Raw genomic sequence first — 57,671 nt, 5'->3', positions numbered from 1 at the left:
GGGAGTCATTCTGGGCCAGCACATCACCCCGATTGAGCGGGTCGGTCTTTACGTCCCCGGCGGCAAAGCCACCTATCCCTCGACCGTGCTGATGGATGCCATTCCGGCGCTGGTGGCCGGGGTAAAGTCCCTGGTGATGGTGACCCCACCGGGACGGGATGGAAAAATCAACCCCACGATCCTGGCTGCGGCCAAAATTGCCGGTGTCCACGAAATTTATAAACTTGGCGGGGCTCAGGCGATTGCCGCCCTGGCCTACGGCACTGAAACCATTAAACCGGTTAATAAAATTGTTGGGCCCGGTAATATTTATGTGGCCACCGCTAAAAAAGAGGTTTTTGGCAAGGTCGATATTGATATGATTGCCGGACCCAGCGAGGTGCTAATCATTGCCGATGAAAATGCCAACCCGGTTTATGCCGCTGCCGATCTGCTGTCTCAGGCCGAACACGACGAACTGGCGATGCCGATTCTGGTGACCACCTCAGCCGAACTGGGAGAACAAGTCATTGAAGAAGTCTACCGCCAGATCAGTAAAGACTTAAGTCGCAAAGAAATTGCCAAAAAATCAGTCGATGACTATGGCTTTGTCTTTATTGTCAAAGATCTCGATGAAGCCTTTGAGTTGTCTAACCAGATTGCTCCCGAGCATCTGGAACTGCTGATCAAAGACCCTATGGCTTCGCTGGAAAAGGTAAAGAACGCTGGCGCCATCTTTATGGGCGCTTACACCCCAGAACCTCTGGGTGATTATTTTGCCGGACCCAACCACACCCTGCCGACTTCCGGCACAGCCAAATTCTCCTCACCTCTGGGAGTCTATGACTATCTAAAAAAATCCAGCATTCTCTCCTATGATCAGGCCGCATTGCAGTCAGTCTATCCAAAGATTGCCTCCTTTGCCCGTTGTGAAGGATTGGATGCCCATGCCAAAGCAGTTGAAAGGCGGTTTGAAGACTAATGGAATCACTGATACGAAAAAACATCCAACAATTAATTGCCTACAAGGTCGATGCCCCGCAGTTTGAAATTATCGTCAATGCCAATGAAAGTCCCTATGATTTTCCCATGCAGCTCAAACGAAAGTTTAGCGACGAGATCTGTAATACTGATTTAAACCGCTACCCGGAGGCTTGTTTTCCGGAACTGATCGAAGCCATCACCGACTATACCGGTGTCCCGGGCGAAGGCATTGTCTGTGGCTCCGGTTCTGACGAGCTGATTGCCATGATCAACCAGGCCTTTGTGGATCCCGGTGATGTGGTGGTCTCCCACACACCCTCCTTTGCCATGTATGACATCTGGGCCACCATTGCCAATGCCAGCCATATCATGGTGCCCGATCTGCCGGGACACATTCCCGATGTGGAAGGCATGATTACGGCCGCAAAAGAAAATCAAGCCAAACTGCTTTATATCTGTAACCCCAACAACCCCACTGGCTATATTTTTTGTCGCGCGGATATTATCAAACTATTGGATTCGGTCCCTTCGCTGGTGATCCTGGACGAAGCCTATATCGAGTTCTTCGGTGAATCGGGTGTTGATCTGCTGGAAAAATACCCCCGCTTGCTGGTGCTGCGAACCTTTTCCAAGGCCTTCGGTCTGGCCGGCATCCGCTGCGGCTATGCCCTGGGAAACAAAGGTGTTATTGATATTCTTTACAAGGTTAAGGGGCCTTACAACCTCAATGTTCTGACCCAGAAATTGGCCGTCATCGCCTTGAAAAACCGCGATGCGATCCTTAGAAATCTGGAAATTCTAAAGGCAGAGCGACAAAAAGCGATGCGTGTGCTGGAAACCTTCCCCGGTGTGACCCTTTATCCATCCGGCGCCAATTTTATTTATTTTGAGACCGACCGGGCTGAAGCCATCTATGAAGCGCTCCTTGCGCAAAGCATTCTAATCAAACGTTTTATAAAAACGGACGCCACTCCCGGCAGTATTCGTTTTTCCATCGGAAAACCCCAGGAAAACCAAAAGATTCTGGATATTATCAAGGAGGTCGTGTACAATGAAGCGTAAAAGCACATTAAGCCGGTCCACCACCGAGACCGAAATTTCACTTTCACTCAATATTGACGGATCTGGAGTAGCCAAGATCAACACCGGCGTTGGTTTTTTTGATCATATGCTGACGCTCTTCACCAAACACGGAAGATTTGATCTCTCTATCGCTGCCCACGGTGACGAAGCGGACAACCACCACGCCATTGAAGACATTGGTATTCTGCTGGGAAAAGCTTTTTATGATGCGTTGGGGGACAAGGCCGGCATCAATCGTTATGCCTTTGCCTTCACCCCCATGGATGAGGCCCTGTGCCGCACCTGTGTGGACATCAGCGGCCGCAGCACCCTCGTTTTCGATGTCCCCCTCAACCGGGAGTTTATCGGCGACTTTGAAACTGAAATGTTAGAAGAGTTCTTTCAGGCCTTTACCAGCAACAGTAAAATAACCCTTCACGTGACTTCCCTCTACGGCAAAAATAACCACCATATTGTGGAGGGGATTTTTAAATCGCTGGGGCAAACACTAAAAGATGCCTGCACGATCGAAGCGGGTAATACCGAAATTCCATCCACTAAAGGAATAATAGAATAACAGGAGGACAACCATTGATCGCAATTGTCGACTACGATGTCGGAAATTTAAAAAATGTCTATACCGCACTCGGTGATGTCGGCCTTTCCGGCACCATCACCCGCGATAAAAAGGTCCTGGATGCGTCTGATGCCATCATTTTGCCCGGGGTTGGAGCTTTCTCCGACGCCATGGACAACCTGAGGAAATTTGATCTCATTGATGCCCTTAATGACAATGTCAAAAAAGGCAAGCTCCTGATGGGAATCTGCCTCGGGATGCAACTACTTTTTGATAAAAGCTATGAGGACGGTGAATTTTCCGGACTCTCCTATATCCCCGGAGAAATCGTCAAATTCGACGCTCCCGGGATAAAAATCCCCCATATGGGTTGGAACAATCTGGTGATCAACCAAAGCAGTCCGCTGGTCGCAAACATTGGAACCAAAGACTATGTCTATTTTGTCCATTCCTACTATGCCAATCCGGAGAACTTTGATGATGTCGTCGCCTATGCCGAATACAGCGTCAAGGTCCCCGCGATTGTTCGCAAGGACAACGTCATTGGGATGCAGTTTCATCCGGAAAAAAGCTCCAACGTGGGCTTCCAACTACTAAAAAACTTTAAGGAGATAATATCATGATTGTATTTCCAGCCATCGATTTAAAAAACGGTAAATGCGTCCGCCTGATGCAAGGGCAGAAGGATGCTGAAACCATTTATTTTGACAACCCGGTGGATGTCGCCCTGAATTGGCAGTCCAAGGGAGCCCAGTATCTGCATCTGGTCGATCTGGATGGTGCCTTTGACGGCCAGCCGAAAAATCTAAAACTGGTTAAAGACATTGTTACCGCTCTAGATATTCCGGTGGAACTTGGCGGTGGTATTCGAACACTGGAAATTGCCAGGGACTATATCGACAGCGGTGTTACCCGGATCATCATCGGTACCCAGGCCGTTAAAGATTTCGACTTTATTGTTAAACTCCTGGATCTCTATGATGAAAAAGTCTGCGTTTCCATTGATGCTAAAAATGGTTTAGTCTGCACCGAAGGCTGGGTGCAAAGCAGCAACATTGAAGCGCTTGAACTGGCCAGCAACTTAGAAAAACTGGGTCTGTCAACGCTGGTTTACACCGACATATCAAAAGACGGCATGATGACTGGTCCTAATTTTGAGATGCTCAAAGTTCTCAATGATAATTTAAAAATTGATATCATCGCTTCTGGCGGCATCTCTAAATCAGCAGACTTGATCCGTCTTCAGGAAATGGGGCTTTACGGCGCCATTACCGGAAAAGCTCTGTATGAAGGAGCCATCGATCTGGAAAAACTGTTGCAAGAGGAGCTCAAATCATGCTGACTAAACGGATCATCCCCTGCCTGGACGTGGATCACGGCCGGGTGGTAAAAGGTAAAAAATTTCAGAATATTCAGGATGTCGCCGATCCGGTCGAACTGGGGCGGTACTACTCCGACCAGGGCGCCGACGAACTGGTTTTCTATGATATCACCGCCAGCTATGAAGATCGCGATATTTTTATTCATATTGTTGAAAAAGTGGCTGAAGCCATCCGCATCCCCTTTACCATTGGCGGCGGTATCAGCAAGGTCGAAGATTTTCGCAAAGTGCTGATGGCCGGCGCCGATAAGGTTTCGGTTAATTCATCGGCCGTTAAAAACCCCCAGCTGATCCGCGAAGCCGCCCTTCGTTTTGGGGCTCAATGTGTGGTTTTATCGATCGACGCCAAGCGCAACAATAAGGGTTCCTGGGATGTCTATGTTAAAGGCGGCCGGGAAAACACTGGCATTGATGCCATTGAATGGGCCAAACAGGGTCAGGATCTGGGTGCCGGAGAGATCTGCATCAACTCCATCGATACCGATGGGGTTAAAAAAGGCTATGATCTGGAGCTCAACCAGAAACTCTCCCGTCTTCTGACCATTCCGATTATTGCCTCCGGCGGGGCCGGAAAAATGGAAGACTTTGCCACAGTATTAAAAATCGGCGCCGATGCAGCGCTGGCGGCATCCGTTTTTCACTATAAAGAAATTCCCATTGTTGATTTAAAAAACTTCTTACACGATCAACAAATACCTGTCAGACGGGTATAGAAAGGTAAACCATGGATTTGGAAAATATAAAATATAACGAGGCGGGCTTGGTTGCTGCCATCGTTCAGGATTATGAAACCCGTCAGGTACTGATGATGGCCTGGATGAACGAAGAAGCATTGAAATTGACGCTGGATACTAAAAAAGCCACCTTTTACAGTCGCAGTAGGCAAGGCTTATGGATCAAAGGTGAAACGTCCGGCAATACCCAAACCGTCGTAAAAGTTGATTATGACTGCGACGGCGACACGCTGCTACTTCAAGTTATTCCTGCTGGCCCAGCCTGCCACACCGGCAATACTTCCTGTTTTTATCGTAACCTGGCTGTAAATCCGGAAACAAACCTGGGCAATATGGAAGTACTGACGATGCTTTACAATCTCATTGCCGACCGCAAAGTAAACCCGGTTGAAGGGTCTTATACCAACTACCTGTTTGAAAAAGGAGTCGATAAAATATGTAAAAAAATAGGCGAAGAATCTGCTGAAACCATTATTGCCGCCAAAAACAACGATCCTGCAGAGCTGATCTACGAAGCCTCGGATCTGATCTACCATTTGCTGGTCTTGCTTAATAACCAGAATGTGGATTTAGAATCACTATTCCAGGAGCTGACTAAACGGCATCAATAAACCATATTATTGATGCGCATTTAGTTTGCTAAAAAAATAACGAATCTAAATGGGGCGTGTTTCACGCCCCTTTTTGGCACTTAACAACAATCGCCTCCACAAAAACTACGATTTGACATTTTTGCTTTCATCAACATCAATACTAACTCGTCTTGGGTCATCCCCGACCAGGTGGCTAAATCCAAATTTGATGGATAAGTGCCAATTTTTACAATTTCACCGTCCACCACCGTGATTGGTAGAGCGTCTGGTCCATTTTTCAAGACAATTTCACTGACTTCTTTATTTCTGGCAAAAACCTCCGGATTTTCAATCAAACCATATCTCAGTACATTTTTCCCTTCATTTGTTAACGCCTCGACAATGGTTCGTATCCGTAATACTTCCCGGTCTGCTCCTGAACCACAGCCATTTCCAGTATTTCCTATTTCCGACACATATATCTCAATTGCTTTCATCGGTTCCTCCGTTTCTTTAAACGCCTCTTGCGATCAGCATTGCTCACATGAACACTCTGTCATATGAGCTTGACTCTAAAATAATCCAGTTTCAATCATCTGTCAAGTTATATTGAAGTTTCCTTAAACTATTTTTTAAATTTATCGACTGCCTTTTCTTTTAGTCGCAAAAATTTGTAATAAACGACTTTTTTTATTGCGTTCTCATCTATTATCATGTATAATATAATCACTCCGAAGTTTAAAGTTTCTAAGGCTTGTTGCTATGAACTTAAACCCGTAGGGTATAATCGGAAACGGTTATGTCTCCCATTGTGGAAAAGGGGCTTGACAGAATTATTTTTCTTGTCATTTTGCATTTTTTTAGTGCAGAAAAAAAAGGCCATTCCTAAAGGAGTGGTCTTTTTTTTCCCTGAACGTCCCTGAATTTTATTTATTTGTAACCGAAATAATATGAATCAGGACACTTTCTTTGAAGCCAAAACCGGACTAACCAACCGGTTTTGGTTTTTTTATCGTTTTCTTATTCTTAGATAAGAAACAAGCCCTGAAGATCATTGTTGACTCAAGGCTTATCTTTTCTAAGATTAGGATCAACCACCAGCAACTGGTGGAAAAATCGCCATATAGCCATCTTCCTTAATGGGAACAGCGAGCATGGCATCAACCTTTCCATCAACCCCATCGACAATAAGTGCTGCAATTTCCGGGGCGGTAATACCCAAACTGTCAATAACATCTTGTCCGGTCATCCCTGGGGTATAATCCATTTCTACAATCTTTCCCCGGCCCTCGCGAAAGTTAGCAAATAATTTAATCTTGATTGCCATATTTCCTCCTAAAACGAAAGGGACGATCATCGATCGTCCCTTAAATTTATTTTATAATAAACCTAATTTTTCAAGACGTTCTTCCGTAGGAATACCATCTTCATCCCAACCACGTTCTTTATAGTAAAGTGGAAGTAATTCATCCAGTTTATGAACCCAACCTTTGGTTGGTCCCTCTGGCATTTCTTCTTCCAGAAAACGCGGTGGCAATGTATCTTCTTCTGACGAAATACCCGCTTCTAAATTGAAGAGTTTTTCCAGATTCCAGATCCGTTCTCCAGCTAACAATACATCATCGGCGGTCCAATCGGTACCTAATGTTTCATTTAACATGTCAGCATATTCTTTAGCGCCAAGTGCAAATGAGGTAAATAAACATAAACCGGTTGAGTCAATAACAGCGGTCAGATCCTGGAATATTTTTGCCCAGGTTGGTTTTCCAGCTAACTCAAAACGATCCAATTTTTCTGGTAAACCAAGGATTTCAGGAGAAATCAGGTAGCCACGAACATGACATCCGCCACGGTTAGAGGTTGCATATTGTAGACCCATTCCTTGGATTCCTCGAGGATCATAAGCTGGTAAGTCTTGCTTCTTAACAGACATGGAATATTCAGGAACCCCAAAGAAATCAGCCAATCGATAAGAACCTCGAGCTAATAAATCGCCAAAGCCTTCCCGGTTACCCATTTTTTTGAGCCAGTGAATAACAGACTCAGCGTTGCCAAATTTCAGAATTACTTCGTCATCCAACATTTCGTCAGTGATATAACCACGTTGATACAATTCCATCGCAGCTGCTAAGGTTGCCCCAGCCGAAATGGTATCCAGACCCATTTCATTACACCAATAGTTAGCATCAATAACGATATCCATATCGTCAATTCCAAGATCGCCGGCAAATACCCAAAGGGTTTCATATTCCGGTCCACCAATTCCATCAGGGCTATGTTCGCTTTTAACCCAACGGCCACAACCAATTGGACAATGATGACAAGGATTACGCTTGATCAGATATTTTTCTGTCATGGTTTCGCCGCTGACAGCTTCAGCATCCGGATCCTGACCGCCCTGGAAGTTATTGGTTGGATAAACACCATGTTCATTGATAATATTAACCAATACGGCTGTTCCATAGGTAGGTAGACCACCACCGGTGACACCGTTTTCTTTTAACAAGGTACGACATTCTTTGGTAACTGCTTTTAATCCGTCTGGATTCGCAATTTCCGGTTTTAAGTTCCCTTTAACAGTAATGGCTTTCAAATTCTTTGAACCCATAACCGCACCAACACCAGAACGACCAGCGGCCCGATCTTTTTCATTCATGATCGCTGCCATCTGAGACAATTTTTCACCAGCAGGACCGATGGTTAAGACTTTGGACCCAGGCTGTTTTTCTTTTAAAAGATCACTCGTTTCAGAAACCATCTTACCCCACAGATCAAGAGCTGGCAAGATTTCTACCTTATCTTCATCGATACTAAGGTAAACCGGCAGACTTGCTTTACCTTCAACAATAATCGCATCATAACCAGCATATTTCAGGTAGGCTCCCCACTCTCCACCAGAGTTTGAAGAAGCAATACAGCCTGTTAGCGGCGATTTTGTAACGACCATATACCGACCACCGGTAGGAGTCGCCGTACCCGACAACGGACCATTGATAAAGACAATCTTATTTTCTGCGGCAAAAGGATCAACCTGTGGATCAACCTCATCCATATACAGCTTTGTTCCTAAACCACGACCACCAATATATTTTTTTGCCAACTCAAAATCCAGATCTTCAGTTGTCACTTCATTGGTCGTCAAATTGACACGTAAAATTTTTCCCATGTAACCAAACATTTCGTACGCCTCCTAAATTTTATTTATTTGTAACCACTATCATTATACCCAAATAGTATCCGTTATTCAATGGGTTAAAGGAAAGATAATCACAAGCGCAAAAATTTATAGCAATTTTAACTTACCAAGGCAAAATTTGATCATTTTTTGAGCATAAATTTTCTCATTCTACCAGACCAATGGTTTTTAAGATGTTATACCCCAGTCGTCGCTCCTGACCTTCAAAAGGATAGGCGTGCATAACAATCATTGGATTAAAATTCAACTCAATAATTCCGAAACTTGAATCGGGATTGCAATAGTCTTCCAAAATAATATCAATGCCACAGAATTTCGCTCCAAATGCTCTGACCGCTTTTAACGCAATCTCTGAAAAATAAGGGTGCATTTTCTGTGTAAAATCGATACTGTCTCCACCAGTGCTGATATTAGAATTTCCGCGTAAAAAAATCATTTCATTACTTTTGGGGATTGATTGACTGGTTAAACCCTGCTTATTAAGATACATGAGCGACTGATCGTCCAGCACAATTTTCTTTAGCGGGCTGGTTTGGCCATCGCCCCGGTAAGGGTGTTGATTTTTTTTATCAATCAGTTGCCGGATCGAGGAAAGGCCATCGCCAACCACATTCGCCGGGCGACGATGAAGCACGGCCACCACCTCATCTCCCATCGTCAAAAAGCGGTATTCAAGACCTGGTAAATAGTCTTCTATTAGAATCGTGTTATCCTGTTCAAACGCAATCCGGGCCCCTTTTAATAGTTCATCAAGGGTTCCGCCCTGATCAAAAATACTGATTCCCAATCCGAAGTTGGTGGATTTTGGTTTAATCACAACGTTTCTTCCAACATATTTGATTAGTTTTTTCTTTGCTTCAACGAAAGAAAAAAATTCTTCCCCATTCGGAACTGGTAGTCCATTCTCCTGAAGAATTTTTTTTGTGACCACTTTATTCTCCATGAGCAACGGGGTGATATAATTATCCACACTTGTTTTTGTCGCTTGTTTTACATATTCTCGGCGGCCATTTTTTTCCAGCCGCACAATGTTGTCCGCGGCATCCATGGGAATTACTTTTATCCCCCGAGTCAAGGCTTCTTTTATTAATACCTGCGTTGACATTTCCCAGTTTTCAAAACCTTTCAGGCGGTAGTGATCTGCATCTGACTGTCTTTTATAATCTTTAGCGATTTTTAGATTCGCATCAAGACAACCGCTTTCCTGCATTAACAATTTCAAGCGGTAGGCATAGGTCGTTTCTGGCTGTCTGACCCGGCTTTGCATTTCTTTAATACACTGATCCTGTTCTAAATTCAAATATTTATTGATCTCCGCTACCTTTTCCAAAATATCCTCAGCCCAGGCTGTTTTAAGCGTCCAATGGCGATGATCGAGCAATTCCAAATCCGGTTCCAGCCCACGTTCAGCGACCGTCACCTCATTGACAAGGGCTTCCTGCTGCCAGGTATCAAAAAATTCTTCACCTTCTAATAATAAAAAAAGCATAAAAACATTCAAAAACTCCAAATCGATTTTTGCAATCCCACATTTATCGAAAACATTGAGGTCGATGGTGCGAATTTCCAGGTACTGAACACCATCCTTTGCTAAAGAATCTAAAGTATTGCGATAATCCCTTGGTTTTAAACGAATCTGCGCATATAACTCTTTGGCTTCTGAGATGTCACCCCGTTCCACAAACGCATTAATACTTTTGATATACGACTCGATTGAACGATAATCCGGGTAGAGATCGATCTCGTTTTTATATCCGCTGCAATTGCCATTTCGGGCCGAGGTTCCGCCAGGGCTGAGAAAGGTTTCATTTCCGCAGTCTCCCATACATTGCAGACATTCTTCTATATATGAATTGTGTAATCCGGGGGTACATCCCATCAAATAGATAAGCAACCAGCGATAACGCAGATAATTTCTCAAAACCTTTAAATAAATACGATCTTTGAACGCTTTAAATGACTCCCGAGAACCCAGCTCCTGCCAGATCGTTATTAAAAAATCATCGCTAAACGAAAAGTTGTAGTGGATTCCAGAAATGAGCTGTCGCTTTCCTCCATATTTAGCCATCAGTCTTTCGCGATATTGTCGCGGCTCTTTACCTTCTTCGCCCTGATAAGTGGCAATCGGTATCTGTTTATCATCAGGAATATGACAAGGCATGGAGTAGGGCCAAAAAAGCTCATTATTTGTGCCGATTTCTCCGATCACGATGTCCGTTAACGCTTCCAAAAAATCATAGGTTTCATCAACTGAAAAAAACACCGGCGTAACTAGTTCAATCTGACTTTCGGAAAAATCGGTGGTAATATATGGATTCTTTAATTTATCGCCAAAAATAGGCGGATGCGGAGTCATCGCAAGTTTCCCCTGTTTTGTAACCCGAAGGCCTTCTCTTTCGACTCCAAACCCTGAGGTTAAAATACTTTCTGGTGTCATTTTATTTTTTAATATTTCGATCATGCATATAACCTTTCAGTTTCGCTACAGACACTTTTGTGAACTGTACAAATTTTTTTAATTATACCATAAAAAGGATTAATTCTAACTAACTAATTCCCCATGTTTACTGGGGAATAGACATATCGCCGCAAAAGCCGTTGTTAATATCCCGCCAGGATTATTTAAGTACGTATTGCTATCAGGTATTGACAAATAAAACAGATAATGTTAGACTTTTCTCAGTGAGTTAGTAACTACTAACTCACCGAGAAAATAACGCATACTATTTTTAACCAATCAGGAGGAAAACCATGTTACTATCAATGGCGACACCCGGAGAAAAAAACTCCATTAAGAAAATCACCGGCAAGGATACAACGCATCAATTTTTAGCGCGTCTCGGTTTTGTGGAGGGAGCTGACGTTACTATTATATCAGAACTTTCTGGCAATATTATTTTAAATATCAAAGATACTCGGGTTGCCATTGATAAGAGCATGGCCAACCGGATCATCATTTAAGGAGAAAAACATGAAAACACTAAAATCAGTGAAGTGTGGTGAGTCTACCACAGTGGTCAAACTACATGGTCAAGGACCGATTAAGCGTCGAATCATGGACATGGGTATTACAAAAGGAGTTAATATCTTCGTTCGCAAGGTTGCTCCACTGGGAGATCCCATCGAAATAACTGTACTGGGTTATGAATTGAGTATTCGAAAACGTGATGCCGAATTAATTGAGGTCATCTAAAATCCAACTGTTTTTTCGCTTGCATAATCCTGCAGAGAATCTGTACACATCGGCAGCATTGGCTGTCAATTTTTTAGCTAAACTGTTAGTTAAAACTACCAATTAAAAGGAGAACCTATGAATCTAAAAATAGCATTAGTTGGAAACCCCAACTGCGGTAAAACAACCATGTTTAATGCCCTCACCGGAAGTTCCCAGTATGTCGGAAACTGGCCAGGAGTGACCGTAGAAAAGAAGTCCGGAAAGCTTAAAAACCACAGCGATGTCGAAATCGTTGATTTACCGGGAATTTACTCCCTGTCCCCCTATACGCTGGAAGAAGTTATTTCCAGAAATTATTTACTCAATGAAAAACCTGATGCCATTATCAATATTGTTGACAGCAGCAATATTGAGCGTAATTTATACTTGACCACCCAACTACTGGAAATGGGAATCCCTATGATTCTAGCCTTGAATATGACCGACATCATCCGAAAAAAAGGGGACATTATCAATCTTAAAGCCCTCGCTAAGCGGTTGGGCTGTGAGGTCATCGAGACTTCTGCTGTTAAAAGCGAAGGATGTGTCGAAGTTGCGCAAAAAGCCATCGCCCTTGCCAAAGCAAAGCAAAAGCCAACACCACTTCAGCTCTTTTCGACCGAGGTTTCAGAAACGCTTAAGCAGATTGAATCTACAATCCTTGAGAGCAAGCCGGTGGAGCACGCCGATTTCTATGCAATCAAGCTCTTTGAACGGGATGAGAAAGCGATTGAACAACTAAACCTGCCGGATTCTGCGCTTAAAAAGATAACCGCCCTCACTGAAGCGTGTGAAGAAAGCATGGACGACGATAGTGAGAGCATCATTACCTTTGAACGTTATCAGGCCATTGGTCGGATTGTTTCAGACACAATAAAGAAGAAAGCCAGCACTGGCATGACCACCTCTGACAAGATTGATCGGATCGTCACAAATCGGTTCCTTGCCCTTCCCATTTTTGCCGGAATTATGTTTCTGATGTATTATGTCTCCGTCTCGACAGTTGGTGCCTGGGCTACCGATTGGACCAATGATGTTCTTTTCGGTGAAATCATTCCTCCGGGAGTTGAAGGCTTTCTTTTGTCAATTGGCACTGCGGATTGGTTAAACTCCCTTATTCTTGATGGCATTATTGGCGGGGTTGGTGCCGTCCTTGGATTTGTACCGCAAATGTTTGTTCTTTTTCTTTTTCTTGCTATTCTGGAAGATTGTGGTTACATGGCCCGAGTCGCCTTTATTATGGATCGGGTTTTTCGAAAATTCGGACTTTCCGGAAAATCGTTTATTCCATTACTCATTGGCACTGGCTGCAGTGTTCCTGGTATCATGGCCTCACGAACCATTGAGAACGAACGGGATCGCAAGATGACGATTATGACCACCTCTTTTATTCCCTGTTCAGCAAAATTACCCATTATTGCCCTAATCGCTGGTGCGCTCTTCCCTGGATCAGTATGGGTTGCACCATCAGCTTATTTTATCGGTGTTGCAGCAATTATTATCTCTGGTATCATTTTAAAGAAAACCCGTGGATTCTCCGGCGATCCCGCTCCCTTTATTATGGAGTTGCCGATTTACCATGTTCCGGGCGTTAAAGGTGTTTTGATTCATATGTGGGAACGCGGCAAATCCTTTATCAAAAAAGCCGGAACTGTTATTTTTGTCGCCAGTATCGCAATCTGGTTTCTCAGTTCATTTAACTGGACACTGGAAATGGTGGATACCGGAGACTCCATCCTCGCTTCCATTGGCATGATCATCGCTCCGATCTTTACACCGCTTGGGTTTGGCAGTTGGGAATTCACAGTCGCAACCATTACCGGCCTGATTGCCAAGGAAACTGTCGTTAGTACCTTTGGTGTATTATTTGGCTTTGCCGAAGTTGCTGAAGATGGTGCCGAGCTCTGGCCAATGCTGCAATTGTCCCTCAGCCAGCTAGCCGCCTTTTCTTTCCTGATCTTTAATCTGCTTTGTGCACCTTGTTTTGCTGCCATTGGCGCCATCCATCGTGAAATGGGAAATGCCAAATGGACGTTGATCGCCGTCGGCTATCAAACTGTATTTGCTTATGTGATTTCTCTGATTGTATATCAAGTCGGTTTATTTTTCACTGGTAACGGCTTTGGTTTTGGTACCATTGTCGCAATTTTAATGATTGCCGTGCTTCTTTATCTGCTTTTTAAAAAACCGGCAATGCAAAAAAAACAGGGACAACCACTTACCGCCGTTAAAGAGGTTTGATTCTTTTAGTGTATTAAAATTATAACATCACCCTTTTAAAAAAACAGCCGGACGAAAGGATGCTTTCGCTCGGCTGTTTTTATAGAAGGTATCACCTTAAATTCAGGGCACTTCCGGCATCACTCGATAACGATTCGAATAAAACTGAATCCCTGCCATCACAACCAGACAAACCATTCCCACCAGGGTTGATATCGCCAGGAATTGATGCGTTCCCTGCCCCCCGTTCATCGCCATTAATGACTGATAAATTCCGAAATAACCCCATGCCACGGGAATTGGAATGAGTGCATTTGTGGTGGTTAGTGTAACCACCACCGTCAACGCTACCGCAACCATGATCATTATGATTCCCCAATATTCAGGTAAAATGCCAAAGCCTTGCCACTGGATCTTCACCAGCCAGGCTGCTGTATTGACGACGCTTGCAATCAGAAGCCATCCGGTATACATGCCAAAAGCTGCTGGTATGAGCCAATGATTACCCGTTTGAATTTTTGTTATCTCTTTGAGAATCAGGCTCAGTGTAATGGAAAAAGCTAAAATCACAATTACTGATAGTCCAATAAAGGTAAAAGAAAAGCAAATGATCCAGAGCATATTTAAAATACTTGAAAACCAAAATAGATAACTGATACCATCGATTGTTTTTTCATAGTAGGGTTCCTTACTCTTGATGATCGTTACTACCGCAGCTGCAACCAACAATATATAAATGACACTCCAGATACTAAACGTAAATGGTGCCGGGGTAATCAACGTTGCGTATTGATCTGAAACATCTTTTTGTGTTAATCCATTAAAAAATCCGAAAGCACCCAGACTATTAATAATTAAAGTACCTATTAACAGGATTAAACCAATCCCTGCTTTCATTCTCTTATTCATACGATTCACCTCAACTCTTAATTTTTTTGTCAATAATCGTTTTAGAAATTTAAGTCGTCTCAATTTTCAAAAACAATCATTGCTTCCTAGATACCCGCTTTATGCATCTATAAACCTGAGAAGTGAATACAAAAAAGGATTTTAAAAACACTGCTGTAATAATCAGACATCCTTAGTCAATGTTTAGATAATTGTTGACTTACTATCTACCAACCAGTTTTAGCGAGTCTTTTTACAAGTAAGCTTGAAATGAATTTTATATTAGAATTATTATAATTTACTATTGCGTTACAACTACATTTGTGCTAATATAACATCAAGTTAGGCATACATAACTAAACACAAGCAATTGCGTAATCAATACAATTAACAGGAGGATTTTATTATGTCATTAATCGGAAAAGAAGTTGCGGATTTTACTGTTCAAGCCTTTGCGGAAAATGAATTCAAAGAAGTGAAGAAAGAAGATATCTTAGGAAAATGGTCGGTCTTCTTTTTCTATCCAGCTGATTTTACCTTTGTTTGCCCTACCGAGCTCGAAGATTTAGCCAACAAATATGAAGAATTCAAAAAAATCGGATGCGAAATCTATTCGGTTTCCTGCGACACGCATTTTGTTCATAAAGCATGGCATGACGCATCAAAAACCATTCAAAAAATCAAGTACCCGATGTTAGCTGATCCAACCGGTGTGATTGCCCGAGATTTTGATGTGATGATCGAAGAAGTTGGGCTGGCTGAGCGCGGGAGCTTTATTATTAATCCCGAAGGAAAAATTGTCGCCTATGAAGTACTTGCAGGCAATGTTGGTCGAAATGCCGATGAACTATTTAGACGTGTACAAGCCTCACAATTTGTGGCCGAGCACGGCGACCAGGTTTGCCCGGCAAAATGGAAACCAGGAGCAGAAACCTTAAAGCCAAGTCTTGATCTGGTAGGTTTAATCTAGTATACCTTAAAATATGGCAATACAAGTGGACGTTAAAAGGATGTTGTAATCTGCGACATCCTTTTTAAATACAATCTTTTTGATAAAAATAACAAAAATTAATACTTTCTGGTAAAATGGTTTAAACCGAAAAATATTTAACACTTGTGTAACACCTATAAATTTTTACGTACCCGTAAAGTCACTAGAAGGAGAAATAATTGGCTAAACAGAAAGATATTAAAACCAATGCGATGCGCATTTTGGATAAATTAAAAATTGATTATACCCATCAAAGTTATCAATGCAATGAGTTTGTGGATGGCCTGCAGACTGCGGACCTGTTAGATTTGCCTTATGAACAGGTCTATAAGACCCTGGTGACCGAAGGAAAGAGCAAGCGTTATTTTGTCTTTGTCATCCCCATCGACAAGGAACTGGACATGAAAAAAGCCGCCAAAGCGGTTGGCGAAAAGTCGGTAGCGATGATTCATCTAAAAGATCTGACTGCGATCACCGGCTATGTCCGAGGTGGTTGTACTGCCATTGGCATGAAAAAACAGTTTAAAACCGTCATCAACGACACCGCCAAAGAGCTAGATAAAATCTACATCAGCGGCGGTAAAGTTGGGCTGCAGCTAAAACTAAGTCCAAGTGATTTCTGTCGGGCGGCCCAGGCCGTTTATCAAAACATCACGATGGATAATGCCAATCATTAAAAGATCCCAGTCAAAAAAACAAAAAGGCAACCGCGAAGCGATTGCCTTATCATGCCAAAACTGGTCGGAGTGAGAGGATTCGAACCTCCGGCCTCATGATCCCGAACCATGCGCTCTACCAAGCTGAGCCACACCCCGTTATAGCTTGCAATTGTACCTCATCTATTGTAAACTAGAATAGACAAAATTTCAATCTTAAATTTAATTTTTTTAAGATAAAGGAGGAACCCATGCACAAAAAAAATCCCATCTACCGTATTGGCGCACTGGTTTTAGTCGCTGCGCTTATTCTTAGTATTCTTGTTGTTTACGCTCTCTAAGTGAGATGAATATTCGTATTATTGCTGTTGGAAAAATTAAAGAAAAATTCTTAACCCTGGCCATCTTGGAATATGCAAAGCGTTTGAATGGCTATTGCCGTCTGGAAATCATCGAAGTTAAAGATGAAAAAATTCCGGAAAATGCCAGTGAAGCGCAGAGGCGAAAGGCGGTGGAAATAGAGAGTAGCCGAATTCTTTCCTATTTAAAGGACGAGGAAATTCTGGCCACCCTGGAAATACAGGCCGATCAACTCGATTCGTTATCTTTTGCTAAAAAAATTGAAAACTTTGGGATCCAGGGAAAAAGTCAAATCACCTTTGTTATCGGAGGGTCTATCGGACTTTCCCCGGCGATCACCAATCGCTCACAATGGAAATGCTCTTTTTCCAAAATGACCTTTCCCCATCAGTTGTTTCGGGTGATGCTTCTGGAACAGATTTACCGCTCATTTAAAATAATCCGTGGGGAAACCTATCATAAATAACATCTTCAAATAAAAAATAAAGAGGTAAACTATGCCGGACTATGTATTAAAAGCCACCGCAGGAAACGGACAGATTCGGGTCTTTGCGGCAACAACAGGGGGGCTCGCCGAAACAGCCCGGAAACTTCACCAAACCAGCCCAGTGGTTACAAAGGCGCTGGGCCGATTGCTCACCGCTGGTTCTCTGATGGGTTCGATGATGAAAAATGCCGATGAACTGATCACCTTAAAAATCGCCGGCGATGGCCCCATAAGCGGCTTACTGGTGACTGCCGATGCTAAAGGCAATGTGAAGGGTTATCCCTATGTCAACGACCTTTTAGATACCCTTGAAGCGTCCATGCCTGTATCCGAAGCTATTGGCGAAGGCACCTTGAACATTTTAAAAGATATCGGCCTCAAAGAGCCCTATGTTGGTTATTCGCCGCTGGTCAGTGGTGAGCTTGCCGAAGATCTAACCTATTACTATGCTCAATCTGAACAGATTCCCACCTCGGTTTCTTTAGGTGTTTTATTAAACGACGATGGCACCGTCCGGCAAGCGGGTGGATTTATTATTCAATTAATGCCAAACACTGATGATGAGGTCATCGATGCCCTCGAAGTGGCTCTGTCTGATACACCATCCTTGACCAAACTTCTGGATGAAGGAAAAACGCTGGAAGCCATCATGGACGATTTATTTAAAGACCTTAGTTTAAAGATTTCTAAAACTGAGATTACCCGTTTTATCTGCGATTGTTCCCGTCAACGGATCACCAAAGCGCTGACATCCATTGGAAAGAACGATCTTATCGAGATGATCTCCGACCAGGAGGATATTGAAGTCAATTGTGATTTCTGTAAAGAAAAATATTCCTTCTCCCCGGAAGATCTACAGTCCATCTTGGATCATCGTACTGATTCTAAAGAACAAGAGGGATAATATGTCATTAAAATCGCGTTCCAGCGGTGTTCTGATGCCAGTTTCGGCCTTACCCGGCGACTACGGCATCGGAACTCTGGGGCAAGAGGCCCGCAGCTTTATCGACCGCCTCCAGGCAATGGGCTGTACCTATTGGCAAATTCTGCCGGTCGGTCCTGTGGACGCCTGTTTCTCGCCTTATAAAAGCACCTCGGCTTTTGCCGGAAATCCCTTTTTGATCGATTTGGAGCTTTTATCGGATTGGGGTTTATTAACCGCGAATGAGCTGAGCGCTAGCCGCTCTGCCGACCCGCCCTATTCTATTTATTATCCCAACCTCATTCGCAACCGTCAAACTGTCTTCAAACTTGCCTATACACGATTATCTGACCAATTAAAAAAAGACATCCAAGACTACAGTGATGCCAATCAAGACTGGCTTCCAGATTTTTCTCTGTACACGGTTCTTTCCCAGCATTTCTTAGAAGAAGACTGGACCAAGTGGAATAATCAGGATCTGGTCAGACGCACGCCCGACGCCCTTGCTTTGGCCCGACATCGCTATCATGAAGAAATCAGTTTTCAAAGCTTTCTGCAATATGCTTATGACCGACAATGGTCGACACTTAAGACCTACGCCAATACCAGGGGTATCCAAATCATCGGGGACATGCCGATTTATGTCGCCCATACCAGTGCTGATGTATGGTGTCATCCTGAACTTTTTCTCCTCGATAAAAGGGGCTGTCCCACTGAAGTCGCTGGCGTCCCACCGGACTATTTTTGCAAAGACGGTCAGCTTTGGGGCAATCCATTGTATCGCTGGGATGTGATGAAAAAAAACCACTATGCCTGGTGGATGCTACGGATAAAAAAAGCGCTAACTAACTTTGACAAGGTCCGAATTGATCACTTTCGCGGCTTTTCTGCTTATTGGTCGGTACCAGCACGTGAAAAAACAGCCCGAAATGGTCGTTGGGTTCCCGGCCCAGCGATGGATTTTTTCAGTCAGCTGAAGATGTCCTTTCCCAATCCCGGAATTATTGCCGAGGACCTTGGTTTGCAGGACCATGACCTGGTCAAGCTGTTAGATGATACCGGATTTCCCGGCATGCGAATTATGGAGTTTGCTTTTATTGATGACGATAATAATATCCATCTACCGCACAATTATACCACTAATACGGTTGCCTACTCAGGTACCCATGATAACAATACCCTGCTGGGCACATTTTTTGACTATTTTCCAAAAAACCGGCAATATGCCTTTGATTATTGTGGTTATACCGACGCCTGGGAAAATCAATGGCAGATCGGCGGCCACCACAGCCCTTCCTGTCGAGCCTTTATTCGCACGCTTTTTCAGAGCGCCGCTAATTTAGTGATCCTGCCGATTCAAGATGTGTGTGGATATGGTAGTGATACCCGGATGAACGAACCCGGAACAATAAAAAACAACTGGGTTTTCCGGATGACCCGAGAGGGTCTATCTTTGATTGATGTGGACTGGTACTCACATTTAAATTTGCTTTATCATCGATAAACACGATCAATGTGACGGTGTCATCTGATTACGGACTCTTGCCAGGAAAAAAGACCACGCTTTAATTCATCACGTTAGCGTGCTGATGCGTCTCACGCAGGATTCTGGAATCAGCGTGATTAAAACAAGTGTCCGTATCCTTCAAACATTTCTTAATATAAACTTGCAATAAAAGTGTAACCTTTGGTATAATAGCCACAGGTAAAAATTAGGAAAAAAGAAAAAGGAGGACTTTACCATGAAAAAAACTTTATCCGTGTTGTTGTCTCTTGCCTTGGTTGTCACCATGGCCGCTGGTTGTTCAGGAGGAACAACCACTTCTTCAGAGGATAGTGATGTCATTAAAATTGGCGTGTTCGAACCCTTAACTGGTGCAAATGCTGCCGGTGGAGAATTGGAAGTTGAAGGGGTTGAATTGGCTAACCAATTACGTCCCGAAGTATTGGGCAAAAAAGTTGAGCTGGTCATTGCTGATAACAAATCAGACAAAGCCGAAGCGACCACTGCCGCCGCCCGATTAATTGAAAAAGACAAGGTTGTTGCAATCCTGGGTTCCTGGGGTTCTTCACTCTCCATCGCTGCTGGGGATGTTGTTAAAACCAACCAGATACCTGCTGTAGCACTTTCAGCTACCAATCCACAGGTAACCGCCGGAAATGATTACTATTTCCGCGTTTGTTTCCTTGATCCTTTCCAGGGGACTGTCATGGCTAACTATGCGTACAAAAATCTAAACGCTAAAAAAGTTGCTATCATCCAGGAAGTATCCAATGACTATTCTGTCGGTTTGGCTAAATTCTTCACCGATTCATTTGTTCAATTAAGTGGTGATCCCAATGCCATCGTGGCAACTGGTAACTATAACACCAACGACCAGGACTTCAATGGCATCTTAACAAATATCAAAGCTTCAAACCCTGATGTTATTTTTGCACCTGGTAACTTCACCGAATCGGCATTGATCATCAAACAAGCCCGTGCGTTAGGCATCACTGCGCCATTTATCGGTGGTGATACCTGGGAAACAAATGAATTTATTACCGTTGGTGGTGCTGATGTTGAAGGCGCTGTTATGTCAACCTTCTTCGACGATACCAACCCACTGACTGAAGCAGGAAAAACATTTGTTGCTGAATATAAAAAGACCTATCCGGACCGTGATAATATTGCCGCTGTAACAGCGCTTGGCTATGATGGATACATGATGACTCTGGATGCCATCGAACGCGCCGGATCTGCTGATCCTGTTGCGATTCGTGACGCCTTAGCTAAAACAGCAGACTTTGAAGGCGCTACCGGGATGATTACCATTGACGAAAACGGTGATGCAACTAAAAACGAAGCGATCATCAAAACTGTTAAAGATGGTATCTTCACCTACCTTGATTCTGTAACAATCGACTAATCTCAACCACACAATAATCATAAGGAGAGCATGGCTACCATGACTCTCTTTATCTACGCAAAGGCGCGTACTATTGAAACAGAACGATATTTCTGCTGCGCGCCCTTTTCACACGGAACAAACATTGAGGGTATTTGTTATCAGATACCCTCAATTTAAATTAAATGATATAACGAGGTTTTAATTATGGTCGTTGGAATGACAATGGAAACATTCTTACAGCAACTTATCAATGGTTTATCAGTGGGAAGTTTGTATGCCTTAATTGCCATAGGCTATACCATGGTTTATGGCATCCTGAGACTGATCAACTTTGCCCATGGCGATATCTTTATGATGGCTGCCTATTTCACATATTTTGGGATTGCAGTTTTTGTTCTTCCCTGGTATGTCACGTTTATTATCACGATTGGTTTAACCATGTTACTGGGAGTCACCATCGAGCGGGTCGCCTATCGCCCTCTGCGGGAAGCACCCAAAACATCACTTTTGATTTCAGCAATCGGGGTTTCATTTTTACTTGAAAATGTTGCCACCTACCTGTTTTCAGGAAAACCACAGGCTTTTCCTGAATTCCCATTAATGACAACACCTTTTTTTATCGGTGGTTTGTCCTTTCAGCCGGTTTCTATCGTTATTCCAATTGTCGCGTTTGTCCTGATGTCTGCACTACTTTTTATCATTAATAAAACGAAAGTTGGCATGGCCATGCGGGCTGTGGCTGTTGATTATGACACCGCCAAACTCATGGGAATTAAGATCAATGGGGTTATTTCTTCAACCTTTGCAATCGGCTCTGCCCTTGCTGCGGTCGGCGCTATTCTATGGTGTATGAAATACCCATCGGTGTTACCCCTCATGGGTGTTGTCCCTGGACTTAAATGCTTTATTGCTGCCGTCATTGGTGGCATCGGCAACGTCAAGGGGGCCGTGCTTGGCGGTCTGATCCTGGGCTTTTCCGAGGTTCTGATGGTCGCCTTTTTTCCAGCGCTTACTGGTTACCGGGACGCCATCGCATTTGTCATCTTGATAATTATTCTACTGTTTCTTCCCAATGGTCTTCTTGGTAAGAAACATGTGGAAAAGGTTTAGGGGAGGTACCAGAAATGAAAGAAACTCAAAACAACATCGGTGCCTACTTAAAACTTCACTGGAAAACAGCCGTATTTTTGGTGGTGCTGCTAATTGGGATCGGTTTAGCCGACAATTTTGTTGATTCCTATGTGCGGCGGTTACTTAATTTATGCGCGATTTATGTCATCGTCAGTTTAGCGATGAATCTGGTCAACGGTTTTACCGGACAATTTTCATTGGGACAGGCCGGTTTTATGGCCATTGGCGCCTATACTGTAGCGGTCTTTACCGTTCCCATCGAGTCGCGAGCAGCAATTTTCTATCTTGAGCCGATGGTACCATTTCTAGCCAATATTGAATTACCCTTTATTGTCGCTTTGATTCTGGGTGGTCTGGCTTCGGCTGTAGCGGCCTTTTTCATTGGCTCACCTTGCTTGCGACTCCGAGGTGATTACCTGGCCATTGCTACCCTTGGTTTTTCTGAAATTATCCGAATCATATTCACCAATACTCAGTCTATTACCAATGGTGCACTGGGCATTAAGAGCATTCCGACCATCAGTAGTCTCTGGTGGACTTATGGGATTGCGATCATTATCATCATTGCAACGATCCTACTGATTAACTCAACCTACGGGCGGGCATTTAAATCCATCCGTGAAGACGAAATAGCTGCCGAAGCGATGGGCGTAGCACTCTTTAAAACAAAGATGACCTCATTTCTGATTGGTGCGTTTTTCACCGGCATCGGCGGCGGATTATTTGCTGCCCTACTGGGAACGGTTGACCCCAAACAATTTTATTTTATCCTGACATACAACTTTTTGCTAATCATTGTTCTTGGTGGCATGGGTAGTATCTCTGGAACCATCATTGCCAGCTTTGTCGTCACCTTGGGTCAGGAAGCCCTGCGTTTTCTGGATGAACCGATGGCCTTCGGCCTGGATCTGCCCATCTTCAGACCGGGACTAAGAATGGTTGTTTTCTCATTCCTACTGATGGTCATCGTCCTCTTCTACCGAAAGGGCTTAATGGGTACCAATGAGCTCACCTGGGATTTCATTGCAGAAAAATACCGGGTAATCAAGAAAAAACTAAGCAAAAAAAAGACCTCAACTGAAGGAGGTGGCAATTAATGAGTCTTCTAAGAACAGAAAATGTCATCATGCAATTTGGCGGTGTAGTCGCCGTCAATGACTTAAACATTGATATCAAAAAAGGCGAATTGGCCGCTTTGATCGGACCCAATGGCGCCGGTAAAACTACCGCCTTTAATGTCATCACCGGTGTTTATACCCCCACCAATGGGAAGGTTTTTTTTACCCCAACAGATAAAACGGACAACGCCGCCGAGATTGATATTACCGGAAAAAAACCCGATAAAATAGCTGGCCTGGGCATTGCCCGAACCTTTCAGAATATCCGGCTGTTTAAAGAACTCACCGTTCTTGAAAACGTCCTAGTGGCTACCCATGTCAATGCGAATTATAGCTTTCTTTCCGCGATACTCAGAGCACCGAAAGCAAAAAAGGGCGAACGTCAGGCTAAGGCCGATTGTGAATTCTTACTGGAGCGACTGGGACTCATCGATCTGAAAAACGAAAAAGCCTCTTCCCTGCCCTATGGACAACAACGGCATCTGGAAATCGCCCGAGCCTTGGCAACCAAACCGCAACTGCTTCTTTTGGATGAACCAGCTGCGGGGATGAACCCCCAGGAAACAGACGAATTGACGGCCCTGATTTTTAAATTGAAAACTGATTTTGATCTGACCATTTTTATGATTGAGCATCATATGGATCTGGTTATGGAAATTTCTGATCATATCTATGTCTTGGATTTTGGCTGTACCATCGCTAAAGGAACGCCTGACGAGGTTCAAAATGATCCAAAGGTTATTGAAGCATACTTGGGGGTAGACGCCGATGTTGAAGATTAGTAATTTGCAAGTCGCTTATGGCGGAATTGAAGCGGTAAAAGGCATTGATCTGGAAGTGCCGGAAGGTAAAATTGTAACACTGATTGGAGCGAACGGTGCTGGAAAAAGTACCACTCTCCGTGCCATCGTCAATCTGGTTAAATCAAAGGCTGGGAGTATTACCTATCACGGTGACGAACTTCTGGGTCTGGACACTACAAAAGTTGTCGATAAAGGCATCACCCTGGTACCGGAAGGCCGACATGTATTCCCCGATCTGACAGTTCTGGAAAATTTAAAAATTGGTGCTTATATGCGCAAAGACAATTTGGATGAGGATATCCAGAGAATCTACGGTTTGTTTCCCCGGTTGGAAGAACGTTCCTGGCAACACGCCGGAACCTTATCTGGTGGCGAGCAGCAAATGCTGGCAGTTGGGCGGGCGATGATGAGTCGGCCAAAACTACTAATGATGGATGAACCTTCGCTGGGACTTGCTCCGCTGATTGTTCAAGGTATTTTTGATATCATCGAAACCTTGAATAAAGAAGGAATGACGATTCTCTTAATCGAACAAAATGCCAATATGGCGCTGCGAGTAGCCGATTATGCCTATGTACTGGAAACTGGAAAAATCACGAAAGAAGGTTCCGGTAAAGAACTTTTGGCTGACGAAAGCATTAAAGAAGCTTATCTTGGCAAGAGCCATCGTAATAAATAGCAATCTGATAAAAAAAGCCACCAATTCTTCACTCGGAATAATTGGTGGCTTTTTTATCGTTTTGAAATAATGACCTTATTATTAATCGTCAACGTTTTGTTAAACACCCGCTTAAATTTTTTACCACATTCATTGACAATCATGTTATCAAATACCGAATGACCCGTTGTCAGTACATTAAGCTGGACTTCTTTTTCCATAATAACACACTTCACGTCTTTTACTACCCCATCCATGCTGCGGTCCAGATACTCCGATATCTGCAGAAATAGACTCAGCTGATCAATGAGATGCCGCTCATTATCTTGAAGCAATCCGAAGTATTCTTCCGAAATCTGAATCTTTTTATTGGTGCGATGATTGAGGGCAATAAACGCACTCATCAGTAATTCTTTTTGCTCAATCCCCAAAAGACCTGAGTTTAAGATAATATAAAAACTATGTTCATGATGGTTTCCAAATTGTAGCTTAATCCCCACATCATGGAGCATCGCACTGGCGCGAATCATTTTACGCACATCCCCTTTAATGTTATGTAGCGGTTTTAGCTGTTCAAACAGATTTTCTGCGAGTTTAAGAACATGATACGCATGGGGAATGTTTACATTAAAGTTAAGCATAATATTAACCAGCGACAGTTCAAAAATATCATAAACCAGATTGTCTTCGTTATAACCAAAATAATCATAGATAATACCGTCCCGCAAACCGGCATTACTGATAATCAATTCGGGTGAATCGATGTGTTTCATAACCCGTTCCAGGGTATGGCTGGAACCCACAAAAATATCGATCCGGCCTTTTGACAAACCTTTAAGATTCGACCGCTCCGCTAAATTCATGCCGGCGGCCATTTCACAGATCCGTTTCACGTCATTTGATTTCATCCGATAGTTATGGGCGATTTCTAGTGGATAATCAACAAAGCTACGATGAATCCGACCAACATTGCGAATGGTTCCGCCCACGCCGATGACTGGCAAACCAGCGGCTTTTTTCAGTATTGGCATCTCGTTGAAAGCTTCTTTTAAAAATTCATCCAAAGCCTTAAGTTTTTTATCTGTAACCTCATCTGTCAAATCAAATTTTTCAGCCAAATCAATGGACCCGAAGGGCAGACTGACGGTGTCCACTTTTTTTCGACCTTTAATGAGAACAAACTCGGTGCTGCCACCGCCGATGTCCATGAGCAGAGCATCCTTAATGTCCAACGTATTGATCGCCCCCAGATAATCCATGGAGGCCTCAACCTCACCGGGGATGATGGTTACTTCCAGTCCCACTTCGGCCTTGATTCGTGCCACATATTCGGCTCCGTTCGTTGCTTTTCGAACCGCTGCCGTTGCCACTGCAATGACCTTTTTAATATGATAAGCCTTACACATGCTAACAAACATACTGAGGGTTTCAATGCCAAAGTCCATTCGATCCTGTTGGAGCTCTCCCGTTTCTTCCAGTCCGTCGTTTAAGCGAACGTTCACCTTTACATCATCTATAATTTGAAAATATTCATTATTATAGTATTCGCCAATCACCAGATGGACACTATTTGAGCCAATGTCAATAACACCAATATTTCGTCTTTCCACGTCTATTCTCCCTCAATATTCTGTAATAAAACTGCTTGATTCCTGGCCTGTTCAAATTCTTGCTCTGCTTCATTGCAGAAGTAGTCCTGGCAGGAGATCAGCTCTTTTCCACGTTTGTCAATGCGTATGTACGATCCGGTTTCGGTCATTAACCGAGTTTTAACGGTATCTTTTAAGGTAATATCCAATATATGTTTGATTTCCTTCTTGAGGCTCTCTTCCTCGACTGGAAAGAGTGTTTCGATTCGCCGATTCAAGTTTCGTTCCATCCAGTCCGCACTCGAAAGAAAAATATCTTCCTTGCCCTGATTGTAAAAATAATAAATTCGGCTATGTTCCAGAAAGGTTCCCACAATACTATGAACAGTAATCTGTTCGCTGATCCCCGGCAAGCCCGGCTTAAGCGAACACATCCCGCGAACAATCAGTTTAATTTCAACCCCAGCCTGAGATGCTTCATACAACTTATTGATAATGCCTTCGTCCACTAGTGAGTTCATTTTTGCAATAATCTTTCCTTTTTCACCCATTTTAATGTTCTCAATTTCCCGGTCAATGGCAATATAAAAAGCATTTCGCAGGGTTTTAGGCGCCACTTCAATTTTTTTCCAAAGCGCATAGTGACTATATCCGGAGAGCAGATTAAAAAGCGTCGAAACATCGGATCCATAGCTTTCCTTGGCTGTAAACATCCCCATATCAGTATAAAGACCTGCAGTCACATCATTGTAGTTTCCCGTACCCAGATGCACATAGCGTCTGATCCCATCAGATTCTTTTCTCACCACCAAGATCATTTTACAGTGAATTTTTAGTCCTACCAAACCATAAATCACGTGGCACCCGGCCTGTTCTAATTTTTTTGCCCAAACAATATTATTGGCTTCATCAAAACGAGCTTTAAGTTCTACCAGGACGGTTACCTGTTTGCCATACTGAGCCGCCTGGATCAAGGCTTCAATAATAGGAGAATCGCCGCTGACGCGATAAAGTGTTTGTTTAATGGCCAGCACATCCGGATCGATCGATGCTGCTTTAACAAAATCCACCACTGTTTGAAAAGACTGGTAAGGATGGTGGAGCAAGCGGTCTTTTTTTCGGATCACCTCAAAAATATCAGTCGCTCCATAAAATTCATTGGAAATCATCGGAGTATAACGTGGTTCCCTCAGTTCACTAAATTCACTACGGCTCTGAAATTTCATAAAACAGCTCAGATCTAAATTCCCCTTAAGCTCATACAACTCGCTTTCAGCAATCTCCAACTCATTCATGAGCCATTTTTTCATTTTTTTGCTCATGTCTTTCGTAACTTCGAGTTTGATACTGGCCCCCCATTTACGCTGCTGAATGGATTTCTCAATTTCGATCAGTAGATCTTCGGCTTCATCCTCATCGATGGCCAAGTCACCATTTCTCGTAATTCGAAATTCGCTGACCTGTTTGACATCATAGCCAGTAAACAGCTCATTAACAAAGGGACTGATCAGATCTTCAACAAAAATATAATTAAGAATCTTGGAATCTTCAGCTCTGGGCAACGCAATAATCCGATCCAAAACCTTGGGAATCTCGAGGATGGCCAAAAAATCCTTTTCATCCTTTACCTTTGCTTCTGTATCATGGAGCATAATACAAAGATAAACCTGGTTGTTTTTCACCAAAGGAAAGGGACGGCTGTTATCAATCGCCTGAGGGGTCAAAACCGGGTAACATTCGTGCCTGAAATAATGAAGGGCAAAATCCTTACCCTCTTCATCCAGCTCATTATAACTCAAAAAAAAGATATTATTCTGATTCAGTTCCGGTATGATCGATTTTGATAAACAGGTATATTGTTTGGCCATCATTTCCTGAGTGATGCCATTGAGAATTGTTAATTGCTCAGTGGGGGTTAAGCCATCCACCGTTTTTTTGTTATAGCCTACATTAATCTGATCCATGATGCCGGCCACCCGAACCATAAAAAACTCATCCAAATTGGATGCTGTAATGGCTAAAAATTTAAGCCGGTCCATAACCAAATTACCTTTATCATACGCTTCTTCCAGGACCCGATAATTAAAATCCAACCAACTGATCTCTCTATTTATCAATAAACTACTCTTCATGATTCAACCCTCTTAATCTTTAATATCGGTTTAATGCCATAGACATTTTCCATGGTCATTCGGCTTGCCTTAAAAAAATACTCTTCCAATTGAAAATTTTTCCCGGTCGTCAAGCTGATCACTAATTTTTCATCTCTGACGAGACAGGAAATATTCTGAATTTTCTGCTGATAACTTTTATCAAGGGCAATGGCCAGTTTGAGAATTGCCGCCAGTTTAGCAACCAGCAACTGCTCTTTTTCATCATTTGAATGCATTTTTTCTTCTTCTTTGATGAAATTTGTCTTAACCGCCTCTGCCACCATTCCCATTACGGCTTTCTCTTCCTCAGTAACCCCGATGATATCAGTCGTTTCAATAATATACCGGCTCTGAACCCAAAAATTCTTATGATCAATGAAACTCCCCACTTCCATGAGATAACAAAGCATCGATAAAAGCTGGCGCTCCCTTTTTCCAAGTTGATGGTATTTCTTTAAGGAGTCAAAAATCTTTAAGCTGATTTTTTCGACAAACTCCGAATGCTTGTGACTGGTGTGATATTTTTTACCGATGGTTTTTGCCGATAGATAACTGCCCGCTTCAATCCATTCAATAAGTTGCTGTCTTTTAGTAATTTGAAATTGAAAGTCTAAATAGGCATCCCCAATGACCATCGGAATCAGTATAAACGTATCCACCCCCGTTTCTGCCAACAGTTTTAGATAAAGCATCAGCGTATGATTCAGGGTTTCAGCCTCATTTTGATCCAAGAGCGGATACTTCTTCAATAATTGATTAACGGTCAGATCGCCAGCTGTTTGGCATAACTCGCCAAATTCTTTGGCATTTACACGGTAGTAGTCCTGACGCTCGGTGTAACCACAAAGTTGTGCAATTACATCGACTTCATGGGAGGATACGAAGAGCCTTTTAATCTGACGCTTTCTGATATTTTCAACAAAATCCTGGGTATTGATGGAGATAAACTCCATGAGCAGGGTTTCGAACCGCTCCGAATTTTCTTCAATGGACTTAAGGATTTCCTTCATTTTGAGATAACCCAACTGGGCGGTCTGATGATAATCAATAATACCATTTTTTAACAGCGCCACCGACACATTCCCACTAGAAATTGATGCCAGCATCTGGTCCGCTTTGGTCTCATTGATAATGTCAAATTCCGGATCACACTTTAACACCATGTGACGATAAATAAGATGCGTTTCTTCTTCCTTATCGAGAATTTCAACCTCATAGCCGCCGGTATTAATTTTAATCTGCTCAAGGATATAAAGCCGATTCCTTGCTTCACGAAGCGCTGTTGTACCAAATATTTTTATCGATTCAACGCCATAAGTTTTAGACATTTCGATATAGGCATTAATCGTTTGACATAATGCATAAACAGATTTAAATGAAATCTCGCCCTTTGTAAAACTCTGACTACCGAAATTAATGGGAAACATGGCTCGATCTAATATTTTAATGCACCCTTTTCCCCGCTGTCCCACGATTAGTTCACACCGGATAGAGCCAATATAAATTACTGAAAATCGCTTGATCATAAACGTCACCTCACATACTTTTTTCTATTTTATCACAATTTTGAAAAATTTAATGTTAAAACTCATCGAAATTTTGATTTTTTAGGTAAGTCATTTCTTTAAATCCGCTTATTGATCGAATTACCATCTTTTATCCCATTAAAAAAAGCCGGCAATTAGGCCGACTTTTTTTGATAGGATTCGATTGGAGTAAATCTCAGATATTAAATTCTAGCCAAGTAGACCTTTTCGATGGGCTTTAATGTAGCCGCCGCAGTAATTATCCATACCCAGCAACGCTTTAGCGGTGATAATATCGGCCATGGTTTTGTCGTTCGTTGGATCCAGAACATAGCCATCCATCCCCAGTGTCATGGTCTGAACAACGAAGAGCCGATTAAGAATCGCTCGATTCGGGAGACCATACGAAATATTACTGAGTCCACACATGAAATGTACGTTCGGATATTCCATTTTCGTTTTTTTGATGGTTTCTAATACTTCGACCCCAGCGGTCGTCACACTGCTAATCGGTTTTACCAGGGGATCAAAATACATATCATCTTCCTTAACCCCTTCCTGAGTCAATTTCTCATGGAGTTTATGAACAACCTTCATGCGATCATCTGATGTTACAGGCATCCCTGTACTGTCCATGCAGAGCACCACAATTTTCGCATCGTATTTACCAATCAGCGGTGCTACAGCATCATATCGTTCCTCTTCATCCGATATGGAATTGATCATGGGTCGACCATACTTACAGAGACTTAAGCCGATGTCCAGTGCCGAAGCGCTTGGACTGTCGATACATAGGGGTATTTCAACAGCACTTTGGACCGTTTTTACTAGCCATTCCATGATTTCATCTTCATTATTGATCATATTCCCACAGTTTACATCAATATATGTAGCTCCGGCCTTGGCCTGACGGACGGCAAGATCAATGATCAGATCTTTATCCCGATTATTAGCGGCTTCTTTTACAGCGGGTCGACTCGTATTGATTAATTCACCTACAATTGTCAGCATGATTGTTGTCTCCTCCTATTATTATGTATTTATTATGCGCTTAATTCTTCCGGACTGCTCATCATCCGGTCACACAGTTCAACTGCTGTGGATGCATCCATTGAATAACCATCAGCGCCTATATCATTTGCAAATTCCTGGGTTACCGGAGCGCCACCAATGATAATTTTAATTTTATCCCGGAGTCCATCTTTTTTAATTTGCGCAATGGTTGATTCCATCTTCATCATTGTCGTTGTTAACATTGATGACATCCCAACGATATCAGGATTGTGTTTTTTAATGGCGGCCGAGAAATCTTCTTCCTTCACATCAACACCAAGATCAATTACAGTATAGCCGCGACTTTCGACCATCATGATTAACAGATTCTTGCCAATATCATGTAAATCACCATTAACGGTTCCAATAATCATCTTTCCTTTACTGGGAATGTCACCGTCCATAATCAAGGGTTTTACCAATTTCATGCCTTCGTTCATGGTATCGGCTGATTCCATAACTTCGGGAACAAACATTTCACCACTTTTAAATAATGGTGCGACAATGTTCATGCCGGCAATCAGGCCCTCATTAATTATCACGATTGGTTCTGTGCCTTCATCAATAAGTGCTTGAACCAGTACTTTTACGTTATCTAAATCACCTTCCAAAACACATTGGGATACTTCTTGTAAAGTTGCCATATTAATCCTCCTTGTTCACATTTCGATTTTTTTATCATTTTCACACGATTAGAATTATTTGTTTTAGCTAAAGAATTATAAACCATATTCACTCGGGATGAATTTATCCATGTTAAGCACCGATTTCATTTGACTGTAAAATTCATCAGGATCATCGGGAATACTGTCGATTTGTTTTTCCATTTTATCAAGCCACTTCATATCGCGCTTATCACTTTTTACTTTTCCTTCTACAATCGCCTTTTTAAGCTCGGCAACCGTTAATTTGGCCGCTAATCGCGTTTTTAAGAAATGATTCTGTTCCTTAACTAACTCGGCACTGATTCGTAATACCACATCTGGTCGTAACACATAGGCTTGAACATCGAGCGCTGAATCCGATTGAACCAATAAATCCCGGAACATCAATTGTTGTCCATTTTTTGTGGCCGCATTCATCAGACGGACATCATAACTAAGCTGTTCAATCGCAGCAATTGGGGCCATGTCTGACAACAATCTAACTTGCTGAATCGATTCGTTACTCCAGGTATCTGCTAGTGCTGCTGAGATATTGCCAACAGGACTTAAATGGGCACCGGCTGCACTTTTACCTTCCATAGAAATGGGACAACCGGTAATTGCTTTGATGTAAGGTCCTTCATAAGCACAATCTTTGCTTGGACCAACAGCACCCTGTTCAAAGGCAACCAAAGCTCGTGGAACCGCAGTTACACGAATCACGGCCGCAAACACATGGGGGATAAAACCTTTTTCTGCAAGGACCATGGCGGTATTAGCATAACCACAAGCCGAATCCCCGGCTGCAAAGCAGTTATTTGCTTCTGCCAGCTCGACAAGATGCTTCCATAAAAATTCCATATCGTTACAGCCCAATATCCCAAGGGCAAAAATAGCTAATCGAATGTCAGCTTTTACCAGGGCATCATCATGAACTTCTTTACCGCCGGTTGATTCAATCGAAAAGAAGTCGGAACCATCTTTAGCACATTGTTCGTACAATTCCAGCATGGTTTCCCAGTATTGCCCACTACGCATAATGGGCGGACGATCAAACTCTCTTAAATCATTCGGTGTGGTTCGAAGAGCAGATTTTAAGCCGTATTTTTCGGCTGCTTCTTTCATTCCATTTAATAGAACACGGTTAACTTCAATACCATATTTAGGGAAATGGGTAAATTCCGGTAATAATTCAAACTCTACTAAAACGCCGGGAGAATACAATTCTGCTGCCCGTTTTAATACCCCGTCGATGATATCGGTATAAATACCCACAGCTTTGGGCAAGGTTTCATCGTCGACATCCATACCTGGTAAGGTGAAGTTAATTTCGGGATAAACAATACCACCTCCAATAACCATGCCACTTTTAGTCGTGACCGGATTGGGACAGGTCCCGTATACAAAATCGTCCAAATTTTTAATTGCTAATTGATCAAACTTCTTTACCATTTTTTCCTCCTAATTTTAAATTCAGTTCCCCTTTTATGAGACTTTTGCTCTGGATTTAATGACTGTGAAGCCAGCCAGCTGTACAATTTTAGCTAAAACAATCTCTCCTGGTTCAGGTACATCTCCAAATACCGATCCAAGGGTAATTCGGCCAGACTTAAAACTCCTGATGTCCTCACCAATAATCGGTTGCAGTTTTTCTTTTATTTCTTCTAAAAGTGCCCCTGCAACTAATAAATCACTGACGAAATATTCTCCTCTTTCATACAAAACGCCAACTTTTTCAGTACCCATCTGACAAACTTTCATCACGTCGATCCCTTCATCCCTTGTTGGATTAGAAGCGACGAAATCATCTATTATTTCTACGATCTTATCACCATCAAGATTTTCTATGCAACAGATTAACGCTTTATAATCGATCATCATTTTCTATAGTCTCGAAAGAACTAATTTACCCCTCCTTGAGTTCGATTTAAATTTTAGTACCTGCAGGATTTCTAAAATTCATTTTATACTCTTATCATACGCTTGTTTTTACTCTTCGTCATTAGACGTTTTTTGTAAAATTTGGTACTATATTGCTTTTTAGTTTTATTATCAGCATAAAATAAGCACAATTGATGTTACTTATTGTAAATAACATCAATTGTGCAAATCATACAAATTTATTAGTTATGGTGGTGACTATTACAGATTGGGCAATCATCACCATCGCCATGATCATGGTGATGATGACTTACTGGTCGCTCTTGCGTGTTCTCAATTGCGATACTGATAATCGAATCTCGCTTTTCTAAGGATCTACATGACCGCTCAAGAAAAACACGGCTTTCATTTTCGCTGATATTCGATACCAGCGAGTTCACAATCATATTTATATTAAAGACTTCTTTATGCTCTCCATGTAACTTACTATTAATCACATTGTTACTACTGACACAGCTATACTTAATAAAATCATGCTCATCAATCTGCGCCAGTGCCTTAATATGTCCGATCATGTGCTCTTCATTTTTACAAATCTGGTCAACATATACATGTAGTACATCATAAATCCGTGACCGCCATTTTTCGACTGGCAAAGCCTGATTCGATGAAAGCCGGACGTTAAAAACCACCGGCAAAAATTCATCCTGATACATATCTCTTCCCTGCTTTCTAAAAAAATTGTTTAAATTCCCGGCTCAACTCATTGTTGATGTTCATTTTAAATGTTCTAATCCCGGGCTTAATCGCCATTATCATCTCTACCACTGCACCAATCTCCTCCTCATTCACCTGATCGATCTTGTTAATCACCACACATTTCGCCAGACTGATCGAATCGTTCAACAGCTGGTTCAGACGTTTTTGATATAAAATAATCCGGGTTGGATCAAAAATAAAGATATTTTGTATCTCATCCTCATGATAGCCGCAATTAGTAATCGCCGGATACATCGAAGATGGGTTGGCCATACCTGAGGGTTCAAATAGGATATAGTCCAGATCCTCGTACTTCTCCAGCAAGTGATTAATGGTCACTTCCAGGGTCACCTTCATGGTGCAACAAACACAACCACCAAATAAATCCAGCACGTCATAGCCAAGCATTCGCATCTGCCGATTATCAATTCCCACATCACCAATTTCGTTAATAATGATGGCACATTTTTTATCTGCCGCAGCCAGCATTTCAATGGTCTTTAGCAGCATCGTCGTTTTACCCGAACCGAGAAAGCCAGTGAATAGAATAATCGGCGGTCTACCATTTAATAACTCACTCTTTTTATCACACATTGAAATACCCTACTTTATTTCCCAATAATTTATTGACAATATCGATTGCTCCGAAAACATCTTTTCCATAGCCATTTGCCCCAATCTCTTCCACATAATCCTGAGTAACCGGTCCGCCACCGACCACTATTTTAATCCGATCTCTGATACCTTCGTTAACAATCGATTGCGTCACATACCTCATCTCACCAATTGTCGTCGTTAAAAGTGCCGACATCGCAAGAACATCCGGCTTATACCTCAGAATCGCCGATACAAATGATGAGGCTGGCACGTCAATTCCCAGGTCAATAACCTCATAACCATCGCCCTGAAGCGTCATTGACACCATATTCTTGCCAATATCATGAAGATCTCCGGCAACAGTTCCAATGATAACCAACCCTTTTTTTCGTTTGATTTTGGATTCAACAATCAGTGGCTTTAAAACATATAAACTTGCGTGCATCGCCCGGGAAGACATCAGTACCTCCGGAATAAATATATTCCCATTTCTAAACTCATTGCCAATTTCTTCCATCATCGGAATAAGGGCATTCGCCATGATCACGTCTGCCGAAATTCCCATATTCAGGGCCTGCTCCGTTAAGTTTTTGACCACTTCTGCATCCCCTTCAATTAAACCTTCTTGAATTTCTTTTATATAACCATCCACTGTGATTCTCCTTTTATAGATTTTGTCTGAATTGTGTTGGTGTCATTCCTTCATTACGACGAAAAACCTTGGAAAAATAAGAGCCATCGCTATAACCCAGAGACATCGCAATTTCTTCAATTTTATAACGGGGATTACTGAGCATTTTTTTTGCCTCATCCAGTTTTACCTTGGTAACATAGTCCATTACCGTCATATTTTGGCTTTCTTTAAAAATTCGACTGACATAAAAAGGACTGAGATAGACTGAATCTGCAATTTCTTCCAAGGAGTTATTTTTGGCATAGTTATTTCGAATAAATCCTTTGATCCCTTCAACAGCGGCCCGATTTTTTGATTTGCTGTGATGATGAATTTCATCCAAATACCGTTCCAGCAGAGAATTGGCAACAATATTAATTTCCCGGATACTATAGCAATTATTCAGTTCTTGTAATAAATTGGCATTAAATCCCATTGATTTTTCAATATCAACCCCAGCTTCTACACAGGCCCGGGACATGACCACCACTAATTCGTAAACGCGACCTTTCATGGTCAAAAGCTTTTCCTCTTCGCTGGAGAAAATATCAGCTAACATGACCTTAAAGAGCTTCCGACACTCCTCCAGGTCGCTAAGCTTAATTTTTCCGATTAATGCTTTTTCTTTTTCCAGAAAAAAACTAAGGCTCTGACTATTGAGCTTTTCTTCCAAATTCTTGCGGGTTTGAATTTCCTCATTTAATAACAGTTGTTGCAATTCAATTTCTTTTTTATGGTGCAAACTTTCTCCACCTGTTTTAATAATGTAGTTGGCAATGACATGGAGCAGCGATGCTGCCCCCTGAACCTTTTCTCCTGATACGACCTGGAGCTTTTTCGCAGCCTCAAACAAGGCTGTAAAATCATCGGTTAAAAAACGATTCATTTCTTCTAACTCAATCCAAAAAAACTCTTCCGGTTCCCACATCAATACCTGTCCACAAATAATGGTACCCAGATGTTCTTCATCAAAAATAATTGGTGCTGCCCACTCGATCAATCCCGCCGGGCAACGAAAAATATAGGGTTCATCAAAAATAGCGGCCTGTTTTCCAGCCCGGGCATAGGCCCCAACACATCGCCTGATTCCCTTTTGCTTTTCCATTTTCCAAATCATATGGCAAAATTCGCAATTTTTCTGGGCATCTTTTTTAGAAAAGATGGAGTGCCCTTCAATATCAACGATGTTAGCAGTTAATCCTGTAACATTGGTAAACGCATCTAATATTTTGATAATGATTTCTTTATCCACCAGCTGGATTAAATGCGCCCGGCTGGATGCGCTTCCGCACCTGACGCTACTAAACACTTCTTTCAACGTTCTCCCCCCCTTTGTATAACAAATGTAATCGTATAAACACCTTCTATAATTAAGAGTATAACATATCGGCATCAAATAATAGGTACTATATTGCTATTTTAGGTATTTTTCTGTATGGAATGTCCGATCTTTAAGAGAATACCGTGCAATAAAAAAAAGTGTAAAATTTAAACCAGATTTGGTTTAAATTTTACACTTATGAAGCTACTTTTGAACGTGTCGCTTCGCTTACTTTTAATTTACTTAACTTTGATTAAACTTCCGAAAAAGCACTTTTATCAACGCCACATTCTGGACAGACCCAATCTTCTGGAATATCAGAAAAAGCAGTTCCTGCTGCTACCCCGTTGTCTGGATCACCTACTTCCGGGTCATATACATAACCACAGATATCACATTCAAATTTTTGCATTGCATTTCTCCTTTATCATAATATGACTTAATTCTATTATAATCATTCTTACTTTTATTTCAATGATTTTTTTAAAAAATTCAATTATTTCATACTTTTTTATTCACCGAAAAACAAATTGCCTTAAATGAAACGACTAAGATGAGCGGCCCCAATCATACCCCCCCCCGCCTCATTTCTAAATCTGGCTAACACAATTTCTGGTATAACATATGCAGGGTAGGTTAAACGACTTTTTGTCTCAGCGATTATTTTACCCAGTAAAAAGTCTCCGGCACCCGATAAACCGCCGCCGATGGTAAATACTTCCGGATCGATAAGATCATTAATATTCGCAATGGCCCAGCCCAGATATCGGGCCAGACGATTAACCGCCGCCAACGCCAAGGCATCGCCAGCTTTGGCCGCCCCGAAAATTTCTCTACCGTCAAAGCTATTCATACTTCTTAAGGTTGAATCCATGCCATCATCCAATTGTTTCTGACAATACCGGATCAGTGCTGTTGCCGAAGCAAAGGTCTCCAGGCAACCATTTTTCCCACAATTGCAGTTATAAAAATTTTCTTCCATAATCATATGACCCACTTCCGATGCCACGCCATGAGCACCAAATATGACCCGATCATTGATAATCATCCCACCGCCAACACCGGTACCAAGGGTCAGCATCACCGAATTTTTTTTCCCCCGGGTGCTGCCAAAAGCCGCTTCGGCAATACAGGCGGCGGTTGCGTCATTAACCAGCCGTACTTCAAGCCCAAGCCTGGTTTCGAGGTCTTTTTTTAACGGTTGGTTTTTCCAGTTAAGGTTGGGACAGGAAACAATGGTTCCGCCATCCGGTGACAGGATTCCCGGAATACCGATTCCCACCACCGTTTCTTCTGGCGAGAGCTGATGCAGTTCTTTAATTAATAACCCCAGGTCGTCTAGTACCTGATCATACCCCATATGCGTTCGGGTTTTTTTATTTCGTTCTTCCTGAATCACTCCCCAATTGTCTACGATCCCGCCTTTAATGGCCGAGCCGCCTAGATCAATACCGATTCCCATCCTTTTCCCCCTGTTTTTCTAGCTGATTGCCGTGGGTTGTAATCCAGCTACAGAATTAAGGCTGATCAGTGATAACCCCAGGCTCAGTCCTGCTGCGACGACTTCTAGTCCGATCACTGGAATGGCCGTTTTTTTGTAGCTTACACCATAAAAAATAGCCAGACCAATAATCGTCAACACAATCTGCCAGATATTAAAGACATTGATGATCCCGCCCAAAAAAGCGATCCAGTCCATTTCATAAACCTTGGTTATGTCAACCGGTTTTTGAAAGAAAATGTTGAGAACACTCTGGAAAATCTTGGGGAAATAGTTAAGCCCCACCACATAAAAGGCGGTTTTAAAAGAACCTTCCCCACCCATTTTTTTTAACACCAGGTTAAAAATGGCAGCCTTGACCACCATGCCAACCGACACGCCGATTATTGTGAAAATAACCGCTGTGACAATACTGATCATCTTTATCATTCCCATTTGATCAGCGGGAAGCTCCATGCTGATCGCCGTGTTTGCGGCAATCACGCCGGTTAACCCCCCGATGATAGCAATAATCAAAATCGGGATTAACAGTGACTGTTTTTCTTTTTCAGCAGCTTGTTTAAAAAATTTCACAGGATTGATTAGTAAGTTTAAATAATTCATGGTTACTCCTTCTCTTTTTCAGTTTTATATTGTTTTAGTTGATAAATCCTTCACACACTTAAGCACTTCAGCTACAGTCAATGATACTTTTTATTTCATTATTATAATCTGACTTTATCCGCCACTATTCACTGCGAATTGCATCCAGAGAGCTAAGGTTCGCCGCTTTGATCGCAGGTCTTACCCCCGATAGAAGCCCCACCAGGGCCGAAAACACCAACGCAAAGAGCACCAATCCCGGTGTAATGTAGGAGATCGTTACCCCACCACCGCCACCAATAAAAAGACCGGCAATGAGATTAATCAACACCGAAAGAAGCAGGCTGATCACAATTCCCACCATACCGCCAATTAGTCCAATCATGGTGGATTCAGCAATAAACATATTGCGGATATCCGTAATGGATGCCCCGATGACCTTCATAATTCCGATTTCCTTGGTGCGCTCATAGATGGACATGGTCATGGTATTGACGATCCCAATGCAGGCAACTAAAAGTGCCACTCCCCCGATACCGCCCAGAAGAATCTGTAGCATCTGGAAAACTGAGCCCATGGAATCAAGAATTTGTTGCATTGAAAAGACCGTAAACGACATTATCTCAATTTCACTCGTAACCTCATTAACAACCGACGAATCTTCCACTGTCACCAGTGCCTGGGTGTAACCTTGTTTCTTGACATTGGCTTTCTTCCCTGTCTGCCACTCATTTAAATCGGTCACCAGTTGATAATCAGCAATGATCGCATAGTCCTCGTTGCCACCAGTGGATTCTAGTACCCCGGTAACCCTCAGTTTCTGGTTTTTTATCTCCTCTTCACCATTTTCATTGGTGCGCCGAATGATGAGATTAACATTCTGACCAATCAGATCTTCCGGTTTTATCTCGCTTTTTTCCGCTTGAGCCGATGCCCCGGTATAGGTAAAGCTAGTTAGCACATCTTTCCCCAAAATAACACTGTTTTTATCATTCGAACCGGGTTTTCTGCCACTGGTAGTTTCGTAGCGCATATCTTTTAAAACACCGTAATCCACCCCCATCAGCGACACCCCATACTGTTCACGCTTGACCTCAATGTTTGCACCACTGAGATTCACGACTGGCGTCACCGTCACGACGCCATCAATTTTTTTCAGATCTTTGATGGCATCATCGTTGAGAATCAGCTTATCGTCTGTTTTCCCACCGCCCATCGAAGTCACTCCCATGGAGGAAAGATCCTGATAAACCTGTAGCGTCGTGATTGAACCAATACCAGAGAGTTCATCCGTAATGCTTTTCTGAGCGCCCGTACCGATGGATACCATTACGATGATCGATGAGGTGCCAATAACCACCCCAATAATGGTGAGAATGGTCCGAAATTTCATCCGCCAGAGATTCTCCCAGGATAAGCGCAGGAGTTCTTGCTTATTCACACCCTCACCTCTCTATGAACCAATGCCGAAAACTACCCTAAGGAATTTTTCAAAAAAGTTCTCTTCCTCGGTATTATCCCCTTTTGCTACTGCTTCTTCCGATACAATAGTGATCGCTTTTTCGACGGTGCGTTCATTATTGAAGCTGTCCATAAATTTCAAGGTAATAACGCCGGGAAACTCCCCGGTTTTATCTGTTGTCACTTCGGTTGAAAAATCGTCACTGTCTTCTTTTTCAAAGGTTCCGTAATACTGATAGGTGTTGCTAAAGTCTAGACCAGCGCCGGCCACACTCACCTGAACCCCCCGTACCGGATTAGAACCGAAATTGGCAATTTCAAAGCCAATTGTTGTCAGACCCTTGTCATCTTTTGTCAGCACATAGCGTTCCGGTGCGATAATTGACATCGATTCACTTTCATTGATTACAATGCCAACCGTGGCTGTGAAATTATAGACATCGCCATCATAGTCTTCACAATTGAGCTGTAGATTGAGATTATAGTTTTTTGCTTCAGCACTGGGCGAAGATACCATCGGTATTTCAATAACCGCACTTTCCCCTGATTTAATTTTTTCGACATAAAAATGACCGCCGGTACCAACCATGGAAAAAACGCCCAGATCGTTAGCTCCTGCTTGTGATAACACATCCAGGGTCACATTGTAGGCGTGGTACTCACCGTGATTGGTCAGGGTGACCAGCATTTTAAAGTCCTTTCCCGGTGAAACGGTAGCCGGATCAAAGGTAACGGCACTAATTTGGAGCAATGGCTGCTCCGGGGCTGCCATCGCAGCCGGTACAAAACAAAATAATAGCAGCAAGGATAAGAACAGTGTTGAGCACGTCATCTTGACCCTCTTTTTTGATACCTCTTTCATGATTTCTCCATTTCCTTAATTTTTTTCCTGCTCAGCACTTATTGGCTGACTTCAGATTCAATCAGGCCATCCTGCATATGAATAACCTTGGTGCAGTATTTGGTTGTATCCGGATCATGGGTGACGATGACAAAGGTCTGATTCTCTTCACGATTCAGTCGATAAATCATCTCCATAATATCCGCACTGGTTTTCGAATCCAGATTCCCGGTCGGCTCGTCGGCGAGAATAATCTCCGGATGGTTCACCAGTGCCCGCGCAATACTCACCCGTTGCTGCTGACCCCCCGATAGTTCGCTGGGCTTATGCCCCATCCGATCTACCAATCCGACCACTTCCAGAGCTTCGATTGCCCGTTCTTTGCGGATTTCTTTTTTGACACCAGCAAAGGTCAGAGCCAGAGCCACATTTTCCATCGCAGTCATTGTTGAAATGAGATTGTAAGACTGGAAAATAAAACCCAGATGCTCCCGTCTAAAAAGACAAAGCTCATTCTCCGTCATTTCGCTGATCTGGTAATCCCGGATTAGAATCTCCCCTGAGGTTGGTGGAACCAATCCCCCCAGAACGTTCAAAAAGGTGGATTTACCCGATCCAGAAGGACCAAGCAGGGCCACCATTTCCCCTTGTTCAATATCCAGATTGATTCCCTTGAGGATATGAATATCTTCTTTCCCCAATTTGAAATCTTTGTATAGCTCTCTGACTTGAATAAAAATTTAGATCCACCCACTTTCTTTTTATTCTCTGGCTTAAACCATTCAATTGCTGATTATTATAACACAAATCAACGTAAATTATTCCAGATTTAAACGATTTTTCATAATATATTGAGTCACATAATAGAACGCCGCACCAAACACCACATTAAGAATCGTTGACCCATTAATCAGCCATTGGATGGTTGACATAGCCGAACGACCGTTTAATATCAGAATATCCAGATTTCCAATAGCAAAAACAGCCATGAAAATCGACCCAATGATCTGTAGTACAATGGTGATCACAATATAGGCTCCAAAAGCTGCGACGACCCGATGCTGACTGAATAATTGTCCAATGGCAATGGCAACATAAATCATCAGTATTGATGCAACCGTATTAACCGCTAAAAATAATGCCAGTTCAGCTGTAAAAAGATTGAGATTCATGCCAGTTTCAACGAAAAACGTCTGATAAGCTGCCTGGATAGCCTGGGTCAACTCCATCATCGAAAAAGTTCCCAGCGAAAAAATGACAAAGGTTAGGACAATCATGACGGTACAAACCGCTGACCAGAGAAGCCCCACCAGAAGCTTTGATAAAACCAGTTCCCAGGTTTTTACCGGCAGCGAAAACATCAAATAGCCCTCATCCGTAAACAGATTTTTATAGAACCGTTGAATAATCATTACCAGGGTCATCACACTAATACCAACGATTAAGATAAAATAAAGCGTAAAGCTGATCCCTAGAGTAATTTCCGCTATTGTGTTATTAGATGCTGCTTCGGAAAAGAAATCCGGAGCACCAATGGCCATTACCAGTTTGGTAAAAATTGTTAAAATCAGCAAGGCACCGTAAAGCGGTAAAAAAATCCGCCTGGTTGCCCTTGTTTCGTGTTTGATTAGTTTCCCTAACATTTAAAAACCTCCCTGAATAGTCCATCCACTGACTTATTATGAGTTTCTCGTATTTCATCAACGCTGGAACTAAGCACCAGTTCCCCCTGATTAATAAACATAATATCATCAAGAATCTGCTCAATGTCCGCAATGAGATGGGTTGAAATAATCACCGATGCCTCTTCTTTATAGTTGGTAATGATGGTATTTAGAATATAGTCCCGGGCTGCTGGATCGACTCCACCAATGGGCTCATCCAGTAAATAAAGTTCGGCTTGCCGACTCATCACCAAAATCAGCTGGACCTTTTCTTTTGTCCCCTTAGACATCGTTTTAAGTCGATCGTCAGGATTAATAGCCAAATCTTTAAGCATGTTTTCGGCCTTAATGCGATTGAAGTCCTCATAAAAATCTTCAAAGAAGACGAGAATTTCGCTAACCCGCATCCAATCACTGAGATAGGAGCGCTCAGACAGATAGGAAACCTTAGCTTTGGTCAAAGCCCCGGGTGCCTGTCCATCAATAAATATTTCACCGGATGAAGGCACCAGTAAACCGGCTGCCAGCTTGATAAAGGTACTTTTACCACTGCCGTTTGGTCCCAGTAACCCGATGATCCGCCCCCGGGGAACTTCCATATTAATTTGGGATAAGGCTGTTTTCTTCCCATAGGACTTGGTCAGATTGTTAGTGTTTAAGATGGTCATCTTCTTTGTCCCCTTCCTCTATCTTTTCCATCAATGCCAGTATTTCATTTCGGCTCATACCCAATTTCTTCATTTTTTCAAGAAATGCGCCAATCTCTTGAACTGCCAGTTTCTTTTTCGCTTCTTCTATCACTTTTAAATCCTCCGTAATAAATCTGCCGCTGGTTCTTTGTGCAAAAACGAGTTCCATTCTTTCCAGTTCTGCCAATGCTTTTTGCATGGTATTGGGGTTCACACCTGCATCCATTGCCATCTCTCGCACTGATTCAAGTTTGTCTCCTGGTGAATAAACACCGGAAATGATTCTGAGCTCTATCTGTTCCACCAACTGTTTATAGATGGGGCGATCTGAATCGATGATCCACTTCATGGCTGTTCTCCTTTGTATTATTGTATTATCTTATTAATACAATAATACATTCTCAGATTGATGTCAAGAAAAAAAACAGAATCCATGGATTCTGTTCCATGGATTCTGTTTTATTGTGAATGATCGTTTATTTAAAGATCACCCCTGCTATTAAACTAATAATCACCGGAATCACCATGATCCCGAGGTTTTGTACACTCAGCGGAAAAGTGCTTGATTTAGACTGTTGTTTTCGAAAGATTTGAATATTTTTCTGAACTGGGATTAAACCAAATACAATAATCAGTCCATAAGTTGGCACAATTCTAAATAAAACCATAACTATAATTGACGCATAGCCTAAATAATAAAGTGCTGCAAATAGATTTACCGCATTTTTTACGCCTAAATAGTAAGGTAAGGTAAAGCGGTTTACGGCAACATCCGCTTCAAGATCACAGGTATTATTGGATAGCATAATATTTGCAATACCGGTCATCGCCGGTATTGCAACAACGCCTAACTTTAGCATATTCAATGCATTAACAGAAACGATAAGAATCCAATTCGAAAAATCGTAGTCGATCAAGCTCTCTTTTGGCGCATTAATATAAACCACTAAAAAGGGGATCAATAAGCCCATGAATAAACCCGAAAAAATCTCGCCCAAGGGCAACCGCGAGATTGGAACCGGACCAAAGGTGTAGAATATCCCAACACCAAAACATAAGGCCCCAATAGCCAAAACAATGAGCCCGGTATAAAATACCAGCGCCAAACCCAAACAACTTGCCAAAATCAAAAGAATCAGCACTATCTGCTTTGCTGTCTTTTGTGAGAATTCCAGTTTTTTACCATTTGTTTTTACATCAATATAGTTATTTAACGCGGTTGTTGCCATATCAAAGCTCAGCATTGAGGCGAAAAACAACAAGGTATTTAAACGATCAAACCGTCCATATGCATAGATAACATAAGACAAGCCGAGCAGAAAAGGAAGTACACTGGCCATTTTTGTCTGAATCTCAACATACTTTAGAAATCGTCCTGCCATCCCTTAATTCTCAACTTTCCAAATTCTTCCAAGGATTTCATTCATTAACAACTTTTTATTATCTTCCGTAAGAGTATTTATCATTTTTTTTGTCTTTAGATAGTATTTTTCTGCCACATCCCGGGCCATTGATACCCCGCCGACCTTAACAACCTCGGCAATAATTTCATTAATCTCACCCAGTGACAGCTGCTGACGGCGGATATGATGCTTAAGCTCCGGTTTTTTAAGAAAGGCATAAATAAGCGGCAAGGTTACCACTTCTTCGGCCAGGTCATGTTTAACCGTCTTTTTAGTTGCCGCAACATCCGATTCATAATCCGCACAATCATCCAATATCTGAAATGCCATACCCATATTGTATCCAATTCGTCCCATAAAGCGCGCTTCTTTATCACTACATTCATTGATAATCGCACCGGAATACATCGCCAGCGAAAAAAGTGCCGACGTTTTTCCTGCTATTATTTTTAAATAATTCATCACACTGAGCTCGGTATCGGAATTATGTTTAAATTGGCGAAGTTCTCCCAGGCAAATTTTTGTCATTGCCTGGGTATACACATTTAATTTCTGGGAATAATGATTTGAAATCTCAGCTACCATCGCAAGCGATATACAAAAAAGGTAATCACCACAAATCACGGCTTCTTTTTTTCCAAACTGTTTTTGCAAACTGGCATGTCCCCGCCTTATCTCGGCTTCATCGATGACATCATCATGCACCAATGTGGCAAGATGAAGGATTTCTACCGCTGCACCAGCAATCACTGCGTCACGCGGTACAAAGCCATCACGGTCCATTGCTGAAGCCAGCAATAACATCGCTCTTAAATTTTTTCCACTTCCGGACGTCAGGTGTTCCATCATCTCTAAAATTAACTCATCCGTATCCAGTAAAGTTTCTTTTATCAATTGTCTGACTGCTTCGAGGGATGCAAGGTATTCTATTCTTTCGGCTAATTCATTTTTAATCATGATAGATATATAGTTTCCGGACAATCTTAATATTCTTATAGTGCTCTTTTAACCAAGGCATTACATAATAGTCAAGGCCGAATACTCTCCCTCCACCAATAATAACAGCTACCGCCGCAAAAATCATCCACCATGTACTCAGGTAAAGCCCCGTCGTTGTGACAAACATGCCCTGCAGAACAATAGAATATAGTGCCGAAACGGTTGTTAATAGACCTAAAATCAGCAATATCCCGACAATTATTTCGGAATAAACAATTACAGACTGAAAAAACACCTCTGAACTCTCACTGCTTAAAATGATGGTACTGGTAAACCAATCCATGAGGCCAACTTGCAATTTGATAGCAATATCTGTTGTTTGAATCAGAATAATCTTAAAAAGACCTAAAATATTCCAATTAATGAGCAGGCTTCCAGCGGCTTCGGTTCCCTGGCCTACCGCTGTCGCCGTCGATATCACCTCACCACCACCACTAGCGTTAATCACAGCATTGAATAAATCACTCGCACCTTGAAAGAATGGCGTCAATTTAGGCATGTAAAGCCACCCTTCATCGACTTTTTTGACACCTTCATATACCCAAAATGCACCTAAGAAAACGCGGAGCGGAACCAGTAAAAAACTGGGGGTACGATTAGAAAAGTGACCACCGACAAAACTACGACAATTTCTAATGGTAAAGAATTCATGTCGGATATAACTAAAGACCTTATTCCATCCCAAAATTTGGATAAAATAAATAATATTAATAAAATGCTTCACAAATTGAGACAGGAAGGAGGGCAATGCAAACTTCTTTTTTTCTGTACCAACATAAGAAATGCCATAACGCCCGCCAATGCTCACCATTACTCCATGAAATTTAGGAGCATACTTCTCCATTTCGCCGCCCTCTGTGATTGCCCTGGTTAAATTATGGGCAACTGTATCTGCTGATTGTTCACAGTTTTCGACCATCTGGGGCACTGGCACTGTTTCACCATCCGGAATAAAGAAAATATTATCTCCCGCAATAAAAACGTCGTTTTTTCCTTCTGCCCGCAGAAATTCATCAGTTTTAATCCGCCCCCGCCCAATTTGATTAAGCGCAACTGCCTTATTAGCTATATCTGAGCTTTCGATGCCGGCTGCCCAAACAACGCTGTTTGTCGGGAATTCTTGATACTGATTCCCCTGTTTAAGCTCGATAAAATTTTCACCAACTTTATTAAACGACGTGTTTAGCATGACCGTGACGCCCATTTTTTCCAATCGCCTTTTTGCTTTTTCTGATAGCGGCTCTGATAGATTTGGTACCACTCTGTCCATCATATCAACTAGGGTAATCTTTACCAGTTCACGGTCAATTTCAAATTCTTTACAAAGTACCGGTACCCATTCAGCAAGTTCCCCAGCCATTTCGACACCCGTAAAGCCTGCTCCTAGCACATAGAAACTGAGCAACCGCTGTTTTTCCTGCTGATTCGTTTCTTGTAACGCCTTTGTGAACATATTAAGAATATGTCCCTTAAGCTTTACGGCATCTTCATAAGACCATAGTTTATAAGCAAATTCTTTGGCCCCTTCAACCCCAAAAAAAGTCGGTTGAGAACCGGAAGCTAAGACCAGATAATCGTAAGGATAGGTTTTTAATTTCCCGGTTAATTGTTTTTTTTCATAATCGATATCAGTGATCGTATCAACCTGTACAGCGACATTTCGTCCCTCAAAAATACGGTTTAAGCTGATTCGGATACTATCTTCCTCAACACGATTCGCAGCTACCTCATGAAGCTCAGTAAGCATGGTATGATAACTTTTTTTATCGATTACGGTGATTTTAATATCCTGGTGATCTTTTAAACGTTTGGCAAGCTTTTTTGCCGTTAGAATTCCCGCGTATCCGGCGCCTAATATAATAATATTTTTTTCCATAATGCACCTCCGAATTTTAACTGAATTTTGACTATTGCCCAGACGCTTAAACATTACAATTTTATTTAAACGAGTAACACATTACGCCAGTCAATTATCATTCTTTTTAAATTTTCTAAAAGGAAAACCTCTAAATTGATGTATTTCACGCTTCAATTTAGAGGTTCCCAAAATTTTAATTGTGAAATGTCAAACCATTACTGTTTTAACTCCTGAACACCGGTTACTGAACTGGTCGCGTCCATCATAAATGTTGATTGAGCTTCGGGTGTTGTAAAATACAAATTTCCCTCGATTTTTTGGTCTTTAAGCTGAAAGTCATTGGCATTTACATAAACATCACCAACAAAGGTTCCGTGTTCAATGCTTGCTTTGGGACTATTAATGGTTAGTTTTGGTGCCGTCAGTGTAAATCTGGCGGTAACATTTCGGTCCTCATCTTGCGTATAAAGGCCTATCTTGCGCTGAACGATATCATTTCCGCCATCATCTTTCTTGCCATTAACAAAATCGCCGTCTAAGACCAGGTCCGAGCTAATTTCCAAATCATCAATGGTGGCAATGATCCAGGTCCCATCTTTGCTGATGGCTTTAATAAAGGCTTCCTCCGTATCAACAATTGAAGCAGTTGTTACGACATCAGTTTCCGACCCAGTATCTTTATCATCTGTTGTTGCTGGAGCTTGGGCGCAACCTGCAATCAATAGAACAAGGCCGATAATCATTCCGAGAAATAATTTTCTTTTCATTTTTTTCTTCTCCTTTTTTTGTTACTTAGATTCGCTTTTAACAGCTATAATTATTTCTACCCAAAATTAATCATTCTAATCTAAATTTTTTAACAACACAAAAAATTCCGCCCAAAAGACGGAGTTTTTACTCGATTATTAATGTAATACCAAGATTAAAGACACTTTTTACTAATCGATGGCTTTGGCTTAACCGATCGTTTTAATTTCAAAGGTACCAACCATCTGCTTAAGCAGTTGCGCCTGGCCAGAGAGTTCTTCACTGGCTGCCGCGCTTTGTTCTGCTGTGGCCGCATTGGTTTGAATAACCAGTGAAACTTGCTCAATCCCCTGATTAATTTGCTCGATTTCTGCGGCTTGATCACTGGAAGCCTGCGCAATATTTCCAACTAAATGGGTGACTTTTTTTATCTCACTGGATATTTCTTTCAGGCTACTGGCGGTTTCATCTGCTACCCGAGTACCAACTTCCACCTTATCGATCGAACCTTCAATGAGAGCGGTTGTCTCTTTGGCAGCATCACTGCAACGAATGGCCAGACTTCTTACTTCCTGGGCAACCACGGCAAATCCTCTGCCGTGCTGACCGGCTCTGGCTGCTTCGACAGCAGCATTAAGTGCCAGAATATTGGTTTGAAACGCAATATCATCAATTACTTTGATAATTTTAAAAATACTGTTGGCTGATTCATCTATTTCATCCATGGCGGCAACCATTTTTTTCATTTGATGATTGCCGATCTCGGCATTTTTTCGCACCGCGATCGCCCCTTCATTGGCTTCATTGGCCCTGATCGCATTGTGCTTTGTTTTGTCGGCGACTTGTTCAATCGAAGTGGTTAGAACCTCAATCGAACTGGCCTGTTCTGTTGTTCCCTGGGCCAGCGCCTGGCCACTATCTGATATTTGAATCGCTCCCATTTCCACCTGGGCCGAAACACTGTCAATATCCGAAAGGGTGGTACTAAGTCGGGTATTAATCGTGTTAAGGGAATTTTCTATTTCTTTAAAGTCACCTTTAAACTCCGCTTCAATTTCCTGTTTAAGATTTCCCTGCCCCATTGCTTCAAGGACACTTGTGATTTCACCGACATAGATTGCCAATGACATGATGCTTTCATTGAGATCGTCCTTAATCTTTGCATGATCACCCTGATAATCACCCCTTACCATGGCATGAAGATTTCCCTGTGCTAATTCACGCAGGACATCTGAAGCTTCTTTAACTGGTTCAATCACTGCATCCAGGGTCTGGTTGAATCCTTCAATAACTTGGGCATATTCACCCCTGAATTTACTGCTGTCACCTCGAAAACTAAGATTTCCTTGCACCGCAATTTGAGCCATGGTTTCGGTTTCTTCTACCAGCATAAAAATATTTTCCATCATCCCGGCCAAGGTGGGCATCAGTCGATCATTTTCGCTGCGTTTGCCATCCTGCTTAAGCTTTGGCAAATCAGAAAGATTTCCTTCTCTAATATTGCCGGCAATCCGCGTGATCGTCAAAAGAAGCTGCCGGATACCATTGATGGATTCGGCAATTTCTGCGTAAATCCCCAGATAATTACCTACGATTGCCTGGGAAAAATCGTTGCGGTTCATCAGTCCCAACACCCGGTTGCCTTCTTCCAGGGCTGCCAGACCGTCAATACAGGCATTGATATTGTTTTTAAAGGTATCAAAGTCGCCATAATAAGTCTCATCGATTTTCTCCGGAATAACGCCGTTGCCGATTTGTTCCACATAGCTGGCTGCCACATTTAAAGGGGTTACAAGTGCATCCAAGGTGTCGTTAAATCCCACTAGAATCTCTCGGAAACCGCCTTTAAACGCATTGGCATCGCCCCTGATCTGGAGTTTTCCATCAACTGCTGCCTGAGCGAGCATGGTTGACTCAGCAATCAGATCGCGCACGGTCTTTATTGTTTGTTTAAGTGCCGGTATAATTTCATCAGCTTCATCCTTTTGCTCAATTTCCGCCGATAAATCCCCATCAGAAATCTGTTGGATGGTTTTTATCACCACGTTTTGAAGATCATCGGCAAAATGATCCATGGCGGTAGCCATTTCACCTACCTCGTCGAGACTGTCCATATAAAGCCGCATGCCCAGGTGTCCCAGACTCATTTCTTTAATCATATCCCTAATTTTTGCAATCGGTCTGGTAATTGTTGACGCAATAAAAAGACCTAACAGTAAAGAAATCACTACCCCGATCACCAACAGGGCAATCGTCATTCGAGTGGTTTCTGTGGCGATATCATGATTACTTTTTGCGGTACCTTTAACAGCTTCTAACTTTAAGTCCATCATTGCCCGGTAATTTTCTTCGATTTTTTGTTTTACCACTTCAAAATCACTGCTATTAATCAGCCCCAGGGCTTCTCCCTGGTTTCCTTGTCGAACCAGATCGATGACATTGGTTACGATCAGATCAAAATCATCTTTTAGCAGGTAGGTTTCGTCCGCAATTTCGATTGCTTCCGGTGAACTTAAAGTTGTTTGAAAGGTTTTGAGATTTGCATCAAATCGGGAATTTCGTTTTAGAATTTCAAGCTCAATGGCATCAATTTCTTCGGGGCTGGTTGCACCTAACAAATCCTGGGTGTTTCCTACAAGACCTTGAAAAGCGTCAACAATATAGATAAGTTCTCCCAGCGGTTTTGCCATTTTCTCATAAAGGTACACATCCTGTTCACTGATTTTTTGGATACCTGCCAGTCCCATCATGCCGATCCCTCCGGCGATAATCGCAATGACTAAATACCCCAAAATTACCTTGCTTCCTATTTTTAAGTTGTAAAACCATTTCATCTACTCATCTCCCCATCTGCTGCATATTTATTCGATTGATGCACTAAAAAAATAACAGCGCAAAAGATTCCGGTTTCCCGATTATCTTCGTCGCTGTTAAAGTCTAACATGCACGGCAGCATCATATGTTAACGGTTTGGAAAGATTACATTAAGAGTCTGTTAATTTACCCCAGAATGACTTCAATTGAAATGGATCAAAAGACATTATAGTAGTCTGTTTTCAACGTTTTCGCTTTTTTCGGTGGATGGAAATCATCAACGCCAGGCTTAAAATAATAGCGGTAAAATAACCCAACGCGCCCAAAGCCGGGATTCCCATAAATTGGGGGGTCATGTTGGTGGTTGCGATGAAACTGGAACTCATTAAAAGCGCCGCCAGAATGATGCAGATCACGATCTTATTTACCATCTGATCGATTTCCGCCAGGGGTTCATCTGATCCGAGAATCTCAAGATTCACTTTCAACTGTCCCTTATTCGTCAGACTCAAGAAATCAGAGACTTGTCCAGGTACACTAATTGCCTTTTCTCCCGAAGTTAGGATTTTTTGTCTGTTCGACTCCATAAAATTATTCAAATCGAAATTTGTGATCTGCTGACCGGCCATATGGTTGGCCATGATACGAACAAAATTGGCGTCGGGGGATATTTTGGCAATCACGCCTTCAATGGTGATCATGCCGCGACTGAGCATACTGATACCTCTGGGCATACCAATATGATTCTCGGCGGCTATTCGCAATATTTCTTCCAGAAATCGCCCCATGTTGATGTTGCTGAGTTCCTCGGTACCATAGACATCCAGCATCCGATCAATCGCTTCATATAAAAGCGAATGATTAATTCGCCGGCCCTTATGGACTCCCAGCGAAAGGATCGCCCCTTCGAGACTTTCGACATCCCGTGTCGCCACAGCTTTGACACTTCTTCTTAAGAGTCCCATTTCCCGCTTGGACAGTCTTCCCATCATACCTAAATCAATCCAGACAATCTGTCCATTTCTGATAAAAATATTTCCCGGGTGAGGATCAGCATGAAAAAAGCCATCATCAATGATCTGCTTGACATAGTTTTCAGCCAGCTTCACGCCAATTTCTTCAAGATCATAGCCGGCATCCTGTAACGTTCTTGTTTCATCAATTGCAATGCCGACGATGTCTTCCATGACCAGAACCTTGGAGGTGGTGTATTGATTGTAAATTTTAGGACAACCGATATATTTGATCTCTGCATTAAGTTCATTAAATAACTGAGCATTTTTAGCCTCAAAAAGAAAATCCATTTCCTGTTGGGCCGTACTCCACATTTCGTCAACAATCATTTTAAAATCGACTACATCGCCAATACCACTGGCGATATTGAGAATACCGGTGGCCCGGTTTAGTAACACCACATCCTGAGCCATGACCTTATAGATCCCCGGGCGCTGGACCTTAATCACAACCTTCGCCCCATCGCTTAAATCGGCAGCATGAACCTGAGCAATAGAGGCCGATCCGAGGGGGTCTTGATTAATGTTGCTAAACACATCATCCACCGGACACTGATACTCTTCTTCAATAATTCGAATGAATTCATCAAAGGGCATCGGCGTCACTTGTGAGCGCAATTTTTCAAGTTCGATACAATAGTCATTAGGGAAAATATCCCGGCGCATTGACATAATCTGACCAATCTTAATAAAGGTTGGCCCCAAATCTTCAATGATAAGTCGAAGTTTTTCCGGGGTCAACCCTTTGGTAATTTCGTGTTTTACCAGAATGGATACAATTTTTTTTAACCGTTTTCCATTTGTATCCATTGGTCCTTTCGGTATATCTTTTACGCTTAGACCGGAATCACTTAAATTCATCGATTTCCTTTTCACTGACATTTTCTGCTAAATCAGACACCTCGATGATTTCTTTCTCCACTTGTTGCGTTGAAATAATCGTCTCTAACTTATCTTGAATCTTCTTTATCTCATCAGGAGTCATCGTATCCAGGCCTTCTATAACGGAATCGGCGGAAGGTGGTGTTTCTGATTTAACCACATTAACCGTCACCGTGTCTTTTATGGTTTCTTTGATATTGTGTTTTAATTCTTCGTTGAGAATCTTTCCCTGCTGGACCGTGAGATCACCCTTTTCCACCAACTCATCAATGAGAACCTTTGATTTCTCGGCTGTAACAGCCACCGCGCCTACGCCAAATAAAAAAATCTTCTTTAAATCGTCGCTAATATCGGCTAACATTTTTCTCCTCCTGTGTTAAAACTATATTTTTTAAAGAAAAGCTATACACTCCCTTTAGAATGGTTAATCAAAGCCATTAAATGTTCTTTTATCAGCTCCCACTCATTATCTTGGTGTGCTCTTTTTAGAGGGGTCGCCCTTTTTTAAAAAAGCACACCAACGATAACAGATGTTAAACAACTTATCAGTTGAATTATACCCCTTTTTCCCATCGCCAATCAATTGAGAAAAACAATTTTTAGCTTTATTTCTGCAATTTAAATCCGCCCTGGACCAGACCTTCACGGATTTCACCAATATGATCATAATTTCTTGTTTCTAACTCAATTCGCAAGAAACAGCCATTGATATCAGAGCCTTCATTGCTTCTCTCATGATGAATTGAGATAACATTTCCGCCCAAATCTGCAATAATCTGTGACACTTTTTTTAGCTGTCCTGGTTTATCAATCAATTCGATGTTAAACGAGCAGGTGCGACCAGAGGTTAATAGACCCCGTTTGATGATTCGGGATAGGATTGTCACATCAATATTGCCACCCGACACAATACAAACCGTCTTTTTCCCTTTTATTGGCAACTTACCAAACATGGCGGCGGCCACCGCTACTGCCCCGGCCCCTTCGGCAATGAGCTTTTGTTGCTCGATCAGGGTCAGGATCGCGGTCGATATTTCATCCTCGGTAACGGTGACTATTTCATCCACAAAATCTCTGCACAGACTAAATGTTAAATCTCCTGGTTCTTTTACGGCAATTCCATCGGCAATGGTTGATACCTGGGGCAACCGACAAATTTTACAGTTTTTGATGGACTCGTGCATGCTGGGTGCGCCGCAGGCTTGAACCCCATAAACCTTTACCTCGGGCTTTAAGGCCTTGAGCACGTAGGCAATGCCGGAAATCAGTCCGCCACCGCCTATCGGAACGATTACCGCATCCAGATCCGGCAGACTTTCTAGCAGTTCCAGACCGATGGTTCCCTGACCAGCGATGACAAACTCATCATCGAAGGGATGAATAAAGGTATAACCTTTCTCAGCCTGAAGTTCCAATGCTTTTGCATAGGCCTCATCATAGCCGCCTTCCACCAGGCAGACCTGGGCGCCATAGGCTTTTGTCGCTTCCACCTTGGAAATCGGGGCTCCATCTGGCAGACAGATCAGGGCTTTGATATGGTTAATCGCGGCGGCCATAGCCACCCCCTGGGCGTGATTGCCAGCCGAGCAGGCAATCACGCCCTTCGCCCGTTCTTCGTCACTAAGCTGAGATATCTTATAGCAGGCGCCCCGAACCTTAAAAGACCCGGTGATCTGCAAATTTTCGGTTTTTAAATAAATATCGCTGTCGGGACATATTTTAGGGGCATGAATCAAATCAGTCGGCCGAATATATTTTTTTAGGGTAAATGATGCGTGGTATATTTTATCCAGTGTTAGCATTTAAACTCCTCTTTTTATATTCATGGGTATCGCGGCAAAATTCTTTTCCGCATTTATTTTGGTTTAGCCGCATCAGTAGGATACCATTTTAGAAACCAGAGTGAAAACACAAAGGTTGGAACGCTTAAAAGGATCGGAATAATCGCTGCAAAATTAATCAGTACCGTCGTATTTAGCCAAAGTGTAATGCCGGCCTGAGCCAGGAAAACCAGTGACCAGACATAGCATAACAACCGATTGGTTCTCAAAAACAATACGTTTTTAAGAGCATTGCGACCATTGAAATAGTGGGTATAGTCGGCCGTTAGCGGAATCGTTTTTAGCGTCGAGATCGCCCAGATTAAAGCGAGTGCAAAATACCCGATAATGGCAAAGGTGTTTCCCTGATAATCCGATCCAAAGGTCACCACCGCTAAACCGAGCAAAGAAAACGTCAATAGCGTGGCGCGTTCAAAGTAAACCAGATCGGGCCCTCGCTTGATACTGCATAATACACCACTGATCATAAGTGGAACCACCACCCCAATTAAGGGGCTGTACTCAGCAAAAAGAAAGCAGAAAAGCCACGGACACAAGGCTAGAAAAAACCAATACGGGGTATTTTTAAAACTGATCGGAACCAGCCTTTTTTTCTTATCAGCACTCAGATTAACCGGGCCAAACAGCCCATCCAAAAAGGCGTTGAACACCCGCATATCGCCAGTAACCGCATACTTTTTTTCTAACAATGACTGGGCAGCATCAATTTTTCCTTCTAAAATCCGTTCAAGGGTGGTGAGATTAATACTGATTGCAGCTGTTTCTCGGGCAAAATCATTGCGTAACAGGGTGCAGGTCTCGTCCTTTATGACAAACTGGTAGCGCTCCTTAATGTCAGTAAAATCGATCTGAAGCACCGCATTCATTTTGGGTCGCACCTTGGGATTAAAAGCCGTCTGCACTTCTTTCATATAATTCCAGGCAATGAGTCCACCATCAGAATCCTTCATCCGGGTATCGTCCACCCCCCAACTCAGGTTAGTGGTTTGGAGATAGGTGGGGGTTTCGACAAAAGGCTTTGAGAGGCCTTCCTTGACCGTTGGCGAAATACTCAGATTTTCGCCGTATTCTTTACCCGCAATTTTAACTAAATCCAGATAAGGCCCGGTCAGGTTATCGAGCTGGTGAATTCCCAGGAGCTCACCTTCAACACAGATTATTTTTTCCCACTTATCTTTTCCGAAAAGATTATTAAACTGTTCTTCGACCCCTTCATAATTATTCTTTGTTGATGGAAAGCCACAGGTGCTGATGAGCACATGCTTTTTCTTGTTCATTTTTTCAGGATTTCGGAAGGGATGGCCATAGGTTCCGCCACCTTCATTGTCAATAAATGGCAGCAGTGCCGGTTGGGTCCGCTCCATAAATTTTTTCATGGCACTTGAGATCCCGTAGTGGTAAAGCGGGGTGGCCCAGATCACAATGTCAGCCTCTTCATATTGATGGAAAAGTTCTGTCATGTCGTCCTGAAAAATACATTCCCCCGGAGTGGTAGTCCAGCAGGTATGGCATCCCGTACAGGCGTTAATATTTTTCTGAATTAAATCAACGGTTTGAATTACCGTATCCGGATCAAATTCCAACAGACCGGAAACAAATTGCTCAGCTATGATCATGGTAAAACTCTTACCTGATTTATGACTACCGTTTAATAATAAAACTTTACGCATTTTATCCTCACTTTCTTTTCTAAATTCAAATTACGAAAGTATTATGAACCAAACGATTAACTTTCATATTGATAATCTTACCTTCTATATAATACCTCATATCCTATGATTATAACAAAAAATATTCTCATCGAATACCACTAATTTCAAACTAATCGCTTAACTGATATTTTTAGATTAAGACATCCAAGGTGTGTCACGTGTTATAATGACACATATACGTGTCTTATTCTGACACATGACACACCTCGGATAATCAAACTTTCCTTCGCAATCCCAGATCTAACTGGATTTTCGCACTATTCTGATTTGGCATGATCTTTGCGGGTATATTTGTATATGTCCATAAGTTTGGATAAATATAAACTACTTAAAGGAGACGATCATGAGCAAAACAAAAGTATCTGTTGTAAAGGTTGCACAACCTGAAGGCAATGCCTCATTCATGGGTGGAAAATACATTCGCATTGAAGAGGATGTAAGAAAAATCGAAGCCGCTGTTGCCGAAGCAGTTGAACTGGCGATAGGTTCCCTTGACACCATCATCAAAGAAGGTGACACTGTTTTAATCAAACCAAACCTCGCTTTCCAGGCTCCTCCTGAAAGCCATGCGGTTGTCGATCCCCGAACCATTGAAGCCGTTGTTTCTTATGTTAAGAAAAACTCCAAAGCCGGAAAAGTTGTCA

At 42.3% G+C, this 57,671-nt stretch carries 55 protein-coding genes, 1 tRNA gene and 1 riboswitch (2 of these 57 cut by a window edge); of the genes, 21 read left to right on the top strand and 35 right to left on the bottom strand.

From position 1 onward, the window contains the following. The 7 genes in view from hisD to hisIE are tightly spaced (at most 14 nt apart) and all read left to right on the top strand, a layout consistent with a single transcriptional unit that may run on beyond the window. Positions 1 to 961 carry the 3' portion of a histidinol dehydrogenase gene (hisD, locus tag DOZ58_RS00840; protein WP_204355446.1) on the top strand. Its footprint begins 320 nt before the window's first position, so 961 of the gene's 1,281 nt are visible here — the last part of the coding sequence; its start codon lies beyond the left edge, outside the window; it ends in the stop codon at positions 959 to 961. Next, positions 961 to 2,025, top strand: a complete 1,065-nt coding sequence (gene hisC / locus DOZ58_RS00835) for a histidinol-phosphate transaminase (RefSeq protein ID WP_111886561.1) — start codon at positions 961 to 963, stop codon at positions 2,023 to 2,025. Before hisD ends, hisC begins: the two co-directional genes overlap by 1 nt. Next, positions 2,015 to 2,602 (top strand): imidazoleglycerol-phosphate dehydratase HisB, encoded by a 588-nt coding sequence (hisB, locus tag DOZ58_RS00830; protein WP_111886560.1) that lies wholly within the window; start codon positions 2,015 to 2,017, stop codon positions 2,600 to 2,602. The genes hisC and hisB overlap by 11 nt, the downstream gene beginning before the upstream one ends. Before the next feature lie 14 nt (positions 2,603 to 2,616). Beyond that, on the top strand, positions 2,617 to 3,225 hold the full coding sequence (hisH, locus tag DOZ58_RS00825; protein ID WP_111886559.1) for an imidazole glycerol phosphate synthase subunit HisH: 609 nt from the start codon (positions 2,617 to 2,619) through the stop codon (positions 3,223 to 3,225). Further along, positions 3,222 to 3,944 carry a 1-(5-phosphoribosyl)-5-[(5-phosphoribosylamino)methylideneamino]imidazole-4-carboxamide isomerase gene (hisA, locus tag DOZ58_RS00820; protein ID WP_111886558.1) on the top strand — a complete coding sequence of 241 codons (723 nt, stop codon included), beginning with the start codon at positions 3,222 to 3,224 and terminating at the stop codon, positions 3,942 to 3,944. The genes hisH and hisA overlap by 4 nt, the downstream gene beginning before the upstream one ends. Beyond that, positions 3,938 to 4,696, top strand: a complete 759-nt coding sequence (gene hisF, locus DOZ58_RS00815; protein ID WP_111886557.1) for an imidazole glycerol phosphate synthase subunit HisF — start codon at positions 3,938 to 3,940, stop codon at positions 4,694 to 4,696. The genes hisA and hisF overlap by 7 nt, the downstream gene beginning before the upstream one ends. Positions 4,697 to 4,707: 11 nt before the next feature. Continuing rightward, the gene (gene hisIE, locus DOZ58_RS00810) at positions 4,708 to 5,328 is read left to right on the top strand and encodes a bifunctional phosphoribosyl-AMP cyclohydrolase/phosphoribosyl-ATP diphosphatase HisIE (RefSeq protein WP_111886556.1); all 621 of its coding nucleotides are present in this window, start codon (positions 4,708 to 4,710) and stop codon (positions 5,326 to 5,328) included. Between the two features lie 80 nt (positions 5,329 to 5,408). On the opposite strand, the gene DOZ58_RS00805 is transcribed toward hisIE, so the two are convergent. The 4 genes from DOZ58_RS00805 to gshAB form a co-directional block, all read right to left on the bottom strand. After that, positions 5,409 to 5,786, bottom strand: a complete 378-nt coding sequence (locus DOZ58_RS00805; RefSeq protein WP_111886555.1) for an arsenic metallochaperone ArsD family protein — start codon at positions 5,784 to 5,786, stop codon at positions 5,409 to 5,411. A 220-nt stretch (positions 5,787 to 6,006) separates the two neighbouring features. Then, positions 6,007 to 6,130, top strand: a riboswitch (molybdenum cofactor riboswitch). A 249-nt stretch (positions 6,131 to 6,379) separates the two neighbouring features. Beyond that, positions 6,380 to 6,616 (bottom strand): MoaD/ThiS family protein, encoded by a 237-nt coding sequence (locus tag DOZ58_RS00800; protein WP_026395460.1) that lies wholly within the window; start codon positions 6,614 to 6,616, stop codon positions 6,380 to 6,382. 51 nt (positions 6,617 to 6,667) lie between these two features. Next, on the bottom strand, positions 6,668 to 8,467 hold the full coding sequence (locus DOZ58_RS00795) for an aldehyde ferredoxin oxidoreductase family protein (RefSeq protein ID WP_111886553.1): 1,800 nt from the start codon (positions 8,465 to 8,467) through the stop codon (positions 6,668 to 6,670). Positions 8,468 to 8,630: 163 nt separating this feature from the next. Further along, a complete protein-coding gene (gene gshAB / locus DOZ58_RS00790; protein WP_111886552.1) occupies positions 8,631 to 10,946 on the bottom strand; it encodes a bifunctional glutamate--cysteine ligase GshA/glutathione synthetase GshB in 2,316 nt (771 codons plus the stop codon). A 290-nt stretch (positions 10,947 to 11,236) separates the two neighbouring features. On the opposite strand from gshAB, the gene DOZ58_RS00785 reads away from it, so the two are divergent. The 3 genes from DOZ58_RS00785 to feoB all read left to right on the top strand — a co-directional run bounded on the left by DOZ58_RS00785 (position 11,237) and on the right by feoB (position 13,940). Further along, positions 11,237 to 11,446, top strand: a complete 210-nt coding sequence (locus DOZ58_RS00785) for a FeoA family protein (protein WP_111886551.1) — start codon at positions 11,237 to 11,239, stop codon at positions 11,444 to 11,446. 10 nt (positions 11,447 to 11,456) lie between these two features. Beyond that, complete coding sequence (locus DOZ58_RS00780) at positions 11,457 to 11,678, top strand: FeoA domain-containing protein (protein ID WP_111886550.1); 222 nt, start codon at positions 11,457 to 11,459, stop codon at positions 11,676 to 11,678. Between the two features lie 117 nt (positions 11,679 to 11,795). After that, entirely contained in the window at positions 11,796 to 13,940 is a 2,145-nt protein-coding gene (feoB, locus tag DOZ58_RS00775) for a ferrous iron transport protein B (protein WP_111886549.1), read from the top strand. 102 nt (positions 13,941 to 14,042) lie between these two features. Here feoB and DOZ58_RS00770 read toward each other — a convergent pair whose 3' ends face one another. After that, positions 14,043 to 14,828: a TspO/MBR family protein gene (locus DOZ58_RS00770; protein ID WP_111886548.1), complete on the bottom strand. Its 786-nt coding sequence runs from the start codon at positions 14,826 to 14,828 to the stop codon at positions 14,043 to 14,045. A gap of 385 nt (positions 14,829 to 15,213) precedes the next feature. Here DOZ58_RS00770 and ahpC point away from each other — a divergent pair, with 385 nt between their 5' ends. Further along, the gene (gene ahpC / locus DOZ58_RS00765; protein ID WP_111886547.1) at positions 15,214 to 15,777 is read left to right on the top strand and encodes an alkyl hydroperoxide reductase subunit C; all 564 of its coding nucleotides are present in this window, start codon (positions 15,214 to 15,216) and stop codon (positions 15,775 to 15,777) included. A gap of 200 nt (positions 15,778 to 15,977) precedes the next feature. Continuing rightward, on the top strand, positions 15,978 to 16,475 hold the full coding sequence (gene ybaK / locus DOZ58_RS00760; protein ID WP_111886546.1) for a Cys-tRNA(Pro) deacylase: 498 nt from the start codon (positions 15,978 to 15,980) through the stop codon (positions 16,473 to 16,475). A 61-nt stretch (positions 16,476 to 16,536) separates the two neighbouring features. On the opposite strand, the gene DOZ58_RS00755 is transcribed toward ybaK, so the two are convergent. Beyond that, a tRNA-Pro gene (locus DOZ58_RS00755) sits at positions 16,537 to 16,613 on the bottom strand. Positions 16,614 to 16,800: 187 nt separating this feature from the next. Between DOZ58_RS00755 and rlmH the strand changes: the two genes are divergently transcribed. The 8 genes from rlmH to DOZ58_RS00715 all read left to right on the top strand — a co-directional run bounded on the left by rlmH (position 16,801) and on the right by DOZ58_RS00715 (position 24,845). Further along, positions 16,801 to 17,280 (top strand): 23S rRNA (pseudouridine(1915)-N(3))-methyltransferase RlmH, encoded by a 480-nt coding sequence (rlmH, locus tag DOZ58_RS00750; RefSeq protein WP_111886545.1) that lies wholly within the window; start codon positions 16,801 to 16,803, stop codon positions 17,278 to 17,280. A gap of 31 nt (positions 17,281 to 17,311) precedes the next feature. After that, positions 17,312 to 18,205: an Hsp33 family molecular chaperone HslO gene (gene hslO, locus DOZ58_RS00745; RefSeq protein WP_111886544.1), complete on the top strand. Its 894-nt coding sequence runs from the start codon at positions 17,312 to 17,314 to the stop codon at positions 18,203 to 18,205. A 1-nt stretch (position 18,206) separates the two neighbouring features. Beyond that, on the top strand, positions 18,207 to 19,727 hold the full coding sequence (malQ, locus tag DOZ58_RS00740) for a 4-alpha-glucanotransferase (protein ID WP_111886543.1): 1,521 nt from the start codon (positions 18,207 to 18,209) through the stop codon (positions 19,725 to 19,727). 238 nt (positions 19,728 to 19,965) lie between these two features. Beyond that, complete coding sequence (locus DOZ58_RS00735) at positions 19,966 to 21,132, top strand: ABC transporter substrate-binding protein (RefSeq protein WP_111886542.1); 1,167 nt, start codon at positions 19,966 to 19,968, stop codon at positions 21,130 to 21,132. Between the two features lie 198 nt (positions 21,133 to 21,330). After that, the gene (locus DOZ58_RS00730) at positions 21,331 to 22,224 is read left to right on the top strand and encodes a branched-chain amino acid ABC transporter permease (protein ID WP_111889645.1); all 894 of its coding nucleotides are present in this window, start codon (positions 21,331 to 21,333) and stop codon (positions 22,222 to 22,224) included. 14 nt (positions 22,225 to 22,238) lie between these two features. After that, complete coding sequence (locus tag DOZ58_RS00725) at positions 22,239 to 23,342, top strand: branched-chain amino acid ABC transporter permease (protein WP_111886541.1); 1,104 nt, start codon at positions 22,239 to 22,241, stop codon at positions 23,340 to 23,342. Continuing rightward, positions 23,342 to 24,145 carry an ABC transporter ATP-binding protein gene (locus DOZ58_RS00720; protein WP_111886540.1) on the top strand — a complete coding sequence of 268 codons (804 nt, stop codon included), beginning with the start codon at positions 23,342 to 23,344 and terminating at the stop codon, positions 24,143 to 24,145. The genes DOZ58_RS00725 and DOZ58_RS00720 overlap by 1 nt, the downstream gene beginning before the upstream one ends. Next, on the top strand, positions 24,132 to 24,845 hold the full coding sequence (locus DOZ58_RS00715) for an ABC transporter ATP-binding protein (protein WP_111886539.1): 714 nt from the start codon (positions 24,132 to 24,134) through the stop codon (positions 24,843 to 24,845). The genes DOZ58_RS00720 and DOZ58_RS00715 overlap by 14 nt, the downstream gene beginning before the upstream one ends. A 53-nt stretch (positions 24,846 to 24,898) precedes the next feature. On the opposite strand, the gene DOZ58_RS00710 is transcribed toward DOZ58_RS00715, so the two are convergent. From DOZ58_RS00710 to DOZ58_RS00570, 29 genes are all read right to left on the bottom strand, one after another. Next, the gene (locus tag DOZ58_RS00710; RefSeq protein ID WP_111886538.1) at positions 24,899 to 26,434 is read right to left on the bottom strand and encodes a Ppx/GppA phosphatase family protein; all 1,536 of its coding nucleotides are present in this window, start codon (positions 26,432 to 26,434) and stop codon (positions 24,899 to 24,901) included. 2 nt (positions 26,435 to 26,436) lie between these two features. Continuing rightward, positions 26,437 to 28,545, bottom strand: coding sequence for an RNA degradosome polyphosphate kinase (locus tag DOZ58_RS00705; RefSeq protein WP_111886537.1), 2,109 nt, complete (start codon positions 28,543 to 28,545; stop codon positions 26,437 to 26,439). Further along, the gene (locus tag DOZ58_RS00700) at positions 28,542 to 30,092 is read right to left on the bottom strand and encodes an exopolyphosphatase (RefSeq protein ID WP_111886536.1); all 1,551 of its coding nucleotides are present in this window, start codon (positions 30,090 to 30,092) and stop codon (positions 28,542 to 28,544) included. The genes DOZ58_RS00705 and DOZ58_RS00700 overlap by 4 nt, the downstream gene beginning before the upstream one ends. A 210-nt stretch (positions 30,093 to 30,302) precedes the next feature. Further along, on the bottom strand, positions 30,303 to 31,100 hold the full coding sequence (locus tag DOZ58_RS00695) for a methyltetrahydrofolate cobalamin methyltransferase (RefSeq protein ID WP_111889644.1): 798 nt from the start codon (positions 31,098 to 31,100) through the stop codon (positions 30,303 to 30,305). Positions 31,101 to 31,135: 35 nt separating this feature from the next. Further along, positions 31,136 to 31,789, bottom strand: coding sequence for a B12-binding domain-containing protein (locus DOZ58_RS00690; protein ID WP_111886535.1), 654 nt, complete (start codon positions 31,787 to 31,789; stop codon positions 31,136 to 31,138). Between the two features lie 75 nt (positions 31,790 to 31,864). After that, on the bottom strand, positions 31,865 to 33,241 hold the full coding sequence (locus tag DOZ58_RS00685) for a methyltransferase MtaB domain-containing protein (protein WP_111886534.1): 1,377 nt from the start codon (positions 33,239 to 33,241) through the stop codon (positions 31,865 to 31,867). A 33-nt stretch (positions 33,242 to 33,274) separates the two neighbouring features. Continuing rightward, on the bottom strand, positions 33,275 to 33,670 hold the full coding sequence (locus DOZ58_RS00680) for a B12-binding domain-containing protein (RefSeq protein WP_111886533.1): 396 nt from the start codon (positions 33,668 to 33,670) through the stop codon (positions 33,275 to 33,277). A gap of 242 nt (positions 33,671 to 33,912) precedes the next feature. Next, positions 33,913 to 34,386 carry a hypothetical protein gene (locus tag DOZ58_RS00675; RefSeq protein WP_111886532.1) on the bottom strand — a complete coding sequence of 158 codons (474 nt, stop codon included), beginning with the start codon at positions 34,384 to 34,386 and terminating at the stop codon, positions 33,913 to 33,915. Positions 34,387 to 34,402: 16 nt separating this feature from the next. Continuing rightward, entirely contained in the window at positions 34,403 to 35,023 is a 621-nt protein-coding gene (locus DOZ58_RS00670) for a GTP-binding protein (RefSeq protein ID WP_111886531.1), read from the bottom strand. Next, complete coding sequence (locus DOZ58_RS00665; protein ID WP_111886530.1) at positions 35,016 to 35,678, bottom strand: B12-binding domain-containing protein; 663 nt, start codon at positions 35,676 to 35,678, stop codon at positions 35,016 to 35,018. The genes DOZ58_RS00670 and DOZ58_RS00665 overlap by 8 nt, the downstream gene beginning before the upstream one ends. A gap of 13 nt (positions 35,679 to 35,691) precedes the next feature. Then, a complete protein-coding gene (locus tag DOZ58_RS00660) occupies positions 35,692 to 37,008 on the bottom strand; it encodes a PocR ligand-binding domain-containing protein (RefSeq protein ID WP_242988656.1) in 1,317 nt (438 codons plus the stop codon). A 265-nt stretch (positions 37,009 to 37,273) separates the two neighbouring features. Next, positions 37,274 to 37,432 (bottom strand): rubredoxin, encoded by a 159-nt coding sequence (gene rd / locus DOZ58_RS00655; protein ID WP_111886528.1) that lies wholly within the window; start codon positions 37,430 to 37,432, stop codon positions 37,274 to 37,276. Positions 37,433 to 37,555: 123 nt separating this feature from the next. Beyond that, complete coding sequence (locus tag DOZ58_RS00650; RefSeq protein WP_111886527.1) at positions 37,556 to 38,482, bottom strand: ROK family protein; 927 nt, start codon at positions 38,480 to 38,482, stop codon at positions 37,556 to 37,558. 18 nt (positions 38,483 to 38,500) lie between these two features. After that, positions 38,501 to 39,124 carry a Yip1 family protein gene (locus DOZ58_RS00645; protein WP_111886526.1) on the bottom strand — a complete coding sequence of 208 codons (624 nt, stop codon included), beginning with the start codon at positions 39,122 to 39,124 and terminating at the stop codon, positions 38,501 to 38,503. 124 nt (positions 39,125 to 39,248) lie between these two features. Beyond that, positions 39,249 to 40,544, bottom strand: a complete 1,296-nt coding sequence (locus tag DOZ58_RS00640) for an ABC transporter permease (RefSeq protein ID WP_162624368.1) — start codon at positions 40,542 to 40,544, stop codon at positions 39,249 to 39,251. 12 nt (positions 40,545 to 40,556) lie between these two features. Continuing rightward, complete coding sequence (locus DOZ58_RS00635) at positions 40,557 to 41,396, bottom strand: COG1361 S-layer family protein (protein ID WP_162624367.1); 840 nt, start codon at positions 41,394 to 41,396, stop codon at positions 40,557 to 40,559. Positions 41,397 to 41,464: 68 nt separating this feature from the next. Continuing rightward, on the bottom strand, positions 41,465 to 42,145 hold the full coding sequence (locus tag DOZ58_RS00630) for an ABC transporter ATP-binding protein (protein WP_111886523.1): 681 nt from the start codon (positions 42,143 to 42,145) through the stop codon (positions 41,465 to 41,467). Positions 42,146 to 42,223: 78 nt separating this feature from the next. Beyond that, positions 42,224 to 43,048, bottom strand: a complete 825-nt coding sequence (locus DOZ58_RS00625; protein WP_111886522.1) for an ABC transporter permease — start codon at positions 43,046 to 43,048, stop codon at positions 42,224 to 42,226. Further along, positions 43,042 to 43,737: an ABC transporter ATP-binding protein gene (locus tag DOZ58_RS00620; RefSeq protein ID WP_111886521.1), complete on the bottom strand. Its 696-nt coding sequence runs from the start codon at positions 43,735 to 43,737 to the stop codon at positions 43,042 to 43,044. Before DOZ58_RS00620 ends, DOZ58_RS00625 begins: the two co-directional genes overlap by 7 nt. After that, the gene (locus DOZ58_RS00615; RefSeq protein WP_111886520.1) at positions 43,718 to 44,107 is read right to left on the bottom strand and encodes a GntR family transcriptional regulator; all 390 of its coding nucleotides are present in this window, start codon (positions 44,105 to 44,107) and stop codon (positions 43,718 to 43,720) included. The genes DOZ58_RS00620 and DOZ58_RS00615 overlap by 20 nt, the downstream gene beginning before the upstream one ends. Before the next feature lie 127 nt (positions 44,108 to 44,234). Next, the gene (locus DOZ58_RS00610; protein WP_111886519.1) at positions 44,235 to 45,140 is read right to left on the bottom strand and encodes a UbiA family prenyltransferase; all 906 of its coding nucleotides are present in this window, start codon (positions 45,138 to 45,140) and stop codon (positions 44,235 to 44,237) included. Between the two features lie 3 nt (positions 45,141 to 45,143). After that, positions 45,144 to 46,118, bottom strand: a complete 975-nt coding sequence (locus tag DOZ58_RS00605; protein ID WP_111886518.1) for a polyprenyl synthetase family protein — start codon at positions 46,116 to 46,118, stop codon at positions 45,144 to 45,146. After that, on the bottom strand, positions 46,111 to 48,036 hold the full coding sequence (locus DOZ58_RS00600) for an NAD(P)/FAD-dependent oxidoreductase (protein WP_111886517.1): 1,926 nt from the start codon (positions 48,034 to 48,036) through the stop codon (positions 46,111 to 46,113). The genes DOZ58_RS00605 and DOZ58_RS00600 overlap by 8 nt, the downstream gene beginning before the upstream one ends. A 197-nt stretch (positions 48,037 to 48,233) precedes the next feature. Further along, positions 48,234 to 48,785 carry a hypothetical protein gene (locus DOZ58_RS00595; RefSeq protein WP_111886516.1) on the bottom strand — a complete coding sequence of 184 codons (552 nt, stop codon included), beginning with the start codon at positions 48,783 to 48,785 and terminating at the stop codon, positions 48,234 to 48,236. Between the two features lie 189 nt (positions 48,786 to 48,974). Then, positions 48,975 to 51,599, bottom strand: coding sequence for a methyl-accepting chemotaxis protein (locus tag DOZ58_RS00590; RefSeq protein WP_111886515.1), 2,625 nt, complete (start codon positions 51,597 to 51,599; stop codon positions 48,975 to 48,977). A 222-nt stretch (positions 51,600 to 51,821) separates the two neighbouring features. Beyond that, entirely contained in the window at positions 51,822 to 53,402 is a 1,581-nt protein-coding gene (locus tag DOZ58_RS00585; RefSeq protein WP_242988556.1) for an AarF/ABC1/UbiB kinase family protein, read from the bottom strand. Positions 53,403 to 53,439: 37 nt separating this feature from the next. Then, positions 53,440 to 53,835: a phasin family protein gene (locus tag DOZ58_RS00580; protein ID WP_111886513.1), complete on the bottom strand. Its 396-nt coding sequence runs from the start codon at positions 53,833 to 53,835 to the stop codon at positions 53,440 to 53,442. Between the two features lie 244 nt (positions 53,836 to 54,079). Continuing rightward, positions 54,080 to 55,276, bottom strand: a complete 1,197-nt coding sequence (ilvA, locus tag DOZ58_RS00575; RefSeq protein WP_111886512.1) for a threonine ammonia-lyase — start codon at positions 55,274 to 55,276, stop codon at positions 54,080 to 54,082. A 53-nt stretch (positions 55,277 to 55,329) separates the two neighbouring features. After that, complete coding sequence (locus DOZ58_RS00570; protein WP_111886511.1) at positions 55,330 to 56,985, bottom strand: NAD(P)H-dependent oxidoreductase; 1,656 nt, start codon at positions 56,983 to 56,985, stop codon at positions 55,330 to 55,332. Positions 56,986 to 57,370: 385 nt separating this feature from the next. Between DOZ58_RS00570 and DOZ58_RS00565 the strand changes: the two genes are divergently transcribed. Further along, positions 57,371 to 57,671, top strand: partial view of a DUF362 domain-containing protein gene (locus DOZ58_RS00565; protein WP_111886510.1) — the 5' portion only. 1,001 nt of this gene lie beyond the right edge of the window; 301 of the gene's 1,302 nt are visible here — the first part of the coding sequence; its start codon is at positions 57,371 to 57,373; its stop codon lies beyond the right edge, outside the window.

The sequence above is a fragment of the Acetobacterium sp. KB-1 genome, from assembly GCF_003260995.1.
GTDB lineage: Bacteria > Bacillota > Clostridia > Eubacteriales > Eubacteriaceae > Acetobacterium > Acetobacterium carbinolicum.
This window is presented reverse-complemented; position numbering and strand designations above follow the sequence as displayed.

Excerpts from the sequence above, each read along its gene's own strand:
- hisC (WP_111886561.1), top strand. The coding sequence starts at position 961 with ATGGAATCACTGATACGAAAAAACATCCAACAATTAATTGCCTACAAG.
- hisB (WP_111886560.1), top strand. The coding sequence starts at position 2,015 with ATGAAGCGTAAAAGCACATTAAGCCGGTCCACCACCGAGACCGAAATT.
- hisA (WP_111886558.1), top strand. The coding sequence starts at position 3,222 with ATGATTGTATTTCCAGCCATCGATTTAAAAAACGGTAAATGCGTCCGC.
- hisF (WP_111886557.1), top strand. The coding sequence starts at position 3,938 with ATGCTGACTAAACGGATCATCCCCTGCCTGGACGTGGATCACGGCCGG.
- hisIE (WP_111886556.1), top strand. The coding sequence starts at position 4,708 with ATGGATTTGGAAAATATAAAATATAACGAGGCGGGCTTGGTTGCTGCC.
- DOZ58_RS00805 (WP_111886555.1), bottom strand. The coding sequence starts at position 5,786 with ATGAAAGCAATTGAGATATATGTGTCGGAAATAGGAAATACTGGAAAT.
- DOZ58_RS00800 (WP_026395460.1), bottom strand. The coding sequence starts at position 6,616 with ATGGCAATCAAGATTAAATTATTTGCTAACTTTCGCGAGGGCCGGGGA.
- DOZ58_RS00795 (WP_111886553.1), bottom strand. The coding sequence starts at position 8,467 with ATGTTTGGTTACATGGGAAAAATTTTACGTGTCAATTTGACGACCAAT.
- gshAB (WP_111886552.1), bottom strand. The coding sequence starts at position 10,946 with ATGATCGAAATATTAAAAAATAAAATGACACCAGAAAGTATTTTAACC.
- DOZ58_RS00785 (WP_111886551.1), top strand. The coding sequence starts at position 11,237 with ATGTTACTATCAATGGCGACACCCGGAGAAAAAAACTCCATTAAGAAA.
- DOZ58_RS00780 (WP_111886550.1), top strand. The coding sequence starts at position 11,457 with ATGAAAACACTAAAATCAGTGAAGTGTGGTGAGTCTACCACAGTGGTC.
- feoB (WP_111886549.1), top strand. The coding sequence starts at position 11,796 with ATGAATCTAAAAATAGCATTAGTTGGAAACCCCAACTGCGGTAAAACA.
- DOZ58_RS00770 (WP_111886548.1), bottom strand. The coding sequence starts at position 14,828 with ATGAATAAGAGAATGAAAGCAGGGATTGGTTTAATCCTGTTAATAGGT.
- ahpC (WP_111886547.1), top strand. The coding sequence starts at position 15,214 with ATGTCATTAATCGGAAAAGAAGTTGCGGATTTTACTGTTCAAGCCTTT.
- rlmH (WP_111886545.1), top strand. The coding sequence starts at position 16,801 with ATGAATATTCGTATTATTGCTGTTGGAAAAATTAAAGAAAAATTCTTA.
- hslO (WP_111886544.1), top strand. The coding sequence starts at position 17,312 with ATGCCGGACTATGTATTAAAAGCCACCGCAGGAAACGGACAGATTCGG.
- malQ (WP_111886543.1), top strand. The coding sequence starts at position 18,207 with ATGTCATTAAAATCGCGTTCCAGCGGTGTTCTGATGCCAGTTTCGGCC.
- DOZ58_RS00735 (WP_111886542.1), top strand. The coding sequence starts at position 19,966 with ATGAAAAAAACTTTATCCGTGTTGTTGTCTCTTGCCTTGGTTGTCACC.
- DOZ58_RS00730 (WP_111889645.1), top strand. The coding sequence starts at position 21,331 with ATGACAATGGAAACATTCTTACAGCAACTTATCAATGGTTTATCAGTG.
- DOZ58_RS00725 (WP_111886541.1), top strand. The coding sequence starts at position 22,239 with ATGAAAGAAACTCAAAACAACATCGGTGCCTACTTAAAACTTCACTGG.
- DOZ58_RS00720 (WP_111886540.1), top strand. The coding sequence starts at position 23,342 with ATGAGTCTTCTAAGAACAGAAAATGTCATCATGCAATTTGGCGGTGTA.
- DOZ58_RS00715 (WP_111886539.1), top strand. The coding sequence starts at position 24,132 with ATGTTGAAGATTAGTAATTTGCAAGTCGCTTATGGCGGAATTGAAGCG.
- DOZ58_RS00705 (WP_111886537.1), bottom strand. The coding sequence starts at position 28,545 with ATGAAGAGTAGTTTATTGATAAATAGAGAGATCAGTTGGTTGGATTTT.
- DOZ58_RS00700 (WP_111886536.1), bottom strand. The coding sequence starts at position 30,092 with ATGATCAAGCGATTTTCAGTAATTTATATTGGCTCTATCCGGTGTGAA.
- DOZ58_RS00690 (WP_111886535.1), bottom strand. The coding sequence starts at position 31,789 with ATGGCAACTTTACAAGAAGTATCCCAATGTGTTTTGGAAGGTGATTTA.
- DOZ58_RS00685 (WP_111886534.1), bottom strand. The coding sequence starts at position 33,241 with ATGGTAAAGAAGTTTGATCAATTAGCAATTAAAAATTTGGACGATTTT.
- DOZ58_RS00680 (WP_111886533.1), bottom strand. The coding sequence starts at position 33,670 with ATGATGATCGATTATAAAGCGTTAATCTGTTGCATAGAAAATCTTGAT.
- DOZ58_RS00675 (WP_111886532.1), bottom strand. The coding sequence starts at position 34,386 with ATGTATCAGGATGAATTTTTGCCGGTGGTTTTTAACGTCCGGCTTTCA.
- DOZ58_RS00670 (WP_111886531.1), bottom strand. The coding sequence starts at position 35,023 with ATGTGTGATAAAAAGAGTGAGTTATTAAATGGTAGACCGCCGATTATT.
- rd (WP_111886528.1), bottom strand. The coding sequence starts at position 37,432 with ATGCAAAAATTTGAATGTGATATCTGTGGTTATGTATATGACCCGGAA.
- DOZ58_RS00650 (WP_111886527.1), bottom strand. The coding sequence starts at position 38,482 with ATGGGAATCGGTATTGATCTAGGCGGCTCGGCCATTAAAGGCGGGATC.
- DOZ58_RS00645 (WP_111886526.1), bottom strand. The coding sequence starts at position 39,124 with ATGAATTATTTAAACTTACTAATCAATCCTGTGAAATTTTTTAAACAA.
- DOZ58_RS00635 (WP_162624367.1), bottom strand. The coding sequence starts at position 41,396 with ATGACGTGCTCAACACTGTTCTTATCCTTGCTGCTATTATTTTGTTTT.
- DOZ58_RS00625 (WP_111886522.1), bottom strand. The coding sequence starts at position 43,048 with ATGTTAGGGAAACTAATCAAACACGAAACAAGGGCAACCAGGCGGATT.
- DOZ58_RS00620 (WP_111886521.1), bottom strand. The coding sequence starts at position 43,737 with ATGACCATCTTAAACACTAACAATCTGACCAAGTCCTATGGGAAGAAA.
- DOZ58_RS00615 (WP_111886520.1), bottom strand. The coding sequence starts at position 44,107 with ATGAAGTGGATCATCGATTCAGATCGCCCCATCTATAAACAGTTGGTG.
- DOZ58_RS00610 (WP_111886519.1), bottom strand. The coding sequence starts at position 45,140 with ATGGCAGGACGATTTCTAAAGTATGTTGAGATTCAGACAAAAATGGCC.
- DOZ58_RS00605 (WP_111886518.1), bottom strand. The coding sequence starts at position 46,118 with ATGATTAAAAATGAATTAGCCGAAAGAATAGAATACCTTGCATCCCTC.
- DOZ58_RS00600 (WP_111886517.1), bottom strand. The coding sequence starts at position 48,036 with ATGGAAAAAAATATTATTATATTAGGCGCCGGATACGCGGGAATTCTA.
- DOZ58_RS00595 (WP_111886516.1), bottom strand. The coding sequence starts at position 48,785 with ATGAAAAGAAAATTATTTCTCGGAATGATTATCGGCCTTGTTCTATTG.
- DOZ58_RS00590 (WP_111886515.1), bottom strand. The coding sequence starts at position 51,599 with ATGAAATGGTTTTACAACTTAAAAATAGGAAGCAAGGTAATTTTGGGG.
- DOZ58_RS00585 (WP_242988556.1), bottom strand. The coding sequence starts at position 53,402 with ATGGATACAAATGGAAAACGGTTAAAAAAAATTGTATCCATTCTGGTA.
- DOZ58_RS00580 (WP_111886513.1), bottom strand. The coding sequence starts at position 53,835 with ATGTTAGCCGATATTAGCGACGATTTAAAGAAGATTTTTTTATTTGGC.
- ilvA (WP_111886512.1), bottom strand. The coding sequence starts at position 55,276 with ATGCTAACACTGGATAAAATATACCACGCATCATTTACCCTAAAAAAA.
- DOZ58_RS00570 (WP_111886511.1), bottom strand. The coding sequence starts at position 56,985 with ATGCGTAAAGTTTTATTATTAAACGGTAGTCATAAATCAGGTAAGAGT.